Raw genomic sequence first — 57,671 nt, forward strand, 5'->3', positions numbered from 1 at the left:
CGCACCACCCCCCCACACCCACCCCCCCCCCCCCCACAACCCCCCCCCCCCCCCCCGGCGGGGGGGGGGGCCCCCGCCCGTGGAGGGGGTCGCGGTTCAGCTGGCCTGGCCGGTGGGCATCACGGTGACCTGCTGGAGGTTGACCCGGGGCGGGAGGGTGGCGATGAAACCCACCGTCTCCGCCACGTCCTCCGGCGTCAGCCACTCCATGGCGTCCTTCGAACCCTCCAGCCACTCCAGCGCGCCCTGATCGGTCACGTGGCTCTGCAGCTCCGTCGCGACGATGCCGGGCTCGACCGCCGACACCCGGACCTTCTTCGCGCCCAGCTCCGCTCGCAGGGTCCGCGACAGGTGGCTGACGTACGCCTTCGTGCCGGAGTACACCGCGAAGGTGGGGAAGATGTTCTGCGCCGCGATGGACGAGGTGTTGATCAGGTCGGCCACGCCGCGCTCGGCGGCCGCCTTCACCAGCTGCGGGGTGAACACGCCGATCGCGTTCATCAGGCCGGTGATGTTGAGGTCGATCTGCTGCTTCCACTGGGCCGTCGCCAGTTCCTCGATCGGGGCGGGCAGCATGACGCCGGCGTTGTTCAGCAGCAGGTCGGCACCGCCGAGTTCGGCCGCCACCCGGTCGGCGGCGGCCTGCATCGCCTCGACGTCCGTCACGTCGGCGGCGATGGCGACCGCGCTGCCGCCGTTCTTCTCGATCCGCTCGACCAGCTCCGCCAGCCGCTCCGCCCGCCGGGCCAGGACGACGACCCGGGCACCCAGCGACGCCAGCTTCTCGGCGGACGCCGCACCGATGCCGCTCGACGCACCGGTGACGACGGCGACGCGACCGGCGAGGGGCAGGGACGTGGTGTTCGTGGACATGTCTCTTACGCTCCAGGGGTGTTGGTTTCGGCCTCCGATCCCCGTCGGCCGCAGATCCAGTACAACCCCCGCGCCACCCCTTCGGGACGCCATAACTGGCCCTGCCCAGGCAGGTACTGCCAGGGCCACCCAGGACCGCCCACCACCCCGCCCCCGCAACGACAATGGAGCCATGGACCGCACCAAGGAGATCGCCGGCTTCCTCCGCTCCCGCCGCGCCCGGGTCACCCCCGAGGAGGCCGGGCTGCCCGCCGACGGGCGCGTCCGCCGCGTGCCCGGCCTGCGCAGGGACGAGGTGGCCCGGCTCGCCGGCGTCAGTACGGAGTACTACACGCGCCTGGAGCAGGGGCGGGCCCTCAACCCCTCCGCCGAGGTGGTGGAGGCGATCACCCGGGCCCTGCGCCTGGACGACACCGAGCGCGAGCACCTCACCGACCTCCTCCACTCCGACACCCGCCCCGCCGCCCGACGCGCCCCGGCGAGGGCCCAACGGGTGCGCCCCGGACTGCACTTGATGCTGGAGACGCTCGACCACGTGCCGGCCTTCATCCTGGGCCGGCGCACCGACGTGCTGGCGTCCAACCGGCTCGCCCGGGAGATCCTCACCGACTTCGACGCCCTGCCCGCCAACCGCCGCAACCTGGCCCGCTTCTACCTCCTGGACCCCAAGGCCCGGGAGACCGTGGGTGATTGGGAGAGGATCGCCGCCGAGACGGCGGCCATGCTCCGGTTCGAGGCGGGCCGCTACCCCCAGGACCGCCGACTCGCCGACCTGGTCGGCGAACTCACCCTCCAGTCACCGGAGTTCACCGGCTGGTGGAACGACCACAAGGTGCTGCGGCGCACCCACGGCGCCAAGCACTACCACCACCCCCTGGTCGGGGAGCTGTACTTCTCCTACGAGTCCTTCCAGGTGCCGGGCGACGCGGAACAGACCCTGTGCGTCTACAACGTCGAGCCGAACTCCCCGACCGCCGAGGCCCTCCGGGTCCTGGCCAGCTGGACGGCGCCCACGATCCCGGCGCCCTGGTCCACGACGCCCAACTAGCCTTCCCTCCATGACCCATACCGCGATCGAGATCACCGAGGACCTGGTCCGGCAGCTCCTGCGCGACCAGCACCCCGACCTGGCCGACCTCCCGCTCCGGCTCGGCGCGCGCGGCTGGGACAACCAGATGTGGCAGCTCGGCGACGACCTCGCCGTCCGGCTGCCCTGGGCCACGGAGGCCGCAAGCGCCCTGCTGCGCAAGGAACATGCCTGGCTGCCCGCCCTCCCGCACCCCCTCCCCCTGCCGATCCCGGCACCCCGGCGCCTCGGTGAGCCGTCCGAGCGCTTCCCCCACCCCTGGCTGGTCACCACCTGGGTGCCGGGCACGCCCGCCGACCGCGCCCCCGTCACCCGCGCCGCAGCGTCAGCCGAAGCCCTGGCCGCCTTCCTGACCGCCCTCCACCGGCCCGCCCCCGCCTCGGCGCCCACCGGCGCCAGGGGCGGGCCACTGTCCGACCAGGCCGAGCACGTCGTCAAGGGGCTCGCCTCGGCCGCCGCCATGGGGCTGGTCCCCGACCCGGACGCGGTCCGCGCCGTCTGGGACGACGCCGTCACGGCGCCCGCCTGGACCGGCCCGGCGCTGTGGATCCACGGCGACCTCCACCCGGCCAACGTCCTCACCGCCGACGGCACCCTCTGCGGAGTCATCGACTTCGGCACACTCTGCGCGGGCGACCCGGCCGGCGACCTCGCCGCCGCCTGGTCCCTGCTCCCGGACGGCGCCGCCGACCTCTTCCACCGGGCCTACCGGCCGACCCCGGACCCGGCGACCCTGCGCCGCGCCCGCGGCTGGGCCGTCATGCGCGCCCTCGGCGGCATCCACATCGGCGAGGCCGGCCGCCACGGCCGCCCGGGCGGCAAGGCCACCTGGGGCCCGCCCGCCCACGCCGCCCTCCGCCGCCTCGCCGCCTACGCCCGCGCCCGGCTGTAGCCGACGCCCACACCCGACGCCCGACGCCCGTCGTACGGCCGTCCACCCGAAGACGCGCGACGCCGAGGATGCCCGTCCTGCCCCACCCGCCGACTGACGGGGCGGCGGGTGGGACAGGAACGGCATCGGCCGAGCGCACACAGAAGGCCGAATGACGTGCACGCCGAGACGTCACTCGGCATACCCCCGTCGCCATTCGCGATGGCCCGGTGCACCGCGCCCACTCTGGGTTCGATCACCGGGAAGCACAAGTGAATGTTTCTTGACTGCATCTCGTAGCATCACTGAGATGTTGAACCTCGAACGCTTGCGGGTGCTGCACGCGGTGGCGACGACCGGATCCGTCGTGGGCGCGGCCCGGCTCCTGCACGTCACCACCTCGGCGGTCTCTCAGCAGATGGCGCGGCTGGAGCAGGAGACCGGCACTCACCTGGCGGAACGTCAGGGCCGGGGCATTCGCCTGACCGAGGCCGGCACCCTGCTCGCCGGAGAGGCCGCGGAACTGCTCGCGCACGTGGAACGCGTCATGGCGACCATGGCGCGGCACCGCGGACTGGTGACCGGCGACCTCACGATCGCGGCCTTCCCCACCGCCGCCCGCGCGCTGCTCCCCTCGGCCCTGCGGGCCCTGCGGGCCCGGTACCCGGACCTGACGGTGTCGGCGCGGGAGCAGGAACCGTACGAAGCCGTCCCGGCGGTGCGGCGCGGGCTGCTCGACCTGGCCGTCGTCGAGGACTGGAACGGTGATCCGCTCGCCCTGCCCCAGGGGCTGGACCACCGCGCCCTCCTCGACGACACCTACGACATCGCCCTGCCCCCGGACCATCGGCTCGCCGACTGCCCGACGCTGAGCCTGGCCGACCTCGGCGACGAGCACTGGATCACCTCGAGCGACGGGCAGCTGTGCCATGAGTGGCTGGTGCGCAACATCAAGCGTGCCCGCGTCGCCCACACCGCATCGGAGCACCCCACGCAGTTGGCGCTGGTCGCGGCGGGACTGGGAATCGCCATCATCCCGCGCCTGGGGCGTGAACCGGCCGCCGCTCCGGTCCGGTTCGTGCCCCTGGTGGACGCCCCGCGGCGCCGGGTCTTCGCCGTCTGGCGTTCCACCTCGACCGCGCGTCCCTCGATCGGCGTCGTGGTCGACGCGCTGATCGAGGCCTGTCCGGTCGGCTGAGAGCCGTCTCGTTCAGGCCTGCGCCCGGTGGCGGACGGGTGATGCTGCGAAGGCGGCCGCACCCGGGCTCCCAGCCGGCTCCCAGCCCCCGGTCGGCGAACGGTCAGCCTTTAATCCCCTTCTCATTCGCCGCCCCTAGCCTCCGCGCATGAACGTCTCGCTGCTCGACGGCTGGTTCCCCTGGACGGTCCAGGCCGCCGCCCTCGCCCTGTTCCTGACCGCGGTGGGCTGGCGGGACCGGACGTGGCAGCGCAAGTGGGGGCCGATCGCGCTCGGTACGGCGCTGGCGATCACCGCGGTGGTCGCCGTCGCCGTGCTCACCCTGGCCGGGATCACCGATCCGATCCCGTTCGGGGTGTGGCTGTGGAGCGGGGTGGCGATCGCGGCGTTCGCCGTGCTCGGCTTCGGCTGGCGCGGCGCGAGGTGGTGGCGGCGGGCGCTGGTGGCGCCGACCGTGCTGCTGGCGCTGTTCTGCGCCGCGAACAGCGTGAACATCGCCACCGGCTACTACCCGACGGTCGACGACGCGATCGGCGAGCTGAGCGGCCAGCCGCTGCCGGACCAGATCACCCTGGCCGAGGTCTCCTCGATCCACGGCAAGACCAGGACCGGCCGCATCGTCCAGGTCGACATCCCGGACACCGCGAGCGGCTTCACCCACCGCCAGGAGCTGGTCTACCTGCCGCCCGCCTGGTTCCGCAGCCAGAACCGGCCGAAGCTGCCGGTGCTGGAGATGATCGGCGGCGAGTTCGCGGCGCCCGACAACTGGATCCGCTCGGGCAACGCGGTGAAGACCGCCGACGAGTTCGCCGCGAAGCACAACGGCTTCGCGCCGATCCTGGTCTTCGTGGACGCCACCGGCGGCTTCCGGGTGGACACCGAGTGCGTGGACGGCCCGCACGGCAACTCCGAGAGCCACCTGCTCAAGGACGTCCCCCCGTACGTCGAGAAGACCTTCAACGCCGCCACCGACCCGCACAAGTGGGGCGTGGCCGGCTGGTCGATGGGCGGCACCTGCGCCTTCGACCTGGTCGTCGAGCACCCCAACGCCTTCACCCACTTCGGCGACTTCTCCGGCGACAAGGGCCCGTACATCGGCGACAAGGACCACACCATCCAGGAGCTGTACGGCGGCAACGCGGCCGCCTGGGCCGCCCACGACCCGCTGACCGTGCTCGCCCACCACCCCCGCTACCAGGGCGTCTCCGGCTACTTCGGCCAGGGCGACGAGGAGCACGGGCAGATCGAGTCCGCCAAGACCCTGGAGGCGGCCGCCAAGAAGGACGGCATCCGCACCACCGACGCCGTCGGCTCCGGCAAGCACACCTGGCAGACCGGCTCCGCGACCTTCGCCCAGGCCCTCCCCTGGCTCGCCGCCCAGCTCGGCGTCCCGGGCACCCACCCGCAGCCGTAACGGGCCGGTCCGGATTCCGTCCCGGTTCCGTCCCGGCTGCTGCCCGCACGCCGATCGGACCCCGCCCCAGCAGGCCGCCGAACTCCCTGCGCGAACTGCCCGACCCCGGACCGTGGGTGGGATCACACCCGCCCGCGGCCGGGAGGAAGCCTTGGCATCGGCGGCCCCGCCGGGACGGGCCGTCGCCGCCCCGGACGGGCACGACCCACCGCCGGACCACGGCTCCGCGATCGGGGATCCGGTGCGCCCCAAGGGGTCCGGGCACCGTCGGACCGGCCGGACGGCACCCCCCGTCGGCCATCGGTTCCGCCGCGACCGCACACATGTTCACCACCAGCCCGCTGCAACTGCCGCATCCGCCCCGGCGCCCGCCGGAATCCCGCTTTGCTCCGGGCGCCACCGTGTCGTAGGTTTCGACCGCCGTCGACGCAGCACCCGCTCTGACCGTTCCTCAGAGCTGCGGTGAGCTGCGGAGCCAGGGGGCCTGACGGCAGCACCAATGGGGGAGGAACAGCCATGCCGAGTGCCCGCAGCCACGGGTCGGCCGGGCGACGGGGGCGGACGGCCGACGCGCCGCCGGCCCCGACCCCGGCCCCGATCCACGACACCGGACACACGAGGAATCGTCAGTTGCGCAGCAGCATCCGACTGGTCACCGCCACCGCCGCCGCCCTGCTCTGCGCGGGCGCCCTGAGCGCCTGCGGCCCGGACAACAGCGGCCAGGACGGCGGCAGGAGCGCCGCCCCGGCGGCGCCGACCACCGCGGCACCCGCGGGCGGCGGGACCGCCAAGCCCACCGCCGGTGCCACCAAGCCCACCGGTGAAGGCGCCGACAAGGGCGTCCCGGCCAAGGCCTGGATGGACACCAAGAGCATCCCGATGGACGAGACCTACCACTTCGCCCCGCTGGCGGCCAACGCCAAGCCGGTCACCGGGCCGGTCGACTTCAAGGGCATGGAGCTGTGCCACGCCGCGCCCCCCAAGGGCGAGGAGTACATGTACACCGACGGCGCGGCGCGCGCCAAGGCCGCGGTCGGCTTCGGCGGGGACCGCTGGACGGCCCAGCAGACCGTGGACTTCTGGGGCGACCCGACCCACAGCAGCGGCAACGCCCAGACCGCCGCCGCGATCAAGCGCGCCATCACCGAGGCCGTGACGAACTGCGCCAAGACCGCGCCGGGCGCCACGGTGAAGGTGGCCAGCGCGACCGACGCACCCTACTTCGCCGCCACCGTGACGGCCCCGCAGGCCGACGGCTCCACCGCCACCCTGCACGAGTACGTCGCGCTGGGCGGCGGAGCGGTCACCGAACTGTCCGTCTGGGCGACCACCAAGGGTGGCGCCCAGCCCAAGGACGCCTGGAAGGCACCCGAGGACAAGTACGTCGCCACCGGAATGACGGCCCCGCTCTGCGAGGCCTTCCCCGGCTGCGGCTGACGTACCGACAGACCGCCGCCAGGCCCGTCCGGCACAGGGGACCGGACGGACCTGGCGGCATCATGCCTCAGCGGCTCACAGCCCCAGGCGGCTGAGCGCCGTGGTCCAGTCGGCGGCGATCGCGCTGCGGGCGGCGGACAGGGTCACCTTGTGGCCGCACACCGCGTTCTTGAGTCTGGTCTCGACCGCGTCCTTGCTCTGCGCCGGCTCGTTGCCGTAGCGCGGCTCGGGCCACAGGTTGTGCGGGTCGCGCGGCGCGCCGCCGAGCTCCAGCGGGACGAGGTGGTCCTCCTCGTAGTCCGCCGGGTTGGTGTCCGAGTAGCCGTACTGGGCGATCTGCTGGGTCTTCAGCGCGTTGGTGTAGCTGACCGGCGGGCGCACGGTGGCGGTCCAGCCGGAGACGCAGATGGTCTGCCCGATGGTGGCCTGGGTGACCGCCGGGTTGTACGCGCCCGGGGTGCACGACGGGTCGGGCAGCGGCAGGTACGCCCGCGAACAACTCGCGCCGGTGGCACCGGACTTGACCGGCTTGTGCGAGGCCGAGGCGGCCTGCGCGGTGCCGGTGGCGAGCCCGGCGGCGGCGAGGGCAGCCGCCGCGGCGATGACGGTGAGACGCTGACGGAGCATCATGGTTGCGCTCTCCTGGGCCGGCCCGGCCGTTCGCCGGGCGACTGTGCCCATGACAGCACCGCCCGCGCGACGACCGTCAGGTCCGGGACGTGAACGAGTGGTGTCCGGCCCTCCACATCCGCCCGCCCCCCAGGGGCCGGCCTTCAGCTAGGGCCTGTCCGGGACGGCCCCGGCCTCCCCCACCAGCACCGCCCCCACCGCCGTCCGCAGGTGCAGCGCACTGCGCCCGGTCCGGCGGGTGACCACCAGGCCCGCGCCGCGCAGCGCGCCGAGGTGCTGGGAGACGGCGCTCGGGGTGACGCCCAGCCGATCGGCGAGCTGCGGGGTGCTCAACGGCTCACCGAGCACCGCGAGCAGCTCCGCGCGGGTGCGCCCGAGGACGGCGGCCAGCCCGGCGGACGACGGCCGGGGCTGCTCCCAGAGCAGTCCGACCCCGGCCGCCGGGTAGCGGATCGAGGCGGCGGCGCGCGGCGAGTAGTCGACCATCACGTCCGGCCAGCCGAAGACCGAGGGCAGCAGCGCCAGTCCGTGCCCGCCCGCCTCGACCGTCCACACCGCCCCGGCGCGACGGCGGCCGTGCACCAGCAGCTCGCCCTCCCGCCACACGACGTCCTCGTGCAGCGCCGCGAACAGCCCCTCCACCCCACGGTCCACCAGGGTCACCGCCCGGCGGCCCAGGTCCACCTCCAGCAGGGCCAGCATCCGGCCCCAGTGCGGGGCGACCAAGGCATCGTGGAAGCGCTGCAGCGCGTCGGCAACGCGCGTCAACAGCTCTGTGGTGTCCGGGAGTTCACATGCCCGGGCGCCGCCCAGCGCGGCCGCGCACTCGGCCGCCGCGTACTCCGGGTCGGTCGCCCGCAGTCCGGCCAGCTCGGCCTCGAACGAGGGCAGCCGCACCCCCGGCACCGGAAAGAAGAAGGACGGCAGGCACCCCACCAACAGGGCACGCAGCAGCGGCAGTTCCGGCTCCCCGGCGAGCACCGGCCGGGCCTCGCGCACCCACGCCCGGTGCGCGTCGTGCCCACCGACCCCGAGCGCGAGCCGCAGCCCGAGCACCGTCTCGGCCAGCGGCGAGACCGCGAACCGGACCCTGGCGACCTCCGCCGCCGACAGCCGGATCTCCACCGCCACGCGGCCACCACCCCCGATCATTCAGTCCTGGCTGAACGATAGCCGTGGGCGCGCCGGCCCTCCAGGCTGTCCGCCATGGAGTTCTTCACCTCGCACGACGGCACCGAACTGGCCTTCCGCACCGTGGGCGACGGCCCGCCGCTGCTCTGCCTCCCCGGCGGCCCCGGCCGCGCCGCCGAGTACCTCGGCGACCTCGGCGGCCTGGGCGCCCACCGCACCCTGGTCCTGCCCGACACCCGGGGCACCGGCGCCTCCGCGACGCCCGCCGACCCGGCGAGCTTCCGGGTCGACCGCCTGGTCGCCGACGTCGAGGCGCTGCGCCGCCACCTCGGCCTGGACCGGATCGACCTGCTCGGCCACTCCGCGGGCGGCAGCCTGGCCATGCTGTACGCGGCCGCCCACCCCGACCGCCTGACCAGCCTCACCCTGCTCACCCCGTCCTTCGCCGCCGTCGGCCTGCCCTCCGGCACCGGCGCGCGGGAGGTGATCGCCGCCCGGGCCGGCGAGCCCTGGCACGCCGAGGCCGTCGTCGCGTACGACGGGATGCAGTCCGCCACGACCTTCGCCGAGGCCGCCCGGTACCGCTTCGCCTTCGAGCCCCTGATGTACGGCCGCTGGGACGACGCGGCCCGCGCCCACGCCGCCGCCGACCCGGCCCAGCGCTCCCTCCCGGTCAGCGAGCACTACTACGCCGGCTACACCCCCGACACCGACGGCCTGCGCCGCCGCCTGGCCGCCCTGACCTGCCCGGTCCTGCTGCTCGCCGGGGAGCTGGACCTGTGGCCCACCGCGGCCTCGGCCGCCGAGGCGGCGTCACTCTTCCCGGACGTCACCCTCACCGTCCAGCCGGGCGCGGGCCACTACCCGTGGCTGGACGACCCGACGGCGCTCACCACCACGGTGGCCGCCTTCCTCGCCCGGTCCGACGACCGCCGGACCGACAACCGCCGGACCGACAACCGCCGGACCGACAACCGCCGGACCGACGACCGCCGGACCTCGGCCTGACCGCCGCACCGGCCGAGCTGCCTACCGCCGCCCCCTCCCCCACCGGCCGAGCGCACCGACCGGCCCGCCCCCTCACCTCGCCAGCAGCCGCGCCAGCAGCGCCGCCGGACCCTCCGGGAGGCTGCCGTGGAGGAGTTCGGTGCGGTGCACCAGGCGGGGCGCGGCGATCGGCGCGGAGGCGATCCCGGGTGCCAGGGCGAGGACGGGTGCGGGCAGCAGGGTGAGCCCGTGTCCGGCGGCGACCAGGGCGAGCAGCCCGTGCAGGTCGGTGCCGCGGTAGCGGGTGGCGGGCCGGAAGCCGTCGGTGCCGGTGGCGGCGCGCAGCCGGGCCGCGGTGGGGGTGAGGTCGGGGGCGTCCAGCCAGCGGGCGGCGGACAGGTCGGCGAGGGCGAGGCCGCTGCGGCCGGCCAGCGGGTGTCCGACGGGCAGGGCGACGGCGAGCGGCTGCTCGTCGACGGCGACGGTGGTCAGCGGTCCGACCTCGGGCAGCGGCAGCGGGTCGCTGGGCGCGGCCAGGCCGTCGATCAGGGCGAGGTCGACCTCGCCGGTGGCGACCTGGGCGGGCAGCACGTCCTGGGCGAGCACCTGGACGACGGGTTCCACCTGCGGGTACGCCCGGCGCACTTCGCCGAGCGCGTGCCCCAGGGCCGCTCCGACCGCCAGCGGGGTGACCCCGAGCACCAGCCGGGCGCTCGGGGCGCCGGCCAGGCGCGCGACGTCGGCGCGCGCCGCCTCCAGCCGGACCAGCAGCGGGGCCGCGTGTTCGAGCAGCCGCTGTCCGGCCGGGGTCGGGCCGACCGGGCGGCGGACCAGCAGGGCGGTGCCGAGGTCGGCCTCCAGGGCGGCGATCTGCTGGGAGACCGCGGACTGGGTGTACCCGAGGTCCCGGGCCGCCTCGGAGAAGGAGGCGAGCCGGGCGACGGTGACGAAGGTGCGCAGCTGCTGCGGATCCACGGCGGTCATCAACCGATCTGATCGAGAGGTAAGAAATCATCGTTGGCGCTGATCTCGGATGCGGGGTCAGGATAGCCGCATGACCTACCAGACCCCGCGGGTCGCCCTCGTCGGCGACCGCTCCCCCGCCGTCCGCTCGCACGCCCGCGTCCCCGGCCTGCTCGACTCCCTCGCCGAACGCGAGCAACTCGTCCTGGACGCCTACTGGATCCCCACCGAGGCCGCCGGGGCGCCCGGCGCGCTGGACGGCTTCGACGCCGTCTGGCTGCTGCCCGGCAGCCCGTACCGCAGCGAGGCGGGCGCCCTCGCCGCGATCCGGACCGCCCGGGAGGACGGCATCCCCTTCCTCGGCACCTGCGCCGGGTTCCAGCACGCGGTGCTGGAGTACGCCCGCAACGTCTGCGGCATCACCGAGGCCGTCCACGGCGAGCAGGACCCGGACCTCGGCCAGCAGGTGATCGTCCCGCTCAGCTGCTCCCTGGTGGGGCACGAGGGCGCCGTCGCGATCACCCCCGGCACCCTCGCCGAGCGCACCCTGGGCGCCACCGGCACCCAGGAGCGCTACCACTGCAACTACGGCCTCAACGCCGACTACCTGGACCGGCTGCGCGCCCACGGGCTGCGGTTCAGCGGCGCGGACGCGTCCGGCGAGGTCCGCGTCCTGGAGCTGCCGGAGCACCCGTTCTTCCTGGCCTCGCTGTTCCAGCCCGAGCTGTCCGGCGACGGCACCCGGGCCCACCCGATGATCCGCGCGCTGGCCGAGGCGGCCGTCGCCCACGCGGCGCTCCGCGAAGCGGCCCCCGCCTGAGCCGGGAGGCCACGGCTGCCCTCACATCGGCAGCGAGCGCAGCCGCACCGGCCCCTCCGGCCATCCGGCGCCCTGCGCCAGCGGTCGCCACATGGTGCGCAGCGGCATGACGGCGAGCCGCCCCTCCGGCTGTTCGACCGTCACCTCCTCGGCCACCTCCCGGAAGCCGAGCCCCCGGTAGAACGCCGCTAGCGGCGGGCGGCAGAACAGCAGGGCGTACCGGAAGCCGAGTGCGCGCCCGTGGTCCAGCGCGGCCCCGACCACGGCCTGCGCCAGCCCCTCGCCGCGCCGTTCGGCGGCGACGCAGACCCCGCCGACGCCTATCGCCTCCAGGTCGGTGCCGCCGACGGTGAGCGGGAGCGGGAGCAGCCCGGTGTGGGCGACGAGCCGGCCGTCGGCGGCCCGGATGCCGAAGTGCACGTCCTTGGACTGGAAGGTCAGCCCGGTGTAGGCGACGCCGTAGGGGTCCTCGCCGGGGCCGAGGATCTGGTCCTGGTCGGCGCGGGAGTAGCTCTCCAGGCGCTCGGCGGTCAGCGGTTCAGCAGAAGAACGATCATCCATCACTCCATGCTCCGTTCCCCGCGGACCGGCCTCCAAGTCCTCTCCGGCCCACCGGATCTGTCACATGATCCGACCGTCGCCCCTGGATGCACCAGCCGACCACGACCCCTGTCGCCGACAGTCGGGCGAAATCGTCGGGTTCTTGAAGAATGACGATGAAATCGACGACAGTTGACCACTCTCGCGGCGACCCGAGCCTACCGAGCAGCCCGCTTCACCAGCTCCGCCCACACCTCGTCGACCCGTGCCGCCAGCGCCTCCAGCGGCCCGCTGTTGTCGATCACCAGGTCGGCGATCGCCAGCCGGTCCACCCGGGAGGCCTGCGCGGCCATCCGGGCCCGGGCCTCCTGCTCGGCCATCCCGCGCAGCCGGACCAGCCGGTCCAGCCGCGCCTCGTCATCCGCGTCGATCACCACGACCAGGTCGAACAGCGGCGCCAGCCCGTTCTCGGCGAGCAGCGGCACGTCGTGCACGACCACCGCGTCGGGCGCGGCGGCCGCCTCCAGCTCGGCGGAGCGGGCCCGCACCAGCGGGTGGACGATCGCGTTCAGCGCCCGGAGCTTCTCCGGGTCGGCGAACACGACCGCCCCGAGGGCGGGCCGGTCCAGCGTGCCGTCCGCCCGCAGCACCTGCGGGCCGAACTCGGCGACCACGGCCGCCAGGCCGTCCGTCCCGGGGGCGACCACCTCGCGGGCGATCAGGTCGGAGTCCACGATCACCGCGCCGCGCGCGGCGAACAGCCGGGACACCTCGCTCTTGCCCGCGCCGATCCCGCCGGTCAGTCCGATCTTCAGCATGGCGTCAGGCTACCGGCGCACCACCGCGGGCGTCAGCCCGGCTCGACCCGGCCCGGCTCGGCCCAGCCCAGCTCGACTCAGCCCAGCTCGACTCAGCCCAGCCCGGCTCGGCTCAGCCCAGCTCCAGGCTCTCGCCCTCACCCAGCACGGTCAGCTCCGATCCGGTCCCCGGCCCGTCCGGCCCGAGCAGCCGGGTGGCGATCATGTGCCCGATCGGGCTGAGCGTCGCCTCGTGCACCGGTACGGCCACCCGCGGGCCCGCCTCCCGGACGTAGTCGACCACTTCACCGGCCTTGCTCCACGGCGCCGCGAGCGGCAGCAGCAGGGTGTCCACGGCGTGCGGCGGCACGGTGAAGGCGTCGCCGGGGTGGAACAGCCGGCCGTCGAGGAGGAAGCCGATGTTCTTGACCAGCGGGATGTCCCGGTGGATCTCGGCGTGCCACTCGCCGTGGACGGAGATCCCGACCCCGCCGATCTCGAACGCGTCGCCCTCGCCGACCGCGGTGACCCGCTGCCCGACGCCCTCCAGCTGGGCGGCGACGTCGGCGTTGGTCCACACCCGCAGCGCCGGGTCGGCGTCCAGGGCGGCGCGCAGCCGGGACTGCTCGAAGTGGTCCATGTGCTCGTGGGTGATCAGCACGGCGTCGGCCCCGGCCAGGGCGGCGGGGTCGGTGAAGGCCCCGGGGTCGATGACGAGCGTGGTTCCGTCGGTCTCGATGCGTACGCAGGCGTGTCCGAACTTGGTGATGCGCAAGGGCAGAGTTTGCATGGTCAAAACCATACAGCATGACTGTACAGTTCTGCTGCACACATTCCCGATACACTTCTCCCATGCCCAGCAACGCCCCGCACCCGGACACCCTGGACCTCGCCGCCGACCTGCGCTCCGCCCTCGGCAGCCTGGTCCGCACCCTGCGCGAGAGCGACGACCTGCCGCCCAACCAGGCCGCCGTGCTCGGGCTGCTGGTCCGCGACGAGCGCTCCTACACCGTCGCCGAGCTCGCCGACCGCCGCCGGGTGCGCCACCAGTCGATGGCCCGCACCGTCGCCCTGATGTCCGAGGCCGGGCTGGTCGCCCAGCAGCCCCACCCCACCGACGGCCGCAAGCAGCTGATCACCGCCACCGAGGCCGGCCGGCTGGCCCTGCTCGACCAGCGCGCCCGCCGGGAGCACCACATCGCCACCGCCATCGAGTCCCGCCTCAGCACTACGGAACGGGAGCAACTGCGCACCGCCGTCGCCCTGCTGAACCGCCTGGCGTGAACCCGGAGGCGGTGGCCGGCTACGCCTCGACCAGCACCTCCGCCGCCGGCCGCGGCGCCGGGAGCACCGCCGGCTCGATCTCCGGCAGGTCCACGTGCTCGCTCAGCCCGAACCGCCGGTGCAGCCGCTTCAGCCAGCCGGGCGCCCACCAGTTGAACTCGCCGAACAGGCTCATCGCGGCGGGCACCAACAGGCAGCGCACCAGGGTGGCGTCCACCGCCACGGCCACGGCCAGCGCGATGCCCATCTGCTTGACCATGAGCATGTCCCCGAGCGCGAAGCCCGCGAAGACGATCACCATCAGCAGTGCCGCCGAGGTGATGATCCGACCGCTGCGCTGAACGCCCAGCTCCACCGCCCGGACACAGCCGTGCCCGCGCTCGGTCAGCTCCTTGATCCGGGAGAGCAGGAACACCTCGTAGTCCATCGACAGCCCGAAGGCGAAGGCGAAGACCAGCACCGGGATGAAGGTCTCCAGCCCGCCCGTCGGGCTGAACCCGAGCAGCCCGCTCAGCCAGCCGTCCTGGAACACCAGGGTCAGCGCGCCGAGCGAGGCGCCCAGCGAGAGCAGGTTCATCAGCAGCGCCTTGACCGGCATCACCACCGAGCCGGTCATCAGGAACAGCAGCACCAGCGTCCCGGCCGCGACCAGGCCCAGCGCCCACGGCCCGCGCGAGAGCAGCTCGTCCCGGAAGTCCACCACCGACGCCGCGCCACCGGTGACGTACGTCCTCAACCCGCCCCGGTCGGCCCGCAGCTCGTCCACCACCTGCTTGGCCGTGGCGCCCTGCGGGTCCCCGTGCACCAGCACGTCGACCGTCGACACCGCGTCGCCGACCGGCGTCACCGCCCGCACCCCGCTGACCCCGGGCAGCTTGGCGACCACCTCGTCCGCGTAGGCCTGCGCCACCGGAGCCCCGCCCTCGACCACCACGGTGATCGGCGCGGCCGCGACCTGCGGGAAGCGGTGGTCGACGGTCTCGGCGACCTGCCGCCCGGCCGAGGAGGCGGGCAGCACGGCGGCGCCGGAGCTGCGCATGTCGGCGTGCAGGAAGGGGGCCCCGGCCGCCATCAGCACGCCCACGCAGGCGAGGGTGACGAGCACCGCCTGCTTGCGGACCCGCCGTACCGTACGGCTGAAGAAGCCCTCGTCCGGCACGGGTGCGGTGGGTGTCCTGATCCGGCCCCCGGCGAATCCGAGCAGGGCGGGGATCAGGGTGAGCGCGGCGGCGACCGCGATCACCACCACGCTCACCCCGGCGGCGGCGACCGCGCCCAGCACCGGGCTGGTGAAGACGAAGAGGCCGGACAGCGCGACGGCCACGGTCAGCCCGGAGAAGGCGACAGTGCGCCCGGCGGTCGCGGCGGTGCGCTCGACGGCGGCGGCGATACCCGCGCCGTGGCCGCGTTCCTCGCGGAAACGATTCACCATCAACAGCGCGTAGTCGATCGAGAGCCCGAGCCCCAGCACGGTGGCGATCGGCAGCACGCTGGTGTCGATGTCCATGATCCGGCTGAATCCGAACATGGCCAGCAGTGCCCCGCCCACCGAGGCGACGGCGCCGATCACCGGCAGCGAGGCGGCGGCCAGGCCGCCGAAGACCAGCACCATGACGACCAGGGTGAGCGGCAGGGTCACCATCTCGCCGAAGCGGGTGTCCTGCTCGGTCTGCTTCTTGACCTCCTGCTGGAGGACGAGGTCCCCGCCGACGGTCACGTGCGCGCCGCCCGCGCCGTTCAGCACGGCGAGGCGATGGACGGCGGCGTCGGTCTGGGCGGAGGTCGCGGTGCCGGCCATCCGTACGGTGATCAGGCCGGCCTTGCCGTCGGCGGCCCGCAGCGCGGCCGCGCCCGGCCCGCCGCCGTACGCGTCCTGGGCGCCGGCGACCCCGGGCAGGGCGGCGATCTCGGCGGTGGCCTTCTGGACGGCGGCCCGTACGGCCGGGTCGTCCACCGGCTTGCCGTCCACCACCGCGGTCAGCGTGCCCTTGACCGGATCGGCCGCGGCGACCACGGCGCTGCCCCGGTCCGCCTCGGCGGTCGCGGAGGAGGCCCCGGCCACCGTGCCCTCGAACACCCGTCCGCCGATCAGCACGCCGACGACCAGGACGACGGCCCAGAAGCCGAGCACCCAGCGGCGGTGGCGGAAACAGAACCGCCCGAGAGCGGCGAGCCGGCCGCCGACCACAGCGGTGGGGGCGGCGGAGGAGGGGTTGCGCATGCGCATGAAGGAGCCTTTCGGGCAGCTCCACTCAATGTAGGTGCAACCCGAACTCCGGCCTATAGCAGGGCAATGAGCCTCATCTCACATTTCCCTTCACATAAACCACACATAAGTCAAACCGACAAACGAAGGCCGGCAGGGCGGCGTGAAACGGCCGGAAACGTGCCGAAGCGGGCCGGGGAAGGCGACCCGGAGCCGACCGGAAAACGCGAAACGGGCCCCACCCGGAGTGATCCGGATGGGGCCCGTTCCCTAGCTGTCAGCTAGCGGGGGGCGAGAGCCTCAGCTCTGGCCGCCGGCCAGCTTCTCGCGCAGGGCGGCCAGGGCCTCGTCGGAGGCCAGGGCGCCCGAGCCCTCGTCGCTGCTGGACGAGTAGGAGCCACCGGCAGCGGCGGCGACGGCGTCGCCACCCTCGGCAGCGGCCTCGGCGTCGGCCTCGCGGCTCTTGATGACCTGGGCCTGGTGCTGCTCGAAGCGGGACTGCGCCTCGGCGTACTGGCGCTCCCACTCCTCACGCTGCTTCTCGAAGCCGGGCAGCCAGTCGTTCGCCTCGGGGTCGAAGCCCTCCGGGTAGATGTAGTTGCCCTGGTCGTCGTACGAGGCGGCCATGCCGTACAGGGTCGGGTCGAACTCGACCTCGGCCGGGTTGGCACCCAGGGCCTCGTTGGCCTGCTTGAGCGACAGGCTGATGCGACGACGCTCGAGGTCGATGTCGATGACCTTGACGAAGATCTCGTCGCCGACCTGGACGACCTGCTCCGGGATCTCGACGTGGCGCTCGGCCAGCTCGGAGATGTGGACCAGGCCCTCGATGCCCTCGTCCACGCGGACGAACGCACCGAACGGAACCAGCTTGGTGACCTTACCCGGAACGACCTGGCCGATCTGGTGGGTACGGGCGAACTGCTGCCACGGGTCCTCCTGGGTCGCCTTCAGCGACAGGGAGACGCGCTCGCGGTCCATGTCAACGTCGAGAACCTCGACGGTGACCTCCTGGCCGACCTCGACAACCTCGGACGGGTGGTCGATGTGCTTCCAGGACAGCTCGGAGACGTGCACCAGGCCGTCGACGCCACCCAGGTCCACGAAGGCACCGAAGTTGACGATCGAGGAAACGACGCCGGAGCGCACCTGGCCCTTCTGCAGGGTGGTGAGGAAGGTCTGGCGGACCTCGCTCTGGGTCTGCTCCAGCCAGGCACGGCGGGACAGGACCACGTTGTTGCGGTTCTTGTCCAGCTCGATGATCTTGGCCTCGAGCTCCTTGCCCACGTAGGGCTGGAGGTCGCGGACGCGACGCATCTCGACCAGCGAGGCGGGGAGGAAGCCCCGGAGGCCGATGTCGAGGATGAGACCACCCTTGACGACCTCGATGACGGTACCGGTGACGATGCCGTCCTCTTCCTTGATCTTCTCGATCGTGCCCCAGGCACGCTCGTACTGAGCGCGCTTCTTGGACAGGATGAGACGACCCTCCTTGTCCTCCTTCTGGAGAACCAGGGCCTCGATGTTGTCACCGACGGCGACGACCTCGTGCGGGTCAACGTCGTGCTTGATCGAGAGCTCGCGGGACGGGATGACGCCCTCGGTCTTGTAACCGATGTCGAGGAGGACCTCGTCACGGTCGACCTTCACGATGACGCCCTCGACGATGTCGCCATCGTTGAAGTACTTGATGGTCTCGTCGATGGCGGCGAGGAAGGCCTCCGCGTCGCCGATGTCGTTGACCGCGACCTGCGGGGTGGTGCTGAGGGAGGAGTCGGTGGGGCTCGTCATTAGGAAAAGGGCTCCGGTACGGACATGAAAGTCGTAGGTAATGCCACGCGGAGGGCCCGTATCGCTCCCACCGAAAGCCGGACAGCCAAGAACACGGCACACCGGAAATCCCGTGAACAACGGGAAATCGGCGTCCGTCTTGCGACCGTGGGGTCTTCGACAGATGCGAGCGCGACCTGCTCCGTCCGAGGCGCGCAGGCCCGCAGCGCAACTTGTAGCATACGGGGACGGCCAGGCACGGTCAACGCCAAGAGCGGCAAGACGGTGGAGCCTGGTACGGATCAGGCCATATCCTCCGATTGCGCACCTCTCGGTGGCGCCCGAAGGGGCCCTTCCCCGGATGCCACCGCCAGGACCCGACCCTGCAACATAAGGGCCGGTTCGCGGCAGCGGCGCTTCCGCACTCCATACCCTACGCGATGGGCATTGTCACCGTGGCCACCACCCCCCAGTCCCCCCTTCACGATCTTGACACCTCCCCCGCGGGGGCCGACGAGACCGATGAGTTCGAGGAGGCCGGCGAGTTCGAGGAGGAGGACGGCGACGACGCGGTCCGGCGCGAGGCCGGCGCCGGGGAGAGCAGCCGGGCCAGTCGGCACTGGTGGGACCGCAACGCCGACGAGTACCAGGACGAGCACGGCGAGTTCCTCGGCGACGACCGCTTCACCTGGTGCCCCGAAGGCCTGGACGAGGCCGACGCGCGTCTGCTCGGCGAGGTCGCGGGGAAGGACGTGCTGGAGCTCGGCGCCGGCGCCGCCCAGTGCTCCCGCTGGCTGGCCGCCCGCGGCGCCCGCCCGGTCGCCCTGGACATCTCCTACCGCCAGCTCCAGCACTCCCTCCGGATCGACCTCGGCCGGGGCACCGTCCCCGTCCCCGTCGTCCAGGCCGACGCCGCCGTGCTGCCCTTCGCCGACGCCTCCTTCGACCTCGCCTGCTCCGCGTACGGCGCCGTCCCGTTCAGCGCCGACACCGAGCGCCTGATGCGCGAGGTGCACCGGGTGCTGCGGCCCGGCGGGCGCTGGGTGTTCTCGGTGACCCACCCGATCCGCTGGGCCTTCCCCGACGAGCCCGGCGTCGAGGGCCTCACCGCGATGTCCTCCTACTTCGACCGCACCCCGTACGTCGAGCAGGACGAGAACGGCCACGCCACCTACGTCGAGCACCACCGCACCCTGGGCGACCGGGTCCGCGAACTCGTCGCCGCCGGGTTCCGCCTGATCGACCTGGTCGAGCCCGAGTGGCCGGCCGGGCTGGAACAGGAGTGGGGCGGCTGGTCCCCGCTGCGCGGGCGGCTGATCCCCGGCACGGCGATCTTCGTCACCGAGCGGGGCTGAACCCTTTGAACCCCGCGTGGCGCGAACTGCCCGTCCGCACCGCCCTGCCCGCCCTGCACGAGGCGCTGGAGCAAACCGGGGCAGCCGTCCTCGCCGCCCCGCCCGGCACCGGCAAGACGACGCTGGTGCCGCTCGCCCTGGCCGGGCTGCTCTGCGACGGCCGTCCGGTACGGCGGGTGCTGGTCGCCGAGCCCCGGCGGCTCGCCGTCCGGGCCGCCGCACGGCGGATGGCCTGGCTGCTCGGCTCCTCCGTGGGCCGCGAGGTCGGGTACACGGTGCGCGGGGAACGTCGCGTCGGGCCGGAGACCGTCGTCGAGGTGGTCACCACCGGGGTGCTGCTGCAACGGCTGCAGCGCGACCAGGAGTTGCCGGGCGTGGACGTCGTCATCCTGGACGAGTGCCACGAACGGCACCTGGACGCCGACACCGCCCTCGCCTTCCTGCTGGACGTCCGGGCGGCGCTGCGGCCCGAACTGCGGCTGGTCTGCGCCTCGGCCACCTCCGACACCGAGGCCTGGGCCGAACTCCTCGGCGGGGCACCGGTGGTGGAGGCGCACGGGGTGTCCCACCCGGTCGACGTGGTGTGGGCACCGCCGCCGCGCGCCGTCCGGCCCGCGCACGGGACGCGGGTGGATCCGGCGCTGCTCGACCACGTCGCGGCCGTGGTGCGGCGGGCGCTGGGCGAGCAGGACGGGGACGTGCTCTGCTTCCTGCCCGGCGTCGGCGAAATCGCCCGGGTGGCCGGGCAGTTGAGCGGAGTTCCGGCCGAGGTGCTGCAACTCCACGGCCGCGCCCCGCAAGCGGTGCAGGACGCCGCGCTCACGCCCTCGCAGGGGCGGCGGGTCGTCCTCGCCACGGCGGTCGCCGAGTCCTCGCTGACCGTGCCCGGCGTGCGGGTGGTGGTCGACGCCGGGCTCGCCCGCGAGCCGCGTACCGACCACGCGCGGGGGCTCGCCGGGCTGGTCACCGTACGGGCCTCGCTCGCGGCCGCCCGCCAGCGGGCGGGGCGGGCCGGGCGCGAGGCCCCGGGGACGGTGTACCGCTGCTGGCACGAGGCCGAGGACGCCCGGGCCGTACGGTTCCCGACCCCGGAGATCGCCCTCGCCGACCTGACGTCCTTCGCCCTCCAGGCCGCCTGCTGGGGCGACCCGGACGCCACCGGCCTCGCCCTGCCCGACGCGCCGCCCGCCGGGGCGATGGCGGCTGCCCGGCAGACCCTGACCGCCCTCGGCGCGGTCTCCCCCGACGGCCGGGCCACTCCGCGCGGGGTGCGGCTCGGCCGCACGGGACTGCACCCCCGGCTCGCCCGCGCCCTGGTCGACGGCGCCGCCGCGGTCGGCGCCCGGCGGGCGGCCGAGGTGGTCGCCCTGCTCTCCGAGGAACCGCCGCGCGCGCTGGGGGACGACCTGGGGGCCGTGTGGCGGGCGGTCCGTTCCGCCAAGGACCCCTACGCCGGCCGCTGGCGGGACGAAGTCCGCCGGCTTCTCCGCGCCACCTCCGACGAGTCCGCCACCTCCTTGCCCGACGCCACGGCCGTCGGACTCGTCGTCGCCCTCGCCTTTCCCGAGCGCATCGCCCGCGCGAGGGTCGAGCGGCCCGCTCCCGGCGAGCGCAGCCCGTACCTGATGGCCTCCGGCACGGCCGCCGAACTCGCCCCCGGGACTGTTCTGGGCGCCCTCCCCTGGCTCGCCGTCGCGGTCGCCGACCGCCCGGCGGGCTCGCACTCCGCCCGGATCCTGCACGCCGCGGCGCTGGACGAGGACACCGCCCTCCTCGCCGGCGCGTCCCTGATCACCACCCGCGAGGAAGTCCACTGGGACACCCGCCGCGACGAGGTCACCGCCCGCCGGGTGGAGTCGCTCGGCGCCATCGAACTCGCCGAGAAGCCCCTCGACCGCCCCGACCGGGCGCTGGTCCGGGGTGCCTTGCTGGAAGGCCTCGCCCGCGAGGGCGTCAGCACCCTGCTGACGTTCACCTCGGGCCTCCGCGAACGCCTCGCCTTCCTCCGCGCCGCCCTCGGCGACCCCTGGCCCGACGTCTCCGACGAGGCGCTGCTGGAGCGCGCCGACGAGTGGCTGGAGCCCGAGCTGTCCCGCGCCCGCCGCCGCGCCGACCTCGCGAGGATCGACACCACGGCCGCCCTGCAACGCCTCCTCCCCTGGGCCACCGGCGAGGCGGGCCGCCTGGACGAGTTGGCCCCCGAACGGATCACCGTGCCGTCCGGCTCGAAGATACGCATCGACTACACGACGGAACGCCCCGTGCTGGCCGTCAAGTTGCAAGAACTCTTCGGCTGGACCAAGACCCCCGCCCTCGCCGCCGGCCGCGTACCCGTCACCATCCACATGCTGTCGCCCGCGGGCCGCCCCGCTGCCGTCACCGGCGACCTGGAGAGCTTCTGGCAGAACGGCTACCACGCCGTCCGCGCGGAGCTGCGGGGCCGCTACCCCCGCCACCCCTGGCCCGAGGACCCGACCACGGCCGAACCCACCCGCCGCACCAAGCCGAGGAATTGACGCCGTCAGGAGATCGAGAAGCCCATCTGGTTCACCACCGGCGTCATCGGCACGTACAGCAGCTGTGCGTAGCAGGTCGTCGAGTGCGCCGTCGATCCGGCCGGGCAGCCGACCTCCGACCCGCCGGCCACGATCACGCCACGGGCCGCCATGTCGCCGTTCGGGCCGGACGGGTCGGCGAGTACGGGGCCGCCGCTGTCACCCTTCGCACCGATCGCGCGTCGGTCACCGCCCTTCGACTCCGCGACGTCCACCGGCTTGATCTTCGTCCCCTCGTCGTTCGTCGTCTCGACGTCGACCCTCTTGACCTCCACATCGCACTTCCACCCCGACTGGGCGCCGCTGAGGCAGATCAGGTCACCCACGTTGTTGCGCCCGGCCCCGTACGTGTGGCGCGAGGAACCGCTGCTGTCCGACCAGGCGCCGTCGTAGAACCGGCCGGCGCCGTCGCCGTTGATCGCGATCATGCCGACGTCCAGGCCGTCGCCGATCGCGGACAGGTCCCCGATGTAGGAGCCGGTGCCGTTGTAGTACCGGCCGTTGCCGCAGTGCGCGGCGGTCAGCAGCACCTTGGTCCTGCCCTTCCAGCCGCTGAACGCGGTCGAACAGAACGAGGCCTTCCCGGTGTTGACCTCGGCGCCCGCGTAGTACGGCGCGCTGTCGGAGTGCCGCCTGCCGGACAGCGCGGCCGGGCGGCCCCCGGTGGTGGCCGTCACCGGCATGCCGGCGATCTCGGCGGCCCGCCGGGAGTACGCCTGCTCGGTCACGGCGCCGCCGGTCAGCCGCGTTGCGTTCGCCGGGGAGTAGCTGATCGCGATGGCGGCGCCGTCCTCCTGCGGGCCGATCGACGTCCAGGTTTCGGGTGCCGCGGCGGCGGTGAACCGGTCGATCGCGGCGCGCATCTCCGCACGGGAGTATGGGCTTTGGTGAACGTCGACGATATAGCCGGGGCTGGCGTTGGCGTCGAGCAGCGTCCGGACCTCGGCCGGAGCCCCGCCCTTCCAGAACAGGTCGGCGTGCTGGTTCGACGCGTCGATCACGGTCCCGGCGTAGCCGTCCGCCGCCGGGGCGCCGGACTCCACCCAGTCCTGCACCGGGTCCGTCATGCGGTGGAGCTTCTGCTGGGCCTGCGGGTCGCGCAGCACCGGCAGGCTGACCGACGGGACCGGCCCGTCCGGCGCGGCGTCGGCGGCGACGAGGGTGGCGGCGGTCACGGCGGACAGGGCCAGGAACAGCACGAGACGGGAACGGCGCATACGCGGTCCTTCGACGGGGCTGGCGGGCCGACAGCCCAGCGTAGGGCCCGACCGGCGTTCTCACGTGACCAGAAGGCGCGTGTCAGCCTGCCTCAGGCGCACGCGGCAGGGCATGCGCCCCCGACGCCGGAGAGTCACCGGCCTGGACGGCTGCGGTCAGTCGCGTCGGTCCGGCCGGATCGCGGAGAAGAGGACGAGCGTCAGGATCACCGTGGTGAAGACGATCAGGAACTCTCGGAAGCCCTCAGGGCCGGCGGGCAGCCATCCCCGGATCAGCCCGATCAGCAGCACGATGTCGAGCACCACCGCAACTGCGAACCCAGGTCGCTTCATTGCCGGCCTCCCTCCCCGGTCCCCGTTCGCACCGTACCCGTTCGACCCGCTTCCCGGGAGGCCCGGCGGCGGCCCCCTCGTCCGCGCCCAGGCGGCCGATGGCGCTCGCCGCGCGGGCGCGGACCCGGTGCGGGGCCGGCTCCGGCCGTCCAGGAGGATGTGACACCGCTGTGCGTCAGCGGAGCCTGATCGGCGGGCCCGGGCGCACGGCCGGCAGGAGCTGTCGCCGCGGCGCCCGATCCACCGACCAGGAGCACCGACATGCGATTCGACGACCACCGGGTGGTCATCCGGGAGACCACCCGGCGCGGGGCCGCGGACGCCCTCACCGCACAGTCCCTCGTGCGGTGCGTCCTCTTCGCGGTCGCCCGGCCCAGCGACTGCTTCATCACGTCGTTCCACTTCGAACAGGTCTGAGCCCCATGCCCTACTCCATCCGTCGGATCACCGGCACCGAGCACCGGGAACTCCGGGCGATCAGGCTGGAGGCGCTGCGCGATTCGCCCACCGCCTTCGGCTCCACCTACGAGGACACCGCCGCCCTCCCCGAGGACGTCTGGCGGCGGCAGGCCGCCGTCGGGGCCTCGTCCGAGGAGTCCGCCACCTTCATCGCCGCCGACGAGGCCGGCACCTGGGTCGGGATCGCCGGCGTCGAGCCCGTCCCGGACGTCCCGGACACCGTCTGCGTCCACTCGGTCTACGTGTCCCCGCAGCACCGCGGGCCCGCCGGTCCGGCCGCCGGGCTGATGACCGCGAGCATCCGCCACGCCCAGGTGCACACCGACGTGGGCTGGTTGACCCTGGGCGTGCACGAGAACAACGAACGGGCGCTGGCCTTCTACCGGCGGTTCGGCTTCGTGTCCACCGGCAAGGTGGTCCCGTACGTCCTCAACCCGTCCGAGCGGCTCCTCATCCTGGGCTACCCGGACTTCCGGAGCTGAACGAAGGCCGGGCGAACGGCCGGTGGGCCCGGACGCTCCGCGCGTCCGGGCCCACCGCCGGCCGCCTGCCGCCGGCCACGGAGCACCGCGTCAGTGCGCGGCGAACTCCCAGTTCGCCCCGACCCCGACGGAGACGTCCAGCGGAGCCCGCAGCGGGTAGGCGCCGGCCATCTGCTCGCGGACGATCGCCTCGACCGGCTCGCGCTCGCCCGGGGCCAGTTCCAGCACGATTTCGTCGTGCACCTGGAGCAGCATCCGGGAGGTGAGCCCGGCGGCGCGCAGGGCTTCGTCCACCCGCAGCATGGCGATCTTGACGATGTCGGCGGCCGAGCCCTGGATCGGGGCGTTGAGGGCCATCCGCTCGGCCATCTCGCGGCGCTGCCGGTTGTCGCTGTTGAGGTCCGGCAGGTAGCGGCGGCGGCCGAGCAGGGTCTCGGTGTAGCCCGTGGCCCGCGCCTCCTCGACGACCCGGTGCAGGTAGTCGCGGACGCCGCCGAAGCGCTCGAAGTAGGTGTCCATCAGGCCCTGGGCCTCGGCGGGCTTGATGTTGAGCTGCTGCGAGAGCCCGTACGCGGAGAGCCCGTACGCCAGGCCGTAGGACATCGCCTTGATCTTGCGCCGCATCTCGGCGTCGACGGCGGCGCCCGGGACTTCGAAGACCTGGGAGGCGACGGTGGTGTGGAGGTCCTCACCGGTGGCGAAGGCCTCGATCAGGGCGTCGTCCTCGGAGAGGTGCGCCATGATCCGCAGTTCGATCTGCGAGTAGTCGGCGGTGAGCAGCGACTCGTAGCCCTCGCCGACGATGAAGGCACGGCGGATGGCGCGGCCCTCCTCCGTCCGGACCGGGATGTTCTGCAGGTTCGGGTCCTGCGAGGAGAGCCGGCCGGTGGCGGCGACCATCTGGTTGAAGGTGGTGTGGATCCGGCCCTGCGGCGAGACCGTCTTGAGCAGGCCCTCGACGGTGGTGCGCAGCTTGGCCTGGTCGCGGTGGCGCAGCAGGATGACCGGCAGTTCGTTGTCGGTCTGGGTGGCCAGCCAGGTGAGCGCGTCGGCGTCGGTGGTGTAGCCGGTCTTGATCTTCTTGGTCTTGGGGAGGGCGAGTTCGCCGAAGAGGATCTCCTGCAGCTGCTTGGGCGAGCCGAGGTTGAACTCGCGCCCGGCGGCGGCGTGGGCCTCCTCGACGCAGCGCTGGATCTCGGCGGCGAACTGGGCTTCGAGCCGGGTGAGCCAGTCGCGGTCGGCGGCGATGCCGTAGCGCTCCATCCGGGCGAGCAGCGCGGCGATGGGCAGTTCCATGTCGTGCAGCAGCCCGGCGGCGCCGACCTCGGCGAGGCGGGTGTCGAAGAGCGCGGCGAGGTCGAGCACGGCGCGGGCCTGGAGCATGAGCGCCTGGGCGCGCGCGGCCTCGGCGTCGACGCCGTCCTCCTCCGGGGCGTCGAAGGTGAGTTGGCCGCTCTCGGCGGCCGGGGCGGCGGGGGTGAGCGAGCGGGCCAGGTACTCCTCGGCGAGCACCTCCAGGGTGAAGGTGCGGCGGCCGGGCTTCTCCAGGTAGGCGGCGAGCGCGGTGTCGGCGACGACCCCGGCGATGGTCCAGCCGCGCTCGGCGAAGGCCCGCATGACCTGCTTGGCGATGTGCAGGGCCTTGGGGGCGGCCGGGTCGGCGAGCCAGCCGGCGAAGGCCTGCTCGTCCTCCTCGGCGAGCAGCGCCGGGTCGAACCAGGCGGCCGACTCCCCGGCGGCCAGGGCGACTTCGGTGACCTCGCCGGTGCCGAGGGCCCACTGGTAGACGGCGGCCAGCGCGACCGGCGCCTTGCCGTCGGAGGCGTGCTCGCGCAGCCAGGCGGCCAGCGTGCCCGGGTCGGTGAGGAGTTCGCCGTCGACCTCGACGCCGGGGGCGAGTTCGGCCTCGGCGGCCTCGGCGGCGCCGGACGGGTCGATGCCGAAGACCCGGTCGCGGAAGTTGGCGTTGCGGAACTCCAGCGACTCCATCAGGGTGCCGACGGCGTCCTTGTCGAAGGACTGCCGGGCCAGGTCGGGGACGCCCAGCGGGAGTTCGACGTCGCGGACCAGCTCGGTGAGCACCCGGTTGCGCTTGACCGAGTCGAGGTTGTCGCGCAGCTTCTCGCCGATCTTTCCCTTCACCTCGTCGGCGCGGGCGACGAGTTCGTCGAAGGAGCCGAACTGGTTGACCCACTTGGCGGCGGTCTTCTCGCCGACGCCGGGGATGCCGGGCAGGTTGTCGGACGGGTCGCCGCGCAGGGCGGCGAGGTCGGGGTACTGGCGCGGGGTGACGCCGTACTTCTCGGTGACCTTCTCGGGGGTGAAGCGGGTGAGCTCGGAGACGCCCTTGGTCGGGTAGAGCACGGTGACGTGGTCGGTGACCAGTTGGAGGGAGTCGCGGTCGCCGGTGACGATGTCGACGTCGTAGCCGGCCGCCTCGGCGGCGGTGGCGAGGGTGGCGATGATGTCGTCGGCCTCGAAGCCCTCGACCGTCATCCGGGGGATGTTCATGGCGTCGAGCAGTTCGCCGATCAGGCCGATCTGGCTCTTGAACTCGTCCGGCGTCTTGGCCCGGTTGGCCTTGTAGTCGGGGAACTCGGCGGAGCGGAAGGTCTGCCGGGAGAGGTCGAAGGCGACGGCGAGGTGGGTGGGCTGTTCGTCCCGGACGGTGTTCGCGAGCATCGAGGCGAAGCCGTAGACCGCGTTGGTGGGCTGTCCGGTGGAGGTGTTGAAGTTCTCCACGGGCAGGGCGTAGAAGGCCCGGTAGGCCATCGAGTGCCCGTCGAGCAGCATCAGCCGGGGCCGCGGGCCGGCCCCGCCGCCACCCGTCGCGCCCTTGTCCGTACTCTGCGTAGCCACGTCAACGTCCGTTCCTGCCGATTCCACTACCGGCCACCGATCCTATGGCCCGGCACCGACAAAAGGGGCACCCGCGGGAGCCGCGCCGGGGCGGCGGCGCGGCCGCTACCAGCGAGTAGGACGGTCGTACCATCACTGGCAGCACGACGACGTGACCCCCGAGCGGCAGGAGCTCCCCCGATGACCGACGCGGCCCCCGGCACCACGCCCAGCACCGCCCCCGCCACCGCCCCCGACGCGGCCCCCGTCCTGAACGTCCCGCAGGAGGTGCTGGACCACTTCGCCAAGCTCGGGGTGAACCCGGAGACCTTCTCCGGCGGCCACCTCGGCGAGAAGCTCGGCATCCGCATCGTCGAGGCCTCCGGCGACCGGGTGGTCGGCACGATGCCGGTGGAGGGCAACCAGCAGCCGTACGGGCTGCTGCACGGCGGCGCGTCGGCGGCGCTGGCGGAGACGCTCGGCTCGATCGGCGCGATGCTGCACGCCGGCCCGGGCCGGTACGCGGTGGGCGTGGACCTCAACGCCACCCACCACCGCTCGGCCACCTCCGGCCTGGTGACCGGGGTGGCGACGGCGGTGTTCAAGGGCCGCACGGCCGCCACCTACGAGATCGCGATCACCGACGACACCGGCAAGCGGGTCACCAGCTGCCGGCTGACCTGCATGCTGCGCGACCTGTAACAGGCTTTCGGGTACGGCCAGTTCGCCATCGAGAACAGCAAGTCCCTTTCCCGCCCCCTTGTTTGACCTTCCGCCCCCGTGGGCAGGCGTTGGTCAGGCGAGGGGGCGTCGGCATGTCCGGGTGCGATCGACAGACCCCCTCCGCTTGTAACAGTGCGTAACAGGCGGGAAATCCAGGAAAGCGGCGGCTCCGAGGCCCCAGGCGGCCCGGAACCCCTTCGCCGCGCCCCCGTCGTCCGGAATACGGACGTGCACGGTCGGAAGCAGCACACCGGACAGCACTGTCCGATTATCGACGCTGCCAGCTGCAACCCCCATTTCTGGCCCTTACATCCCTCCACCAGCAAGTAAACGCCGGGCAGTTCAGGATCGGTCGAGCCAGAACGACCACATGCTGAGACAAATGCTCCGTGTGCTCATAACAAGAGAATCACAGCCTGCCCGCAGCACTGCCCGAGCCGCCCAACGGCATCTAGAGTCACGGCCAGTCACCGCGCCATCCGGAATGGGCCCGGCCCTCCGCGCATCCCGGCTCCCGCCACTCAGGCGCGGGCGCCTCCTGAACCGAATGGGGACCCTCGTGCGTCATCGTTCTGCAATTGTCGTGAGCATTGCCGTGATCGGCGCCCTCAGCCTCAGCGCCTGCGGCTCCCGGGGCGGGAAGTCCGGCGACACCGCCGGCGGCAAGGACAACGGAGCCACCACCACCGTCGTGATCGGCGTCGACGCCCCGCTCACCGGCGACCTCTCCGCCCTCGGCCTCGGCATCCGCAACTCCGTCGACCTCGCCGTCAAGAACGCCAACGCGGCCAACGAGGTCCCCGGCGTCAAGTTCGAGGTCAAGGCCCTCGACGACACCGCCAAGCCCGCCCCCGGCCAGCAGAACGCCACCCAGCTCGTCGGCGACCCCAAGGTCCTCGGCGTGGTCGGCCCGCTCAACTCCAGCGTGGCCCAGTCCATGCAGCAGATCTTCGACGACGCGAGCCTGGCCGAGATCTCCCCCGCCAACACCGGCGTCGCCCTCAGCCAGGGCGAGAAGTGGGCCAGCGGCGACAAGAAGCGCCCCTTCAAGTCCTACTTCCGCACCGCCACCACCGACGCCGTCCAGGGCCCCTTCGCCGCCCAGTTCCTCTACAACGACGCCAAGAAGACCAAGGTCTTCCTGATCGACGACCAGAAGACCTACGGCGCCGGCCTCGCCTCCACCTTCAAGGGCGAGTTCACCAAGCTCGGCGGCACCCTGGCGGGCGAGGAGCACGTCAACCCGGACGACCGCGACTTCTCCGCCATCGTCACCAAGGTCAAGACCTCCGGCGCCGACGCCGTCTACTACGGCGGCGAGTACCCCGCCGCCGGCCCGCTCTCCCTCCAGCTCAAGGACGCCGGCGTCAACATCCCCCTGATGGGCGGCGACGGCATCCAGAGCGGCGACTTCATCAAGCTCAACCCCAAGGGCCAGGGCGACTTCGCCACCGCCGTCGGCCTGCCCGTCGAGTCCCTCGACACCGCCAAGAAGTACATCGCCGACTACAAGGCCGCCGGCTACAAGGACGCCTACGAGACCTACGGCGGCTACTCCTACGACAGCGCCTGGGCCATCATCCAGGCCGTCAAGAGCGTCGTGAGCAGCAACAACGGCAAGCTCCCCAGCGGTGACAGCCTGCGCAAGACCGTCCGCGACGCCGTCCAGAAGGTCTCCTTCGACGGCGTCACCGGCAAGGTCTCCTTCGACGAGTTCGGCGACACCACCAACAAGCAGCTCACCGTCTACACCGTCAAGGACGGCAAGTGGGCCGTGGAGAAGTCCGGCACCTTCAACGGCTGACGCACCAGGCGGTTCGACGGCCGACGGCACCGGCCGCTTCAACGGCCGACCCGTCGGCCGGCCCCACCGAACCACCAGCGCGGGGGCACCACGAGTGCCCCCGCGTACCCCCACATCCACCACCCACGCGGACACCCCCGAACGCACTACGGAGGCCCAGCGGTGCACGACCTACCGCAGCAGCTGGCCAACGGCCTGATCCTCGGCGCCCTCTACGGACTCGTCGCGATCGGCTACACGATGGTCTACGGCATCGTCCAGCTCATCAACTTCGCCCACGGCGAGATCGTCATGGTCGGCGGCTTCGGCGCCCTGACCGCCTACCTCGCCCTCCCCGGCGGCACCACCCTGTGGCTGGCCCTACCCCTCATGCTGATCGCCGGCATCCTGGTCTCCACCCTCACCGCCGTCGCCGCCGAGCGCTTCGCCTACCGGCCGCTGCGCAACGCCCCCCGGCTCGCCCCGCTGATCACCGCGATCGGGCTGTCCATCTTCCTCCAGCAGCTGGTCTTCTCCTTCTACCCCGACGCCAAGAAGGCCCGGGTCTTCCCCAAGATCCCCGGTGACCCCTTCAGCCTCGGCTCCGTCACCATCCAGCGCAGCGACATCTTCCTGATCATCGCCGCCCCGCTGTGCATGCTCGCCCTCGGCTGGTTCGTCACCCGCACCCGCTCCGGCCGCGCCATGCAGGCCACCAGCCAGGACCCGGACACCGCCAAGCTGATGGGCATCGACACCGACCGCATCATCGTCATGGCCTTCGCCATCGGCGCCGCGTTCGCCGCCGTCGCCGCCGTCGCCTACGGACTGCGCAGCGGCCAGGTCGACTTCCGGATGGGCTTCATCCTCGGCCTCAAGGCCTTCACCGCCGCCGTCCTCGGCGGCATCGGCAACATCTACGGCGCCATGCTCGGCGGCCTCGCCCTCGGCCTCGCCGAAGCCCTCGCCACCGGCTACATCCAGCACCTGCCCGGCATGCACCTCTTCGGAGGCGGCGCCTGGAAGGACGTCTGGGCCTTCGTACTCCTCATCCTCGTACTCCTCGTCCGGCCCCAGGGCCTCCTCGGCGAGCGCGTCTCGGACAGGGCGTGACCACCATGACCACCACCAGCACCGAGACCACCCCGGTCATCCCCCTGCCCGCCCCCGCCGCCACGGCCCTCACCGGCCTCGGCGCCCTCCTCACCGCCGCCTCCGCCGCCATGTCCTGGACCTGGACCAGCGACTTCCCCGGCGACCTCACCTACTTCGGCTCCCCGGCCGGACTCCAATGGCTCGCCGTCGTCGCCGGCGTCCTCACCCTCGTCCTGCTGCTCGCCGTCCAAGGCGTCCCCGGCCTGCGCTGGGCCGCCCCCAGCCGCAGCAACAACGCCGTCCTGTACGCCGCCACCGGCGCCCTCGCCGTCGCCGCGTACTCCGTCACCGCCATCTCCGTGGAACTCGGCGGCCTCGCCAACCTCGAACCCGGCGGCTGGGTGCTCGCCGCCGGCGGCCTGCTCAGCGTCCTCGGCGCCCTCGGCCTCCCGCTCGACCGGCGCACCGGCGTCCCGCTGCGGATCATCGACAAGCGGCTCTTCCTGCTCGTCCCCGCCGCCCCCGTCGGCTGGTTCGCCGCCCACGCCATCCCCGACGACCAGCCCGTCGCCCCGGTGATGACCGCCCTGGCCAGTGCCCTCGCCATCGCCGCCGGCGCCGTCCTGCTGCTCCAGCTCGGCCACCTCGCCAACAGCCGGCTGCGCCTCGGCACGATCGAGCGCCCGCTGCCCGCGCCGCGCCAACTCCCGTCCTGGGCCGAGGTCCTGCTCATCGTGCTGGCCTTCGGACTCGGCCTGTACGCGATCACCTTCGGCATCGACACCGAGTACGGCGAGCTCTTCGTCGGCTACCTGCTGCTCGCCGCACCCGCCATCGCCGCCCTCGCCAAGTCCGGGCTGCTGGGCCGGCTGCGCGCACTGACCGTCAAGTACCGCCCGGTCACCACCGGCGCCGCCTTCGCCGCCGCCGCAAGCTTCCCGTTCACCCAGAGCAGCGACCAGTACACCTCGGTCGCCACCAACATCCTGATCTTCGCCACCGTCGCCCTCGGCCTCAACATCGTCGTCGGCCTGGCCGGCCTGCTCGACCTCGGATACGTCGCCTTCCTCGGCGTCGGCGCCTACGCCGCCGCCCTGGTCTCCGGCTCCCCCGCCTCGCCCATCCACGTCCAGTTCCCGTTCTGGGCCGCGATGCTCACCGGCGCCGCCGTCTCGATGGTCTTCGGCGTCCTGATCGGCGCCCCCACCCTGCGGCTGCGCGGCGACTACCTCGCCATCGTCACCCTCGGCTTCGGCGAGATCTTCCGCATCACCATGCTCAACCTCAACGGCACCACCGGCCCCAAGATCACCAACGGCTCCAACGGCATCCCGCGCATCCCCGACCTGGAGATCTTCGGCTTCGACCTCGGCAAGCCGCACACCATCGGCGGCATCGAACTCGGCCGGTTCTCCAACTACTACCTGCTGATGCTGCTGGTCACCGCCGTCGTCGTGCTGATCTTCGCCCGGGTCGGCAACTCCCGCATCGGGCGCGCCTGGGTCGCCATCCGCGAGGACGAGACCGCCGCCGAAGCCATGGGCATCAACGGCTTCCGGCTCAAGCTGCTCGCCTTCGCCCTCGGCGCCTGCCTGGCCGGCCTGGCCGGCACCGTCCAGGCCCACGTCAGCTACACCGTCACGCCCGACCAGTACACCTTCGCCGAGGCCCTCCCGCCCAACTCCGCCTTCCTGCTCGCCGCCGTCATCCTCGGCGGCATGGGCACCATCAGCGGACCGCTGGCCGGCGCCACCCTGCTCTTCCTCATCCCCAAGAAGCTGGAATTCCTCTCCGACTACCAGCTCCTCGCCTTCGGCGCCGCCCTCATCGTCCTGATGCGCGTCCGCCCCGAGGGCCTCATCCCCAACCGGCGCCGCCAACTGGAGTTCCACGAGGCCGCCATCCCGGCCCAGCCCACCGGCGAACCGGGCGCACTCACCAAGGCAGGGGCGTGACCGACCAGATGACCACCGCAACGCCACTGCTCGACGTCACCGGCGTCACCATGCGCTTCGGCGGCCTCACCGCCGTCAACGACGTCTCCCTCACCGTCGGCGAGGGCGAGATCATCGGCCTCATCGGCCCCAACGGCGCCGGCAAGACCACCTTCTTCAACTGCCTCACCGGCCTCTACGTCCCCACCGAGGGCACCGTCCGCTACCGCGGCACCCAACTGCCCCCCAAGCCCCACCTGGTGACCCAGGCCGGCATCGCCCGCACCTTCCAGAACATCCGGCTCTTCGCCAACATGACCGTCCTGGAGAACGTCCTCGTCGGCCGGCACAGCCGCACCAAGGAAGGCATCTTCGCCGCCATCCTGCGCGGCCCCCGCTACCACCGCGCCGAGGCCGAGAGCCGCGAGAAGGCCATGGAACTCCTCGCCTTCACCGGCCTCGCCGAGAAGGCCGACCACCTCGCCCGCAACCTCCCCTACGGCGAACAGCGCAAGCTGGAGATCGCCCGCGCGCTCGCCTCCGACCCCGGCCTGCTGCTCCTCGACGAACCCACCGCGGGCATGAACCCCCAGGAGACCCGCGCCGCCGAGGAGCTCGTCTTCGCCATCCGCGACCGCGGCATCTCCATCCTCGTCATCGAGCACGACATGCGGTTCATCTTCAACCTCTGCGACCGCACCGCCGTACTCGTCCAGGGCCAGAAGATCGTCGAAGGCGACCGCGAGACCGTCCAGAACGACGAACGCGTCATCACCGCCTACCTCGGCGCCCCGCTCGAAACCCCCGCAACACCGGAGGACCCCAAGTGACCGCACTCCTCGAGGTCGAGGACCTCCGCGTCGCCTACGGCAAGATCGAGGCCGTCAAGGGCATCAGCTTCACCGTCGAACAGGGCGAGGTCACCACCCTCATCGGCACCAACGGCGCCGGCAAGACCACCACCCTGCGCACCCTCTCCGGCCTCCTCAAGCCCACCGGCGGCCGGATCACCTTCGACGGCCAGGACCTGAGCACCGTCCCCGCGCACAAGATCGTCGCCCTCGGACTCGCCCACTCCCCCGAAGGCCGGCACATCTTCCCCCGCATGACCATCGAGGAGAACCTCCTCCTCGGCGCCTTCCTGCGCACCGACACGGCGGGCATCCAGTCCGACGTGGAGCGCGCCTACACCCTCTTCCCGATCCTCGGCGAACGCCGCAAGCAGGCCGCCGGAACGCTGTCCGGCGGTGAGCAGCAGATGCTCGCCATGGGCCGGGCCCTGATGTCCCAGCCCAAGCTGCTGATGCTGGACGAGCCCTCGATGGGCCTCTCCCCGCTGATGATGCAGAAGATCATGTCCACCATCGTCGAGCTCAAGGCCTCCGGTACGACCATCCTGCTGGTCGAGCAGAACGCCCAGGCCGCCCTGTCGCTGTCCGACCGCGGCTACGTCATGGAGACCGGCCGCATCGTCCTCTCCGGGACGGGCGCCGACCTCCTCCACGACGAGTCCGTCCGCAAGGCCTACCTCGGCGAGGACTGACCCCTGCACGCAGGAAGGGCCCGGCAGATCCCTGCCGGGCCCTTCCTGCGTGCGGCTGCTACTCCGCTTTCTCGCCCTCTTCCGCCTTCTTGCGGTCCTGGGCCTCGCCCTCCTCGATGACCGCCTCGGCCACCGCGGCCATCGTCATCCGCCGATCCATCGAGGTCTTCTGGATCCACCGGAACGCGGCCGGCTCGTTCAGCCCGAACTTCGTCTGCAGCACGCCCTTGGCGCGGTCCACCAGCTTGCGGGTCTCCAGCCGCTGGGTGAGATCCCCGATCTCCTTCTCCAGCTCCCGCATCTCGGTGTACCGCGACACCGCCATCTCGATCGCCGGCACCAGGTCCGACTTCGAGAACGGCTTCACGATGTACGCCATCGCGCCCGCGTCCCGCGCCCGGTCCACCAGCTCCCGCTGCGAGAACGCGGTCAGCATCAGCACCGGCGCCAGGTGCTTCTCGTGGATCTGCTCGGCGGCCGACAGCCCGTCCAGGATCGGCATCTTGACGTCGAAGATCGCCAGATCCGGCTTCAGCTCCTCCACGAGCCGCAGCGCCGTCTCCCCATCGCCGGCCTCGCCGACGACGGTGTACCCCTCCTCCTCCAGCATCTCCTTCAGGTCGAGACGGATCAGCGCCTCGTCCTCGGCGATCACAATCCGGGTGATCTGGGGCATATCGGTCTCAAGCGGCTGTGCCTGCTCGTCGGCGGTGCTCACGGGGCTCCTAGTTCCGGCGGGGTACTGCATGCACGAGGGTACCTAGACACGGTATGTTTGAGTTCATGCGGGGGTGAGGGCAACCTTCGAAACCGCGCATGCCCCGGTAGCCCAGCGGAAGAGGCCATGGTCTCAAACACCATACAGCGTGGGTTCGAATCCCACCCGGGGTACTTTTCCTTCGATTCGAAAGCCACTTAGGGCAACCTAATCGTTGGCGATCTTCATCCGTTCGGGTGGAAACCATCCTCTTTACCGGTGCATTCGGCGCATTGCGCTCAAGATCACCCGTATGGCAGTTCGATCCACTCGCGAAGAAGCCGTCCTCCTGCTACGCCGGGGCGCCCGCAACTGCGACGTCTCCCGTCGACTTGGCGTCCCATCCGGCACGGTCTCCTGGTGGAAGCACCAGGACCTCGCTAAGCGCAACGAGCTTCCCGGCCGCAAACGTTCCAGCTGCCCGCACTGTTACGGTGACCAGCTGAACCGCCCCGCGTATGCCTGTCTCCTGGGCCTCTACCTCGGCGACGGCCACATCCTGCTGCCCACCGAGTACTGCAGGACACAGAGTCTCCAGATCACCTGCGACAACAACTGGCCAGGAGTCATGAACTCTGTCGAACAGGCCATGCGCGACGTCTTCCCACGAAACAAGCCCTGCCGGGTCCGACGGACCGGCTGCCATGACGTCAAGCTCTACTCAAACCATCTGACCTGCCACTTCCCGCAGCACGCGCCTGGCAAGAAGCACGAGCGCACCATATCCCTGGAGCCGTGGCAGCAGGAGATCGTGGACGCCCACCCCTGGGAGTTCCTGCGCGGGTTGATCCACTCCGACGGCTGCCGCATCACCAACTGGGCGACTCGAACGGTCGGTGGCGTCACGAAGCGCTACGAGTACCCGCGCTACTTCTTCACCAACACCTCAACCGACATCATCAGCCTCTTCACCGCCACCCTCGACGCCGTCGGCGTCCACTGGAAGGCCTCAATCCCCCGCCCCACCGGGCAAGTCAACATCTCGATCGCCCGCAAGGACTCCGTCGCCCTCATGGACGCCCACATCGGCCCCAAGTACTGACACCACCATGTACGACACGGCCACGCGACGGCGAGCGCTCGATCTCCACGCATCCGGCCTGACTTTCAGCCAAGTCAGCCGCGCGACCGGTATATCCCGGTTCGCGATCCGCGAGTGGGCCTCCGGTGCCATCCCCAGCCCACGCATGACGGCCGAGTGCCCCCTCCTCAACGGTCGGCTCGATCCGTCCCGTCCACGCGCCGACTACGCCTACCTGCTCGGGCTCTACCTCGGGGACGGCTGCATCAGCGAAGGGCGCCGCCAGGTCCACGCCCTGCGCATCGCCTGCTGCGACGGCTGGCCCGGTCTCATCGACGAGTGCGAGCGCGCCGTCTCCGCCGTCATGCCGCACAACAAGGTCAACCGCGTCCGCGCACCGGGCTGCACCAGCGTCGTCAGCACCAGCAAGCACTGGCCCTGCCTCTTTCCCCAGCACGGCTCCGGCCCTAAGCACCTGCGGCCGATCGTCCTCGCGTCCTGGCAGCAGGAGATCGTGGACGCCTGCCCCTGGGAGTTCCTGCGCGGGTTGATCCACTCCGACGGCTGCCGCATCACCAACTGGGCAACCCGCACCGTCGGCGGTGTCACGAAGCGCTACGAGTACCCGCGGTACTTCTTCACCAACACCTCGACCGACATCATCGGCCTCTTCACCGCCGCCCTCGACGCCGTCGGCGTCCAGTGGAAGGCCGCCCCGCGCGCTACCGGCGCCACCAACATCTCCATCGCCCGCAAGGACTCCGTCGCCCTGATGGACGCCCACATCGGCCCCAAGTACTGACGGCGGCGCGACCCCGGCAGGGCCGCGCCGCCCATGGGGCGTCAGACGTCCAGCGTCCCCACGTGGTGCACCCGCACCAGGTTGGTGGAGCCGGCCAGGCCGGGCGGGGAGCCTGCGGTGATGACGACGATGTCGCCCTTCTGGCAGCGGCCGAGGGAGAGCAGGGCCGCGTCGACCTGTTCGACCATCTGGTCCGTCGTCGGGGCGAAGGGGCCGAGGAAGGTCTCCACGCCCCAGGTGAGGGCGAGTTGGCTGCGCACGGCCGGTTCGTAGGTGAAGGCGAGCACCGGGATGGGTGAGCGGTAGCGGGTCAACCGCCGGGCGGTGTCGCCGGACTGGGTGAAGGCGATCAGGTACTTCGCGTGCAGGAAGTCGCCGATCTCGGCCGCCGCGCGGGCGACGGCGCCGCCCTGGGTCCGCGGCTTGCTGCCGGTGGTCAGCGGGGGCAGGCCCGCGGCGAGGATGTCGTTCTCGGCCGCCTCGATGATCCGGCCCATGGTCTTGACCGTCTCGACCGGGAACTTGCCGACCGAGGTCTCGCCGCTGAGCATCACCGCGTCCGTGCCGTCGAGGACGGCGTTGGCGACGTCGGAGGCCTCGGCGCGGGTGGGCCGGGAGGCGTTGATCATCGAGTCGAGCATCTGGGTCGCCACGATGACCGGCTTGGCGTTGCGCCGGGCCAGCTTGATGGCGCGCTTCTGGACCAGCGGGACCTGTTCGAGGGGCATCTCCACGCCCAGGTCCCCGCGGGCCACCATGATGCCGTCGAAGGCGTCCACGATGGAGTCGAGGTTCTCGACCGCCTGCGGCTTCTCGATCTTGGCGATGACCGGGACGTACCGTCCCTCCTCCGCCATCACCCGGTGCACGTCCTCGATGTCGCGTCCGCTGCGGACGAAGGAGAGCGCGATCAGGTCGGCGCCGGTGCGCAGCGCCCACCGCAGGTCGGCGACGTCCTTGTCGCTGAGTGCGGGGACGGAGACGGCGACGCCGGGGAGGTTGAGGCCCTTGTGGTCGGAGACGAGTCCGCCCTCGATGACGAGGCACCGCACCCGCGGCCCGTCGACGGCGACGACCTCCAGGGTGACGCGGCCGTCGTCGACGAGGATGCGTTCGCCGTGGCTGACGTCGCCGGCCAGGCCGGCGTAGGTGGTGCCGCAGATGTCCTTGTCCCCCACGACGCCGTTGTCGGTGGAGATGGTGAACTCGTCGCCGCGTTCGAGGAGTACGGGCCCGTGGGCGAAGGTGTCGAGGCGGATCTTCGGGCCTTGGAGGTCGGCGAGTACGCCGACGCTCCGGCCGGTTTCGTCGGCGGCCTTGCGGACCCGACGGTAGCGTTCCTCGTGCTCGGCGCGGGTGCCGTGGCTGAGGTTGAATCGGGCGATGTCCATCCCGGCGTCGACCAGCGTCTTGATCTGGTCGTACGAGTCGGTGGCCGGCCCGAGGGTGCAGACGATTTTTGCTCGGCGCATACTGCTGAGAGTAGGCATTACCGGCGCGTAACATCGACGTGGGCCCGGACTGCGGGATGACCGTTGCCGTAAGGCGAGTTGAACAATCTGACACATCCTCGGACCGGTGTGCGAGGGCCGTTCGGGCGCCCCTCCCGGCCCCACTCCGAGCCTCTCCCGATTGCCCGACGGATTACCCGACGGATTGCCCGACCGATTCCCCAACGGATTGCCCGACCGATGCGATTCCGTGAAGCGGTGTTCACCCCCGGTTCACCGCACCTTCTGTCCGCGCTCCCCGCCCGGCGGGACGCTCGTCACCCCCGGGTGACCGCACCCGGGTAGCGGAGCGACGAGGGGGAGGCGCTCGCAATGAGACGCGCTCTGGGGGTGCTCGCGGCCTTGGCCCTGTTGGGCGGGGTGACGTACGCGCTGGTCCCGGACGACAGGAAGGCCGACCCGACGAAGACGGTCACCGTCACGGTCACCGGGCTGATCGGTTCGGAGAAGCGGGCGTTCTTCGAAAGCCCGGAGGTGAAGGCCGAGTTGGCGAAGCAGGGCCTGGAGGTGCACGCCGACTCGACCGGTTCCTGGACGATGAGCGAGCAGGCGAAGAGCACTTCCGGGCTGGACTTCGCCTTCCCGGCGAGCACCGCACCGGCCCGCGAGATCCAACGCGAGTGGGGATTGCAGGACTCGCCGCTGGTGCCGTTCTACTCGCCGCTGGTGGTGGTGGCGCACGCACCGGTCGCGCAGATCCTCAAGGACAACAAGCTGGCCGCGCAGGACGCTTCGACCGGCGTCTGGACCTTCAGGATGGACGAGTACGTCGCCGCCCTCAAGGCGGTCCGCAAGTGGCAGGACCTGACGGACGCCCAGAACCACGCGGAGCTGTCGGGCCCGCTCTTCGTCACCACCACCGACCCGGAGAGCTCCTCCTCGGGTGCGCTGTACATCGCGCTGCTGTCGTACGTCCTGAACAACAACCTGGTGGTCTCCGACGACCAGGGCGTCGATCGCGTCCGGCCGGTCCTGTACCAGGCGACCGCACTGCAGGGCGGCCAGAAGAGCAGCAGCGACGAGCCGTTCCGGGACTTCCTCGCCGGTGTCGGCAACCCGCTGATCTTCGGCTACGAGTCCCAGGTCGCCGCGATGGCCGTCCAGGGCCAGCCGACCGGGGACATGGTGGTGATGTACCCGGACACCACGGCCTACTCCGACCACACCATCATCGCCCGTACCGAGAACGGCCGGAAGCTCGCCGGCCTGCTCCAGAACGACGAGACGCTGCGCGCCCTGGAGGTCCGGTTCGGCTTCCGCCCGCAGGCGAGCAGCGGCGCGTTCGCCGACCGGGTGAAGGACATCAGGCAGCCGGTCTTCGCCCTGGACCTGAACGCGGCGAAGCTGAAGCAGGCGACCGTCCCCTCACTGGACAACCTGACCAAGCTGACCAAGGCGGCGAAGGGGAGCCCGAAGTGAACCTCCGACCCAAGCGGCCCGCCCGCGGCCGCCCGGCCCGACTGGCCGCCGTACTGGCGGCGGTGCTCGCCGCGGCGACCGCCTGCACCTCCTCCCCCGCCCCGGCCCCGACCGCTTCGCTGGCCGAGACCGCGCGCCCCGGGGTGCTGCGCGTCCTGGCCGGCAGCGAACTGCAGGACCTGCAGCCGGTCCTGGACGACGCGAGGAAGGCGACCGGGGTGACGGTGCAGCTGGCCTTCGGCGGCACCCTGGACGGCGCGGACACGATCTCCTCGGGCCGGGCGGACGGCCGGTACGACGCGGTCTGGTTCCCGTCGAACCAGTACCTGCGGCTGGACCCGACCGGCAAGTCCAAGGTGCTGTCGGAGACCCCGGTGATGGTCTCCCCGGTGGCCGTGGGGGTGCGCTCGTCGACCCTCGCCGACCTCGGCTGGGGGGACGGCTCGAAGGTCACCTGGGCGCAGATCGGCGACGCGGCCGCGGCCGGGAAGCTGTCGTACGGGATGTCCGACCCGTCGCGCTCCAACTCCGGCTTCTCCGCGCTGATCGCGGTGGCCTCGGCCTTCTCCGGCGCGGGGGCGGCGCTGACCGCGGCGGACGTGCAGAAGGCGACGCCGCAGTTGAAGCAGTTCTTCACCGGCCAGAAGCTGACCTCGGGTTCCTCCGGCTGGCTGGCGCAGGCGTACGCCAAGGCCGAGCCGGGCCGGGTCGGCGCCCTGGTGAACTACGAGTCGGTGCTGCTGTCGCTGAACAAGACCCTGCCGGCGGGCCGACAACTGACGGTGGTGCGCCCGGTGGACGGCGTGGTCTCGGCGGACTACCCGCTGTCGCTGCTGTCCTCGGCGGGGCAGGGCGAGCGCGACTCCTTCCAGCGGCTGGCCGGCTACCTGCTGAAGGAGGACGTGCAGAAGCGCATCTCGGAGCTGACGCTGCGCCGCCCGGTGACGGCGGGCGTGGCCCCGGCGGCGGGGCTGCCCACCGACCGCCGCCGCGAACTGCCCTTCCCGGGCACGCGGGAGGTGGCGGACGGCCTGCTGGCCTCGTACCAGAACGAGCTGCGCCGCCCGTCCAGGACGGTGTACGTGCTGGACACCTCGGGGTCGATGGACGGCCCGCGGCTGACGTCGCTCAAGGCGGCGCTGGGCCGGCTGACCGGCACGGACGACACCCGCGGGCTGCGCCGCTTCCGGGACCGCGAGGAGGTCACGCTGATCTCCTTCGCCTCCTCGGTGAAGTGGACGAAGACCCACGTCGTCCCGGCCTCGGGGAGCCGGCCGGGCCCGGAGACCGAGCTGGCGTCGATCAACGCGGACGTCCAGTCGCTGCGGGCGGAGGGCGGCACCGCGCTGTACGACTCGCTGGAGCAGGCGTACCGGGTGATCGAGGCGCAGCAGAAGGCGGCGGGGGACGACCGCTTCACCTCGATCGTGCTGATGACGGACGGGGAGAGCAACGAGGGCGCGACCGACGCCGACTTCAAGCGCTTCCACGACGGGCTGCCGTCGGGTGAGAAGTCGATCCCGGTGTTCCCGATCAAGTTCGGCGAGGCGGCGGTGGGTCAGCTGCAGGGGATCGCGGACGTGAGCGGGGGCAGGCTGTTCGACGGCGGGGGTTCGCTGGACGGGGTGTTCGAGGAGATCCGTGGCTACCAGTGACGGGTACGGCCGGTGGCTGCTGCGCTACCTGGAGTCGACCAGGAACCTGGTCGGCTGCGGGGGCGGCGCCATCGGGCTGGCGCTGCACTTCGCGGGCCTGGGCGGGTCCTGGTGGCCGGGGGTGGTGGCGGGCCTGTACGGCGTCGGCGCCCTGCTGACGCCGGGCCCACCGCCACCGCCACCGCCCCCTCCCCCGCCGCCACCGCCACCGGCGCACCCCGAACTCGACGGGCTGGCCGCCTACCTGGAGACCGTCCCGCTGCCCGCCTCCGCCGGGGTGGACACCCTGCTGGTGGCGCTGCGCGAGGCCGGTCCCGGCCCGGGGGCCGATCCGATCGTCCGGCACCGCCTGCCGGTCGCGGTGGACGGCTACCTGCGGGCCCGCGCCTGGCTGCCGTGGGCGGAGCCGGACGCGCCGGACCCGGCGGCGGAGCTGGGCCGCGAGGTGAAGCAGCTGTCGGCCGAACTCGACTGACAGTGATGATGTTCGTGGTGGCGCTACTGGTGGGTCTGACCCATCGACTGACTGACGTCTCGACTGTCCTGTTCCGGATTTGTCGGCTCATCAATAACGTCACCACGCACGCGGCCGGACGGGCGTTTGTGACTTCATAGGAGCCTGGCCAGAGGCCCCGTCACTGTCTTGTCCACCCGCCCGACCGGCGCGTGCCGCCCTCGGCTCGGACAAAGCAGCAAGGACGGACATGACCAGCATGACGCACGACGGCCCAAAGATCACCGGCGGAGTCGACACCCATGGCCTCACCCACCACGCGGCGGTGATCGACCAACTGGGCCGGCACCTGGCCGACCGGGAGTTCCCGGCCACTGTCCAGGGCTACCGGAACCTGCTGGACTGGATGCGCTCCCACGGCACCCTGACCGCGGTCGGAGTGGAGGGGACCGGCGCCTACGGCGCCGAACTCGCCCGGGTGTTGACCGCTGCCGCAGTCACGGTCGTCGATGTGGACCGGCCGGACCGCAAGACCCGACGTATGCGCGGCAAGTCCGACCCGATCGACGCCTACGCGGCCGCCATGGCGGTCGCCTCCGGCAGGGCCACCGGAGTCCCCAAGAGCCGCGACGGAGTGGTCGAGGCCGTCCGGGTCCTGCGATGCGCGCGTCGCAGCGCGGTCAAGGCCCGCACCCAGGCGATGAACCAGATCCGCGGGCTGCTCGTGTCCGCACCGGCCACGCTGCGCGAGCAGACGGCAAACCTGGAACGGGCCGCGCTGATCCGCACGCTCGCCCGGCTACGCTCCGGCGCGGACCTGTCGACGCCGCTGACCGCGACCAAGGCCGCCCTGAGGCGCCTGGCCCGCCGTCACCAAGCACTCGACGAGGAGATCACCGAGCTCGACAGCGAGATCGGCCCGCTGGTCAAGCAGGCCGCCCCCGGTCTCCTCGCGCTGTTCGGGGTCGGCCCTGAGACCGCAGGCCAGCTCCTGGCCTCGGCCGGAGACAACCCCGAACGCATGCGCTCCGAAAGCGCGTTCGCGCACCTCGCCGGAGTCGCACCCATACCCGCATCCTCCGGCCGCACCCACCGCCACCGCCTCAACCGCGGCGGCGACCGGGCCGCCAACAACGCCCTGCACACCATCGTCCTGGTCCGCATGCGCTACGACGAGCGCACCCGCGCCTACGTCGCCCGCCGCACCAAGGAAGGCCTGTCCAAGAAGGACATCACCCGGTGCCTCAAGCGCTTCGTCGCCCGCGAGGTCTACCGCGCACTGACCGGCACACCAGCCGAACGCGTCACGCAAACCGATCTGGCTCCCGCAGCTTGACGTCTATAGGAGCATCCGAGGTCAGCCGACCGGCCGGGAAGCAGGGGCGGGGTGGCCGGAAATCGACCCTCCCGCCCCATACCGCCCCTTTCTCCGCCCACCCCGGTCACGAACGAGTCGCCAAGATCTCACCTGTTGGAAACGTCCGAGGGCTATTCAGCGGCCCGGCCCGCACGGCACACTTCTACGCGCGTCCTTCTACGCGCGTCACCGCACCAGCGGACGCGCCACGCACCTCATCTGCACACAAGTTGACGGCTCATTCGCCGTCGTTCCCCACTCGGGAGAGTCGTCCATGCCGCTGAACCGCCGTGACTTTGTCACCCGGTCCGCCGCCACCGCCGCCGGCGCCGCCCTGGCCGGCGGAGCCGTCGTCGCCGCCGCCCCCGCCGCCGCGGCCGCCGAGCCGGACACGACGGCCGCCAAGGCCAAGAAGAAGCAGCCCCGCCGCCAGGCCTTCACCGTCATGGGCACCACCGACCTGCACGGCCGGGTGCTCAACTGGGACTACTTCACCGACGCCGAGTACGTCGACAAGGCCCACAACGCGGTCGGCCTCGCCAAGATCTCCACCCTGGCCAACCAGGTGCGCGAGGAGAAGGGCTGGGACCGCTGCCTGCTCATCGACTCGGGCGACATCATCCAGGGCACCCAGCTGTCCTACTACTACGCCCGGGTCGAGCCGATCGCCACCGACGGCGACAACGTGCCGGACCACCCGATGGCCGTCGCCATGAACCTCATGGGCTACGACGCCGCCGCGCTCGGCAACCACGAGTTCAACTACGGCATCCCCACCGTGAAGGCCTTCGAGGACCAGCTGGAGTTCCCGCTGCTGGGCGCCAACGCCCTGCACGCGAAGAACGAGAAGCCGGCCTTCAAGCCGTACGTGATCAAGGAGGTGTGGCTGGACGAGGACACCCCGATCAAGGTCGGCATCCTCGGCCTCACCAACCCCGGCATCGCGATCTGGGACAAGGCCAACGTGGCCGGGCAGATGATCTTCCCGGGCATCGTCGAGACCGCCGCCAAGTACGTGCCCCGCATGAAGGCCGCGGGCGCGGACGTCATCGTGGTCTCCGCCCACTCCGGCATCGACGAGCCGACCACCTACGGCGACCAGCTGCCCTGGCCCGAGGACGCCTCCGGCGAGATGGCCGAGACCGTCGCGGACATCGACGCGGTGCTGGTGGGCCACACCCACAAGGAGGTCGCGCAGCGCCTCATCGTCAACAAGAAGACCGGCAAGACGGTCGTGCTCTCCGAGCCGCTGTGCTGGGGCCAGCGCCTGAGCTGCTTCGACTTCGAGGTCGAGTTCGTCGACGGCCACTGGAAGGTCGCCTCGGTCTCCTCCCGGGTGCTGAACTCCAACACCGTGCCGGAGAACCCGGAGATCAGCAACGCCATCGTCGGCCAGCACAAGAAGGTCGTCGCGTACGTCAACCAGAACATCGGCACCAGCAAGATCGAGCTGTCGATCGCCGACGCCCGGTTCAAGGCCACCCCGATCATCGACCTGATCGGCAAGGTCCAGGCCGACGCCGTGAAGACCGCGCTGGCGGGCGGGCAGTACGCCAACCTCCCGGTCCTGGCCCAGGCCGCCCCGTTCAACCGCACCGCGCTGATCCCGTCCGGCCAGGTCAAGCTGCGCGACGCGGCCGGCCTGTACATCTACGAGAACACCCTGGAAGCCCGCATCCTGACGGGCGCCCAGCTCAAGGACTACCTCGAGTTCTCGGCGAAGTACTACTACCAGCTCGCCCCGGGCGCCCCGGTCGACAAGGACGCCATGACCGGCGCCGAGACCACCCCGGACTACAACTACGACTCGGTCTACGGCCTGAGCTACGACATCGACATCGCCCAGCCCAAGGGCCGGCGGATCGTCAACCTCAGCTTCCAGGGCAAGCCGATCGACCCGAACGCCCAGTTCGTGTTCGCGGTCAACAACTACCGCGCCAACGGCGGCGGCAACTTCCCGCACGTCGCCACCGCCAAGGTGGTCTGGACGAACTCCGACGAGATCCGCAACACCATGATCGCCTGGGTCAAGGCCAAGGGCGTCATCGACCCCGCCGACTTCTTCACCAACTCCTGGCGCCTCGTCCGCGCCGGCCAGCCGGTGTTCTAGTCACACCTTTCCACGAAGGCCGTCTGCCCCGCGCAGGCGGCCTTCGCGCCGTTCCCACCGGAAGAATGGAGCCATGAGCGAGTTCCGGATTCCCGACCGTCACGCCCGGCTGCTCGAATACGCACGGAGCCTGACGCCCCCGAGCGGGTGGAAGATCGAGATCTCCGGCGACGGGATCATCATCCTGGCCGGCCCGTCCGCGATCCACCAGCGCAACCTCCTGCTGATCCGCGAGCAGTTCGATGCACACCGCCCGTCCGACATGATGCCGAGCGAGAACTCCGACCTCGCCTCGCCCAACGTGGGCAAGCTGCGCAACCCCGACCTCACCTACATCCCCCTGGAGTCGGCCGGCAACCCGACGCCCGCCGAACAGGCCGCCATCGCCGTCGAGATCGTCTCCCCGTCCAACCCGGAGAACGACATCGTCGGCAAGGTCCGCGACTACCCGCTGATGGGCATTCCGCTGTACCTCCTGATCGACCCGCGCGAGGGCGACATCACGCTCTACTCCGAGCCCTCCGACACCGGCTACCACCAACACTGGAACGGCAAGTTCGGGGACCGTGTGCCGATCCCGGCCCCCTTCGGCTTCGAGCTCGCCACGGACGCCCTCGTCCGCTACTCCTCCTGACCGATCCAGCCCCGTCGCGAGACGATCGGACATCCAGCCGAGACTTGAGGATATTCATCCGCTCGCCCTGCCTCCCTATCGTTGAACACATCGAGAACGGCCCCACGGGGGGCCGGTGTTGAACCGGATGAGGGAGAGTCGCGATGCGTGCGATCGTGCAGAAGGAGTTCGGCGGCCCCGAGGTCCTGCGGGTGGCCGAGGTAGAGCGCCCGGTGCCGCTGAGCGGCGAGGTGCTGGTGCGGGTGAAGGCGGCCGGGGTGAACCCGGTGGACGTGGCCGTGCGGGCCGGGGCGCTCCCGCTGCTGGGCGAGCCGGAGTTCACGGTGGGCTGGGACGTCTCCGGGGTGGTCGAGGCCGCCGGTCCGGGCGCCCGCTACCGGGTGGGCGAGGAGGTGTACGGGATGCCGTTCTTCCCCCGGGCCGCCGGCGCCTACGCCGAGTACGTGGCCGCGCCGTCCCGCCAACTGGCCCGCAAGCCCGCCACCCTGGACCACACCGAGGCCGCCGCCCTGCCGCTGGCCGCGCTGACCGCCTGGCAGGGCCTGGTGGACCGGGCGGGGATCGGCAGTGGCGACCGGGTGCTGGTCCACCGCGCGGCCGGCGGTGTCGGCCACCTCGCCGTGCAGATCGCCAAGGCCCGCGGCGCCCACGTGATCGCGCTGGCGAGCGAGCCCAAGCACGCCTTCCTCCGGGAGCTCGGCGCCGACGAGGTGATCGACTACCGGACCACCGACTACACCGGGGCCGTCTCCGACGTCGACGTCGTCTTCGACTCCTCCTCCGAGGGCACCCGCGCCCTGGAGGTGCTCAAGCCGGGCGGCACCCTCGTCAGCATCATGGAGCACTGGAACCAGGAGCTGGCCGCCGCCGTCGAGGCCGCCGGACGGCGCTTCGCGGGCGTCTCCGTCGAACCCGACTACGCCGCGCTGGAGGCGATCGCCGCCCTGGTGGACGAGGGTCGGATCCGCCCGCACGTCACCGCGTCCTTCCCGCTGGCCGAGGCCGCCCGGGCCCACGAGCTGGTCGGCTCCGGTAGCGTCCAGGGCAAGGTCGTACTGACCGTTGGCTGAAGACCGTTGGCTGAAGACCGTTGACCGAAGACCGTTGACCGAAGCGTGAGCGACGAGCACCCCCGGGGGCGGGCCATGGACATCCTGAGCGAGGCGCTGGCCTCGATGCGCACGGCGCACCCCGCGTCGGTGCGCACCGAGGGCCGGGCGCCGTGGGCCCTGCGGCTGCCCCCGGTGGCCGGGGCGGGCTTCCACGTGGTGCTGTACGGCACCTGCTGGCTGGTCCCGGTGGATCCGGCGATCGGGGGCGGCCCGGTGCCGCTCAGCCCGGGGGACGTCGTCTTCCTGCGGGACGCCCGGGGCCACGTCCTCGCGGACAGCCCGGACACCCCGCCGGTGGACGCCCGGGCCTGCCCGGTCGAGGCCGGCTCGCCGATCGGCACCGTGTCGCTCGGCGGGGACGGCGCCCGCACCAGCCTGCTGTGCGGCAACTACCACCTGGACCAGGCCCGCCCGCACCCGATGGTCCGCCAGCTGCCGGCCCTGATCCAGTTGCCGACCCGGCACGGCCGGCACCCTGAACTGGCGTCCGCCGTCCAGCTGTTGGGCGCCGAGCTGGAGAACCCGCGGATCGGTTCGGCCGGGATCGTCCCGGCGCTGATCGACTCGCTGCTGCTGTACGTCCTGCGGGCCTGGTTCGAGGACCGGCCCGCCGCCGAGGCCGCCGGCTGGGCGGCGGCCCTGCGGGACACCGCCGTCGCGCCCGCTCTGGCGGCCATCCACGAGGCCCCGGCGACCGCGTGGACGGTGGAGTCCCTGGCGGACCGGGCGGGCCTGTCCCGGGCCGCCTTCGCCCGCCGCTTCACCTCGATGGTGGGCGAGCCGCCGATGGCGTACCTGACCCGCTGGCGGATGACCACCGCCGCCCGGCTGCTGCGCGAGTCGGAGGCGCCGCTGACGACGGTGGCCGCGCAGACCGGCTACGGCTCGGAGTACGCCTTCGCGAAGGCGTTCAAGCGGGAGTTCGGCCTGGCCCCCGGCGGCTACCGCCGGGAGGCCAGGGCCGCGTGAGCCCGCACGGGCTCCGGGAACCCCCTAGAACGGGAACGGCGCCCGCCCGTGCTGCACCGAGATCCACTTCACCGTGGTGAAGGCGTCCACCGTGGACTCCCCGTTGAGCCGCCCGACGCCGGAGTTCTTCTCCCCGCCGAACGGCACCCCGGGCTCGTCCGCGATGGTCCCGCCGTTGACGTGGATCATGCCGGTCTCGATCCGCTGGGCGACCCGCACGCCGCGCTCGACGTCCGCGGTGTGCACCGCGCCGCTGAGCCCGAAGGGCGTGTGGTTGGCCAGCCGGACGGCCTCGTCCTCGCCGTCGAAGGGCACCAGCAGGGCGACCGGGCCGAAGAGTTCGCGCTGCAGGATGGGCGCGTCCTCGGCCAGGCCGGTGAGCACGGTGGGCGCCATCAGGCTGCCGGCCGTGACCCCGCGGAGCAGGGCGGTGGCGCCGGCCGCGATCGCCTGGTCGACCTGGGCGTTGATGGCGTCGGCCTGGACGGCGTTGATCAGCGGGCCGATGTGGGTGGCCGGGTCCTTGGGGTCGCCGACGGTCAGCGAGGCGACCTTGGCGACGAACTTCTCGGTGAACTCGGCGAGCACGCTGCGGTCGACCAGCACCCGGTTGGCGGCCATGCAGACCTGGCCCTGGTGGACGAAGCGGCTGAACACGGCCGCGTCCACGGCGTAGTCGACGTCGGCGTCGTCCAGGACGATCAGCGCGCTGTTGCCGCCGAGTTCCAGCACGGACCGCTTGAAGTGGGCGGCGGCGACGGTGGCGACGTGCCGGCCGATCTGGTCGGAGCCGGTGAAGGAGATCACCTTGGGCACCGGGTGCTCCAGGAAGCTGTCGCCGATCTCCGCGATGTCGGTGATGACCACGTTGAGCAGGCCGGGCGGCAGGCCCGCGTCCTCGAAGAGCTTGGCGATCAGGCTGCCGCCGACGACCGGGGTCTCCTGGTGCGGCTTGAGCACCACGCCGTTGCCGAGCGCGAGCGCCGGGGCGACCGCCTTCAGGCCCAGGAACAGCGGGAAGTTGAACGGGCTGATCACGCCGACCACGCCGACCGGCAGCCGGAGGAGGCGGTTCTCCTTGCCGGGCGCGGTGGAGGGCAGCAGCCGGCCCTCGGAGGCCACCGAGAGGTGCAGGCACTCCCGCAGCATGTCCTTGACCAGCGAGAGTTCGAACCCGGCCTTGAGCGCGGTGCCGCCGAGTTCGGCCATCACGGCCGCGACGATCTCGCCCTCGCGCTCCTCGACCAGCCGCAGCGCGCGCTCGAAGACCAGCCGGCGCTGGTACGGGTTGGTGGCGGCCCAGGAGCGCTGGGCGCGCTCGGCCGCGCGGTAGGCCCGGTCGACCTCGGCGACGGTGGCCACGGTGATGGTGGCCAGCTTGTCACCGGTGTAGGGGTCGACGTCGACGATGTCCCAGGAGCCGCTACCGCTGCACCATTCGCCGTCGATGTACTGCAGCGCCAACTCGGAGAAGTACGACATCTGATCCCTCTCGGTGCCCGACCTGATGGGACCTCATCGTACTGATGTGTCAAAGCTCTTGGCGTACGGAGTGCAGAAGATCGCGGGTCCGTTCGGGGCCGAGGCTCTCGGCGGCCAGCCCGTCCATCGCCTGCCGGTACGAGGCGACTTCGGCGGGTTTGTCCACGTAGAGGGCGGTGGTGAACTGCTCCAGGTAGACGACGTCGGCGAGTTCGGCCTCGGAGAAGCCCAGCACGCTGAACGCGCCGCTCTCGGCGCTCAGCGCGGCGCCGCCGAGCGGCCTCACCTGCAGCCGCACGTTGGGCAGTTCGGAGAGTTCGAGGAGCCGGTCGAGCTGGCCGCGCATCTGCTCGGGGCCGCCCCAGGGGCGGCGCAGCGCGGCCTCGTCGAGGACGGCGAGCAGCTGGGGCGGGTGGTCGGCGGTGAGCAGGTCCTGGCGCTTGCGCCGCACCTCGACCCGGCGTTCGATCTCGTCGTGCTGGCCGGCGTGGCTGCCGGCGGCGATGACGGCGCGGGCGTAGTCGGCGGTCTGCAGCAGCCCGTGGACGAACTGGACCTCGTAGCTGCGGATCTCGGCGGCGGCCTCCTCCAGCCCGAGGTAGTTCTGGAACCAGGCGGGCAGCACGTCGCCGTAGTCGTGCCACCAGGAGGTGGCGTTGGCCTCCCGGACGAGTCCGAGGACGTTGGCCCGCTCCTGTTCGGCGTCGACGCCGTAGAGGGTGAGCAGGTCGGCGACGTCGCGTTCCTTGAAGCCGACCCGGCCGAGTTCCATCCGGCTGATCTTGGATTCGGAGGCGCGGATCGAGTACCCGGCCTCCTCACGGCTGACGCCCCTGGTCTCGCGGAGCTTGCGCAGCTGGCTGCCGAGCAGCAGGCGCCGTACGGTGGCGCCTCCGCCTGCCTGAGTCGTGCCCATCGAAGTCACCCTCCGCACTCGTGCAGCCCCCCGGCCGTCGGCCGCAGTCTGCCACCTGGCACCGACGAACAACAGCCCGTGCCGGGACGCATTCCGGCCGCTGTGCGAAGCCTGGGAGGACGCTGTGAACCGACTCCCGGTGCACGGACGGAAGCGCAGGTCGGGGCGCGGGTAAGGAGCGGGTGAGAGCGGAGGTGAGAAGCGGCTGGGAACGTCGCGCGGAACCCGCCGGAAAGTCCGGGGAACGCGCCCGGTAACACCCCGCGCACGCGACGGCGCCCGCCCTCCAACTGGTCGGGGAAGAGGGCAGGCGCCAGGAGACCGCGTTGGCCCGGCGACGCTGGCGGGGGCAGCGGGTTGAGCTCCCGGCGATGCGGCGCCGGGGGTTCGGGGTGTGGGCCGGTCGGACCGTCGGACCCGTCAGACCACCAGGGGGCGGTCCGTGGGCCGGATCGGGGCGGGAAGCGGGGTCTTGCCGCCCAGGTACTTGTCCACCGCGGCGGCGGCCGAACGGCCTTCCGCGATGGCCCAGACGATCAGTGACTGGCCACGGCCGGCGTCTCCGCAGACGTACACGCCATCGACATTGGTGGCGAACCGGCCGTCGCGGGCAATGTTACCGCGCGCGTCGAGGTCCACTCCCAGCTGCTCGACCAGCCCGTTCCTCACGTCCGTCCCGGTGAAGCCCATGGCCAGGGTGACCAGCTGGGCCGGGATGGTCCGCTCGGTGCCGGGGACGGGCTCGAACCGGCCGTCCTTGAACTCGACCTCGACCAGGTGCAGTTCCTGGACGTTGCCGTCCTCGTCGCCGGTGAGGCGGGTGGTGTTGACGGAGTAGATCCGCTCGCCGCCCTCCTCGTGCGCGGAGGTGACCTTGTAGGTCATCGGCATGGTGGGCCAGGGCTGGTGGCCGGGCCGGTCCTCGCCGGGCCGCGGCATGATCTCCAGCTGGGTGACCGAGAGGGCGCCCTGGCGGTGGGCGGTGCCGACGCAGTCGGCGCCGGTGTCGCCGCCGCCGATGACGACCACGTGCTTGCCCTTGGCGCTGATCGGGGAGTCGACGAGGTCGCCCTCCTGCACCTTGTTGGCCAGCGGCAGGTACTCCATGGCCTGGTGGACGCCCTTGAGCTCGCGGCCGGGCACCGGCAGGTCGCGGGCGGTGGTGGCGCCGGCGGCGACCACGACGGCGTCGAAGCGCTCGCGCAGCTGCTGGCCGGTGATGTCCTCGCCGACGTGCACGCCGGTGCGGAACCGGGTGCCCTCCGCCCGCATCTGCTCGATGCGGCGGTTGATGTGGCGCTTCTCCATCTTGAACTCGGGGATGCCGTAGCGCAGCAGTCCGCCGATCCGGTCGGCGCGCTCGTACACCACCACGGTGTGGCCGGCCCGGGTGAGCTGCTGGGCGACGGCCAGGCCGGCCGGGCCGGAACCGACGACGGCGACGGTCTTGCCGGAGAGCCGCTCCGGGACCTGCGGGGTGACCCCGCCGCGGTCCCAGGCCTTGTCGATGATGGTGACCTCGACGTTCTTGATGGTCACCGCGTCCTGGTTGATGCCGAGGACGCAGGCCGACTCACAGGGCGCCGGGCAGAGCCGCCCGGTGAACTCCGGGAAGTTGTTGGTGGCGTGCAGCCGCTCGATGGCGCCGGTGAAGTCCTCGCGGTAGGCGAGGTCGTTCCACTCGGGGATGAGGTTCCCGAGCGGGCAGCCGTTGTGGCAGAACGGGATGCCGCAGTCCATGCAGCGGCCGGCCTGCTCGGTGATGATCGGCAGGAGGCTGCGCTCGACGTAGACCTCGTTCCAGTCCTTGATCCGCACGTCGACCGGGCGGCGCTCCGCCAGCTGCTTGGGCGTGGTCAGGAAGCCCTTGGGGTCAGCCATGTGCCGCCTCCATCATCTTGCGAGTGGTCTCGGTCTCGGAGAGACCGTCGCGCTCGGCAGCGTCCTTGGCGGCGAGCACGGCCTTGTAGTCGGTCGGCATGATCTTGGAGAAACGGGAGACCCCGCTGCCCCAGTCGGCCAGGAGCTCGGCGGCGACGGTGGAGCCGGTCTCCTCGTAGTGCTGCTGCACGGTCTCGCGCAGCCATTCGCGGTCGGCGGCGGTGGGGGCCTCGATGCCCACCATGCCGTCGTTGACGTTGGCGGGGCGCAGGTCGAGGACATACGCGATGCCGCCGGACATGCCGGCCGCGAGGTTGCGTCCGGTGCCGCCGAGGATGACGACCCGGCCGCCGGTCATGTACTCCAGGCCGTGGTCGCCGACGCCCTCGACGACGAGGGTGGCGCCGGAGTTGCGGACGGCGAAGCGCTCGCCGGCCTTGCCGCGCAGGTGGATCCGGCCGGCGGTGGCGCCGTAGCCGATGGTGTTGCCGGCGATCACGTGGTTCTGGGCGTCGTTGCCGATGGCCGCGGCGTCGCGCGCCGGGCGGACCACCACGACGCCGCCGGAGAGGCCCTTGCCGACGTAGTCGTTGGCGTCGCCCTCCAGCCGCAGGGTGATCCCCTTGGGCAGGAAGGCGCCGAAGGACTGTCCGGCGGAGCCGGTGAAGGTGACGTCGATGGTCCCCTCGGGCAGGCCCTCGCCGCGGTACCGCTTGGTCACCTGGTGGCCGAGCATGGTGCCGACGGTGCGGTTGACGTTGCGGATCGGCAGCTGGATGCGGACGCTCTCGCCGCGCTCCAGGGCGTCCTCGGCCAGCGTGATCAGCTGGTTGTCGAGGGCCTTGTCGAGCGCGTGGTCCTGCTCGGTGGTGCGGTGCCGGGCGGCGCCCTCGGGCAGCGCGGGCACGTGGAACAGCGGGGCCAGGTCGAGCCCGGCGGCCTTCCAGTGGTCGACCGCGGCCTGGGAGTCGATGTGCTCGGCGTGGCCGACGGCCTCCTCGATCGAGCGGAAGCCCAGCGAGGCCAGGATCTCCCGGACCTCCTCGGCGATGAACTCGAAGAAGTTGACCACGAATTCGGGCTTGCCGGAGAAGCGCTCGCGCAGCACCGGGTTCTGGGTGGCGACGCCGACCGGGCAGGTGTCCAGGTGGCAGACGCGCATCATGATGCAGCCGGAGACGACCAGCGGAGCGGTGGCGAAGCCGAACTCCTCGGCGCCGAGCAGCGCGGCGATGACCACGTCGCGCCCGGTCTTCAGCTGCCCGTCGGTCTGGACGACGATCCGGTCGCGCAGCCCGTTGAGCAGCAGGGTCTGCTGGGTCTCGGCGAGCCCGAGCTCCCAGGGCCCGCCGGCGTGCTTCAGGCTCGTCAGCGGCGAGGCACCGGTACCGCCGTCGTGGCCCGACACCAGCACGACGTCCGCGTGCGCCTTGGACACACCCGCCGCGACCGTACCCACGCCCACCTCGGAGACCAGCTTCACGTGGATGCGGGCCGCCGGGTTGGCGTTCTTGAGGTCGTGGATGAGCTGGGCGAGGTCCTCGATCGAGTAGATGTCGTGGTGCGGCGGCGGCGAGATCAGGCCGACGCCCGGGGTGGAGTGCCGGGTCTTGGCGACCCACGGGTAGACCTTGTGGCCGGGCAGTTGGCCGCCCTCGCCGGGCTTGGCGCCCTGGGCCATCTTGATCTGGATGTCGTCGGCGTTGACCAGGTACTCGGAGGTGACACCGAAGCGGCCGGAGGCGACCTGCTTGATCGCCGAGCGCCGCTCGGGGTCGTACAGGCGCTCCGGGTCCTCGCCGCCCTCACCGGTGTTGGACTTGCCGCCGAGGCGGTTCATCGCGATGGCCAGGGTCTCGTGCGCCTCCATCGAGATGGAGCCGTACGACATGGCACCCGTCGAGAAGCGCTTGACGATCTCGGAGACCGGCTCGACCTCCTCGACCGGGATCGGCTCGCGGCCCAGCGCGTCCAGCCGGAACAGGCCGCGCAGCGTCATCAGCCGCTCGGACTGCTCGTTCACCCGGTCCGTGTACTGCTTGAAGATGTCGTACCGGCGGTTGCGGGTGGAGTGCTGGAGCCGGAACACGGTGTCCGGGTCGAACAGGTGGGGCTCGCCCTCGCGGCGCCACTGGTACTCGCCGCCGATGTCCAGCGCGCGGTGCGCGGCCGGGATGCCGGAGGCCGGGTACGCCTTGGCGTGCCGGGCGGCGGTCTCCTTGGCGATCTCGTCCAGGCCGATGCCGCCGAGCTTGCTGGTGGTGCCGGCGAAGTAGGCGTCGACCAGGCCCTGGGAGAGGCCGATGGCCTCGAAGACCTGGGCGCCGCGGTAGGAGGCGACGGTGGAGATGCCCATCTTGGACATCACCTTGAGCACGCCCTTGCCGAGCGCCTTGATCAGGTTCTTGATGGCCTTCTCGGCCTCGACGCCCTGGATGAACACGCCCTGGGCGACCAGGTCCTCGACCGACTCCATGGCCAGGTACGGGTTGACCGCGCCGGCGCCGTAGCCGACCAGCAGCGCGACGTGGTGCACCTCGCGGACGTCGCCGGCCTCGACCAGCAGCGACACCTGGGTGCGCTGCTTGGTGCGGATCAGGTGGTGGTGGATCGCGGAGGTGAGCAGCAGCGAGGGGATCGGCGCGTGCTCGGCGTCCGAGTGCCGGTCCGACAGCACGATGATCCGGGCGCCGTCGGCGATCGCCGCGTCCGCCTCGGCGGCGATCTCCGCCAGCCGGGAGGCCAGCCCCTCTCCGCCGCTCGCGACCTTGTACAGGCCGGACAGCGTGACGGCCTTGAGCCCGGGCTGGTCGCCGTCGTGGTTGACGTGGACCAGCTTGGCCAGCTCGTCGTTGTCGATCACCGGGAAGGTGATGCCGACGGAGCGGCAGGAGGCGGACTCGGCGGCCAGCAGGTTGCCCTCGGGGCCGAGGTTGGACAGCAGCGAGGTGACGAGCTCCTCGCGGATGGCGTCCAGCGGCGGGTTGGTGACCTGCGCGAAGAGCTGCACGAAGTAGTCGAACAGCAGCCGCGGCTTCTCGCTCAGCGCGGCGATCGGCGAGTCGGTGCCCATCGAGCCGAGCGCCTCGGCGCCGGTCTTGGCCATCGGCGCCAGGATGACGCGCAGCTCCTCCTCGGTGTAGCCGAAGGTCTGCTGGCGGCGGGTGACCGAGGCGTGGGTGTGGGCGATGTGCTCGCGCTCGGGCAGCTTGGCGAGCTGGATCTGCCCGGCGGCGACCCACTCCTGGTACGGGTGCTCGGCGGCGAGGGCGGACTTGATCTCCTCGTCCGTGACGATCCGGCCCTCGACGGTGTCCACCAGGAACATCCGGCCGGGCTGGAGGCGGCCCTTCCTGGTCACCTTCTCCTGGTCGATGTCGAGCACGCCGACCTCGGAGGAGAGGACGACCAGGCCGTCCTCGGTGATCCAGTAGCGGGCCGGGCGCAGGCCGTTGCGGTCGAGCACGGCGCCGATCTGGGTGCCGTCGGTGAAGGTGACGCAGGCCGGGCCGTCCCAGGGCTCCATCAGGTTGGAGTGGTACTGGTAGAAGGCGCGGCGGGCCGGGTCCATGGTGGCGTGGTTCTCCCACGCCTCCGGGATCATCATCAGCACCGAGTGCGGCAGCGAGCGGCCGCCGAGGTGGAGCAGTTCCAGCACCTCGTCGAAGGACGCCGAGTCCGAGTGCTCCGGCGTGCAGATCGGGAAGATCCGCTCCAGCCCCTGCCCGTTCCGGTTGGCCGGGATCAGGTCCGTCGCGAGCTGCGACTCCCGGGCCCGCATCCAGTTCCGGTTGCCCTTCACCGTGTTGATCTCGCCGTTGTGGGCGACGAAGCGGTACGGGTGGGCGAGCGGCCAGCTCGGGAAGGTGTTGGTGGAGAACCGCGAGTGCACCAGGCCGATGGCGGACGCGTAGCCGCGGTCCGACAGGTCGGGGAAGAAGGGCTCCAGCTGGCCGGTGGTCAGCATGCCCTTGTAGACGATGGTGCGCGCGGACAGCGACGGGAAGTACACCCCGACCTCGCGCTCGGCCCGCTTGCGGACCACGAAGGCGACCCGGTCCAGCTCGATCCCCGACCGCCCCTCCCGGGCGAGGAAGACCTGCCGGAAGCGCGGCATCACGCTGCGCGCGGTGGCGCCGAGCAGCTCCGGGGTGACCGGCACGTCGCGCCAGCCGAGGACCGTCAGGTCCTCCTCGGCCGCGATCGCCTCGATCCGGGCGACGGCGGCAGCGGCGGCCTCGTCCTCGTCCGGCAGGAAGGCGATGCCGACGGCGTAGGCGCCGGCCGCGGGGAGTTCGAAGTCGACCTTGCCGCGCAGGAACGCGTCCGGGACCTGGGTCAGGATGCCCGCGCCGTCACCGGAGTCCGGCTCGGCACCGGTGGCACCGCGGTGCTCCAGGTTGCGCAGGACGTTCAGCGCCTGCTCGACGATGGTGTGGTCGGCGATGCCGGTCAGCGTGGCGACGAAACCGACGCCACAGGCGTCGTGCTCGTTTCGCGGGTCGTACAGGCCCTGAGCGGTAGGTCGCGCATCCGGCACGAGCGCGTACGGCTGGCGGGCGGCGCCGGCCTGGGGCTCGTTGGCGGAGTGCATGGATGCAGACAGCATCGGCTCTCCCGTCGTCGTCTTTCGGCAAGTTGGTGCAAGTAGGGACGACGTTGGCCCTGATGCGGTGAATCGATGTCGTGCAAGTTACATGATGCCCAGGATCCCGAGAAGCGGAATATCCCGTCCACATGGCGGACGGACACGCAGGTCAGGGGGCTGAAAGGGAGGACGCGCCACAGTGCGCGTCCCGACGATTGTGCCCGGCCGCCCCAGGCCTGAAACAGGGGCGAAACCGGATCGCCACACAAGCCGATCATGAGCGCCTGGGAATCCATCCCGAGACCCCGGCCCCCGGATGCGAATCCGCGGCTCCGAGGGCCGGATGATGAGACGATGCCGGGCAGTCCGTGACGTCCATGTGTGAAACGTCACGCATTGCCCGGCATAATCATGCAGCGCTATCGCGGAACAGGCCTTAGCCGACGTGCCCGCCGATCAGCCATCCCAGCAGGTACGTCACCCCGGCCGCGGCCCCGCCCAGCACCAGCTGCCGCAGCCCGCTGAACCACCAGCTGCGCGCCGTCACCCGGGCCACCACCGCGCCGCACAGGAACAGCCCCAGCCCCGCCAGGATCATCGCCGGCAGCAGCGTGCTCGCCCCCAGCAGGTACGGCAGCAGCGGCAGCAGCGCCCCGAGCGCGAAGCACAGGAAGGACG

The 57,671-nt window shown here is 71.9% G+C and carries 47 protein-coding genes and 1 tRNA gene (1 of these 48 cut by a window edge); 29 read left to right on the plus strand and 19 right to left on the minus strand.

Annotated features, from left to right (window positions below):
- Positions 1-96: 96 nt before the first annotated feature.
- Positions 97-873 (minus strand): SDR family oxidoreductase, encoded by a 777-nt coding sequence (locus ABTY61_RS14050; RefSeq protein ID WP_350505221.1) that lies wholly within the window; start codon positions 871-873, stop codon positions 97-99.
- Positions 874-1,045: 172 nt separating this feature from the next.
- Between ABTY61_RS14050 and ABTY61_RS14055 the strand changes: the two genes are divergently transcribed.
- The 5 genes from ABTY61_RS14055 (at position 1,046) to ABTY61_RS14075 (ending at position 6,880) form a co-directional block, all read left to right on the plus strand.
- A complete protein-coding gene (locus tag ABTY61_RS14055) occupies positions 1,046-1,921 on the plus strand; it encodes a helix-turn-helix transcriptional regulator (RefSeq protein ID WP_350505222.1) in 876 nt (291 codons plus the stop codon).
- Positions 1,922-1,931: 10 nt separating this feature from the next.
- Positions 1,932-2,852 (plus strand): aminoglycoside phosphotransferase family protein, encoded by a 921-nt coding sequence (locus tag ABTY61_RS14060; RefSeq protein WP_350505223.1) that lies wholly within the window; start codon positions 1,932-1,934, stop codon positions 2,850-2,852.
- Positions 2,853-3,141: 289 nt separating this feature from the next.
- Complete coding sequence (locus tag ABTY61_RS14065; protein ID WP_350505224.1) at positions 3,142-4,029, plus strand: LysR family transcriptional regulator; 888 nt, start codon at positions 3,142-3,144, stop codon at positions 4,027-4,029.
- A 148-nt stretch (positions 4,030-4,177) separates the two neighbouring features.
- On the plus strand, positions 4,178-5,443 hold the full coding sequence (locus tag ABTY61_RS14070; protein WP_350505225.1) for an alpha/beta hydrolase: 1,266 nt from the start codon (positions 4,178-4,180) through the stop codon (positions 5,441-5,443).
- 630 nt (positions 5,444-6,073) lie between these two features.
- Entirely contained in the window at positions 6,074-6,880 is an 807-nt protein-coding gene (locus ABTY61_RS14075) for a hypothetical protein (RefSeq protein WP_350505226.1), read from the plus strand.
- A 75-nt stretch (positions 6,881-6,955) separates the two neighbouring features.
- On the opposite strand, the gene ABTY61_RS14080 is transcribed toward ABTY61_RS14075, so the two are convergent.
- Both ABTY61_RS14080 and ABTY61_RS14085 read right to left on the minus strand, forming a co-directional pair.
- A complete protein-coding gene (locus tag ABTY61_RS14080; RefSeq protein WP_350505227.1) occupies positions 6,956-7,510 on the minus strand; it encodes a hypothetical protein in 555 nt (184 codons plus the stop codon).
- 147 nt (positions 7,511-7,657) lie between these two features.
- Entirely contained in the window at positions 7,658-8,641 is a 984-nt protein-coding gene (locus tag ABTY61_RS14085; protein ID WP_350505228.1) for a DUF5937 family protein, read from the minus strand.
- Positions 8,642-8,716: 75 nt separating this feature from the next.
- Between ABTY61_RS14085 and ABTY61_RS14090 the strand changes: the two genes are divergently transcribed.
- Positions 8,717-9,649, plus strand: coding sequence for an alpha/beta fold hydrolase (locus ABTY61_RS14090; RefSeq protein WP_350505229.1), 933 nt, complete (start codon positions 8,717-8,719; stop codon positions 9,647-9,649).
- 72 nt (positions 9,650-9,721) lie between these two features.
- Here the strand turns inward: ABTY61_RS14090 and ABTY61_RS14095 are convergent, their stop codons facing one another.
- Positions 9,722-10,612, minus strand: a complete 891-nt coding sequence (locus ABTY61_RS14095) for a LysR family transcriptional regulator (protein WP_502895305.1) — start codon at positions 10,610-10,612, stop codon at positions 9,722-9,724.
- Between the two features lie 70 nt (positions 10,613-10,682).
- On the opposite strand from ABTY61_RS14095, the gene ABTY61_RS14100 reads away from it, so the two are divergent.
- Positions 10,683-11,411, plus strand: a complete 729-nt coding sequence (locus ABTY61_RS14100; protein ID WP_350505230.1) for a CTP synthase C-terminal region-related (seleno)protein — start codon at positions 10,683-10,685, stop codon at positions 11,409-11,411.
- Positions 11,412-11,432: 21 nt separating this feature from the next.
- On the opposite strand, the gene ABTY61_RS14105 is transcribed toward ABTY61_RS14100, so the two are convergent.
- The 3 genes from ABTY61_RS14105 to ABTY61_RS14115 form a co-directional block, all read right to left on the minus strand.
- Complete coding sequence (locus tag ABTY61_RS14105) at positions 11,433-11,972, minus strand: GNAT family N-acetyltransferase (RefSeq protein WP_350505231.1); 540 nt, start codon at positions 11,970-11,972, stop codon at positions 11,433-11,435.
- A gap of 197 nt (positions 11,973-12,169) precedes the next feature.
- The gene (coaE, locus tag ABTY61_RS14110; RefSeq protein WP_350505232.1) at positions 12,170-12,769 is read right to left on the minus strand and encodes a dephospho-CoA kinase; all 600 of its coding nucleotides are present in this window, start codon (positions 12,767-12,769) and stop codon (positions 12,170-12,172) included.
- A gap of 112 nt (positions 12,770-12,881) precedes the next feature.
- Positions 12,882-13,538, minus strand: a complete 657-nt coding sequence (locus ABTY61_RS14115; RefSeq protein ID WP_350505233.1) for an MBL fold metallo-hydrolase — start codon at positions 13,536-13,538, stop codon at positions 12,882-12,884.
- A 62-nt stretch (positions 13,539-13,600) separates the two neighbouring features.
- Here ABTY61_RS14115 and ABTY61_RS14120 point away from each other — a divergent pair, with 62 nt between their 5' ends.
- The gene (locus tag ABTY61_RS14120; protein ID WP_350505234.1) at positions 13,601-14,032 is read left to right on the plus strand and encodes a MarR family winged helix-turn-helix transcriptional regulator; all 432 of its coding nucleotides are present in this window, start codon (positions 13,601-13,603) and stop codon (positions 14,030-14,032) included.
- A gap of 19 nt (positions 14,033-14,051) precedes the next feature.
- Here the strand turns inward: ABTY61_RS14120 and ABTY61_RS14125 are convergent, their stop codons facing one another.
- Both ABTY61_RS14125 and rpsA read right to left on the minus strand, forming a co-directional pair.
- Positions 14,052-16,259, minus strand: coding sequence for an MMPL family transporter (locus ABTY61_RS14125; protein ID WP_350505235.1), 2,208 nt, complete (start codon positions 16,257-16,259; stop codon positions 14,052-14,054).
- A 279-nt stretch (positions 16,260-16,538) separates the two neighbouring features.
- The gene (gene rpsA / locus ABTY61_RS14130; RefSeq protein WP_153460312.1) at positions 16,539-18,029 is read right to left on the minus strand and encodes a 30S ribosomal protein S1; all 1,491 of its coding nucleotides are present in this window, start codon (positions 18,027-18,029) and stop codon (positions 16,539-16,541) included.
- A 419-nt stretch (positions 18,030-18,448) separates the two neighbouring features.
- Here rpsA and ABTY61_RS14135 point away from each other — a divergent pair, with 419 nt between their 5' ends.
- The gene (locus ABTY61_RS14135) at positions 18,449-19,363 is read left to right on the plus strand and encodes a class I SAM-dependent methyltransferase (protein ID WP_350505236.1); all 915 of its coding nucleotides are present in this window, start codon (positions 18,449-18,451) and stop codon (positions 19,361-19,363) included.
- Between the two features lie 5 nt (positions 19,364-19,368).
- A complete protein-coding gene (gene hrpB / locus ABTY61_RS14140) occupies positions 19,369-21,879 on the plus strand; it encodes an ATP-dependent helicase HrpB (RefSeq protein WP_350505237.1) in 2,511 nt (836 codons plus the stop codon).
- Positions 21,880-21,884: 5 nt separating this feature from the next.
- Here hrpB and ABTY61_RS14145 read toward each other — a convergent pair whose 3' ends face one another.
- The gene (locus ABTY61_RS14145) at positions 21,885-23,135 is read right to left on the minus strand and encodes a chymotrypsin family serine protease (RefSeq protein ID WP_350505238.1); all 1,251 of its coding nucleotides are present in this window, start codon (positions 23,133-23,135) and stop codon (positions 21,885-21,887) included.
- A 156-nt stretch (positions 23,136-23,291) separates the two neighbouring features.
- On the minus strand, positions 23,292-23,468 hold the full coding sequence (locus ABTY61_RS14150) for a hypothetical protein (protein WP_350505239.1): 177 nt from the start codon (positions 23,466-23,468) through the stop codon (positions 23,292-23,294).
- 261 nt (positions 23,469-23,729) lie between these two features.
- Here ABTY61_RS14150 and ABTY61_RS14155 point away from each other — a divergent pair, with 261 nt between their 5' ends.
- On the plus strand, positions 23,730-23,885 hold the full coding sequence (locus ABTY61_RS14155; protein WP_502895307.1) for a hypothetical protein: 156 nt from the start codon (positions 23,730-23,732) through the stop codon (positions 23,883-23,885).
- Between the two features lie 5 nt (positions 23,886-23,890).
- Positions 23,891-24,409, plus strand: coding sequence for a GNAT family N-acetyltransferase (locus ABTY61_RS14160; protein ID WP_350505240.1), 519 nt, complete (start codon positions 23,891-23,893; stop codon positions 24,407-24,409).
- 90 nt (positions 24,410-24,499) lie between these two features.
- Here the strand turns inward: ABTY61_RS14160 and polA are convergent, their stop codons facing one another.
- Positions 24,500-27,202 (minus strand): DNA polymerase I, encoded by a 2,703-nt coding sequence (gene polA / locus ABTY61_RS14165; RefSeq protein ID WP_350505326.1) that lies wholly within the window; start codon positions 27,200-27,202, stop codon positions 24,500-24,502.
- Between the two features lie 246 nt (positions 27,203-27,448).
- Here polA and ABTY61_RS14170 point away from each other — a divergent pair, with 246 nt between their 5' ends.
- The 6 genes from ABTY61_RS14170 (at position 27,449) to ABTY61_RS14195 (ending at position 34,325) form a co-directional block, all read left to right on the plus strand.
- Complete coding sequence (locus ABTY61_RS14170) at positions 27,449-27,949, plus strand: PaaI family thioesterase (protein WP_350505241.1); 501 nt, start codon at positions 27,449-27,451, stop codon at positions 27,947-27,949.
- A gap of 580 nt (positions 27,950-28,529) precedes the next feature.
- Positions 28,530-29,774, plus strand: coding sequence for a branched-chain amino acid ABC transporter substrate-binding protein (locus ABTY61_RS14175; protein WP_350505242.1), 1,245 nt, complete (start codon positions 28,530-28,532; stop codon positions 29,772-29,774).
- Positions 29,775-29,936: 162 nt separating this feature from the next.
- A complete protein-coding gene (locus ABTY61_RS14180; RefSeq protein WP_350505243.1) occupies positions 29,937-30,866 on the plus strand; it encodes a branched-chain amino acid ABC transporter permease in 930 nt (309 codons plus the stop codon).
- Between the two features lie 5 nt (positions 30,867-30,871).
- Positions 30,872-32,803 carry a branched-chain amino acid ABC transporter permease gene (locus ABTY61_RS14185; protein ID WP_350505244.1) on the plus strand — a complete coding sequence of 644 codons (1,932 nt, stop codon included), beginning with the start codon at positions 30,872-30,874 and terminating at the stop codon, positions 32,801-32,803.
- A gap of 8 nt (positions 32,804-32,811) precedes the next feature.
- Positions 32,812-33,612 (plus strand): ABC transporter ATP-binding protein, encoded by an 801-nt coding sequence (locus ABTY61_RS14190; protein ID WP_350505327.1) that lies wholly within the window; start codon positions 32,812-32,814, stop codon positions 33,610-33,612.
- Positions 33,609-34,325, plus strand: a complete 717-nt coding sequence (locus tag ABTY61_RS14195) for an ABC transporter ATP-binding protein (protein ID WP_350505245.1) — start codon at positions 33,609-33,611, stop codon at positions 34,323-34,325. Before ABTY61_RS14190 ends, ABTY61_RS14195 begins: the two co-directional genes overlap by 4 nt.
- Before the next feature lie 58 nt (positions 34,326-34,383).
- Here ABTY61_RS14195 and ABTY61_RS14200 read toward each other — a convergent pair whose 3' ends face one another.
- Positions 34,384-35,001, minus strand: coding sequence for an ANTAR domain-containing response regulator (locus ABTY61_RS14200; protein ID WP_350505328.1), 618 nt, complete (start codon positions 34,999-35,001; stop codon positions 34,384-34,386).
- Between the two features lie 142 nt (positions 35,002-35,143).
- Between ABTY61_RS14200 and ABTY61_RS14205 the strand changes: the two genes are divergently transcribed.
- The 3 genes from ABTY61_RS14205 (at position 35,144) to ABTY61_RS14215 (ending at position 36,905) form a co-directional block, all read left to right on the plus strand.
- A tRNA-Leu gene (locus ABTY61_RS14205) sits at positions 35,144-35,216 on the plus strand.
- A gap of 119 nt (positions 35,217-35,335) precedes the next feature.
- Positions 35,336-36,124, plus strand: a complete 789-nt coding sequence (locus ABTY61_RS14210) for a helix-turn-helix domain-containing protein (protein ID WP_350505246.1) — start codon at positions 35,336-35,338, stop codon at positions 36,122-36,124.
- A gap of 7 nt (positions 36,125-36,131) precedes the next feature.
- Complete coding sequence (locus ABTY61_RS14215; RefSeq protein WP_502895308.1) at positions 36,132-36,905, plus strand: transcriptional regulator; 774 nt, start codon at positions 36,132-36,134, stop codon at positions 36,903-36,905.
- 41 nt (positions 36,906-36,946) lie between these two features.
- On the opposite strand, the gene pyk is transcribed toward ABTY61_RS14215, so the two are convergent.
- Positions 36,947-38,377: a pyruvate kinase gene (gene pyk, locus ABTY61_RS14220; protein WP_350505248.1), complete on the minus strand. Its 1,431-nt coding sequence runs from the start codon at positions 38,375-38,377 to the stop codon at positions 36,947-36,949.
- A gap of 351 nt (positions 38,378-38,728) precedes the next feature.
- On the opposite strand from pyk, the gene ABTY61_RS14225 reads away from it, so the two are divergent.
- The 8 genes from ABTY61_RS14225 to ABTY61_RS14260 all read left to right on the plus strand — a co-directional run bounded on the left by ABTY61_RS14225 (position 38,729) and on the right by ABTY61_RS14260 (position 48,126).
- The gene (locus ABTY61_RS14225) at positions 38,729-39,835 is read left to right on the plus strand and encodes a substrate-binding domain-containing protein (RefSeq protein WP_350505249.1); all 1,107 of its coding nucleotides are present in this window, start codon (positions 38,729-38,731) and stop codon (positions 39,833-39,835) included.
- Complete coding sequence (locus tag ABTY61_RS14230; RefSeq protein WP_350505250.1) at positions 39,832-41,490, plus strand: VWA domain-containing protein; 1,659 nt, start codon at positions 39,832-39,834, stop codon at positions 41,488-41,490. Before ABTY61_RS14225 ends, ABTY61_RS14230 begins: the two co-directional genes overlap by 4 nt.
- Positions 41,477-41,965 carry a hypothetical protein gene (locus ABTY61_RS14235; protein WP_350505251.1) on the plus strand — a complete coding sequence of 163 codons (489 nt, stop codon included), beginning with the start codon at positions 41,477-41,479 and terminating at the stop codon, positions 41,963-41,965. Before ABTY61_RS14230 ends, ABTY61_RS14235 begins: the two co-directional genes overlap by 14 nt.
- Before the next feature lie 238 nt (positions 41,966-42,203).
- On the plus strand, positions 42,204-43,280 hold the full coding sequence (locus tag ABTY61_RS14240) for an IS110 family RNA-guided transposase (protein ID WP_350505329.1): 1,077 nt from the start codon (positions 42,204-42,206) through the stop codon (positions 43,278-43,280).
- 295 nt (positions 43,281-43,575) lie between these two features.
- Positions 43,576-45,411, plus strand: a complete 1,836-nt coding sequence (locus ABTY61_RS14245; protein WP_350505252.1) for a bifunctional metallophosphatase/5'-nucleotidase — start codon at positions 43,576-43,578, stop codon at positions 45,409-45,411.
- Between the two features lie 73 nt (positions 45,412-45,484).
- Positions 45,485-46,045, plus strand: coding sequence for a Uma2 family endonuclease (locus ABTY61_RS14250; RefSeq protein WP_350505253.1), 561 nt, complete (start codon positions 45,485-45,487; stop codon positions 46,043-46,045).
- Between the two features lie 143 nt (positions 46,046-46,188).
- Positions 46,189-47,115 (plus strand): NADP-dependent oxidoreductase, encoded by a 927-nt coding sequence (locus tag ABTY61_RS14255; protein ID WP_350505254.1) that lies wholly within the window; start codon positions 46,189-46,191, stop codon positions 47,113-47,115.
- A 75-nt stretch (positions 47,116-47,190) separates the two neighbouring features.
- Complete coding sequence (locus tag ABTY61_RS14260) at positions 47,191-48,126, plus strand: AraC family transcriptional regulator (RefSeq protein ID WP_502895310.1); 936 nt, start codon at positions 47,191-47,193, stop codon at positions 48,124-48,126.
- 24 nt (positions 48,127-48,150) lie between these two features.
- Here ABTY61_RS14260 and ABTY61_RS14265 read toward each other — a convergent pair whose 3' ends face one another.
- The 5 genes from ABTY61_RS14265 to ABTY61_RS14285 form a co-directional block, all read right to left on the minus strand.
- On the minus strand, positions 48,151-49,608 hold the full coding sequence (locus ABTY61_RS14265; RefSeq protein WP_350505256.1) for an aldehyde dehydrogenase family protein: 1,458 nt from the start codon (positions 49,606-49,608) through the stop codon (positions 48,151-48,153).
- A gap of 49 nt (positions 49,609-49,657) precedes the next feature.
- Positions 49,658-50,524 carry a Sco1979 family transcriptional regulator gene (locus ABTY61_RS14270; protein ID WP_350505257.1) on the minus strand — a complete coding sequence of 289 codons (867 nt, stop codon included), beginning with the start codon at positions 50,522-50,524 and terminating at the stop codon, positions 49,658-49,660.
- A 420-nt stretch (positions 50,525-50,944) separates the two neighbouring features.
- Positions 50,945-52,405 carry a glutamate synthase subunit beta gene (locus ABTY61_RS14275; protein WP_350505258.1) on the minus strand — a complete coding sequence of 487 codons (1,461 nt, stop codon included), beginning with the start codon at positions 52,403-52,405 and terminating at the stop codon, positions 50,945-50,947.
- Entirely contained in the window at positions 52,398-56,999 is a 4,602-nt protein-coding gene (gene gltB / locus ABTY61_RS14280; RefSeq protein ID WP_350505330.1) for a glutamate synthase large subunit, read from the minus strand. The genes ABTY61_RS14275 and gltB overlap by 8 nt, the downstream gene beginning before the upstream one ends.
- A gap of 430 nt (positions 57,000-57,429) precedes the next feature.
- Positions 57,430-57,671 carry the end of a VIT1/CCC1 transporter family protein gene (locus tag ABTY61_RS14285; RefSeq protein ID WP_350505331.1) on the minus strand. The gene runs 481 nt beyond the window's last position, so the window shows 242 of its 723 coding nt (coding positions 482-723); its start codon lies off the right edge, out of view; the stop codon is at positions 57,430-57,432.

Origin of the sequence: Kitasatospora sp. NPDC096128 (assembly GCF_040303105.1) — a bacterium.
Classification (GTDB): Bacteria; Actinomycetota; Actinomycetes; order Streptomycetales; family Streptomycetaceae; genus Kitasatospora.

Bases quoted from the DNA above. Each gene is read 5' to 3' on its own strand.
- coaE (WP_350505232.1), bottom strand. From the start codon at position 12,769: ATGCTGAAGATCGGACTGACCGGCGGGATCGGCGCGGGCAAGAGCGAG.
- ABTY61_RS14150 (WP_350505239.1), bottom strand. From the start codon at position 23,468: ATGAAGCGACCTGGGTTCGCAGTTGCGGTGGTGCTCGACATCGTGCTG.
- ABTY61_RS14225 (WP_350505249.1), top strand. From the start codon at position 38,729: ATGAGACGCGCTCTGGGGGTGCTCGCGGCCTTGGCCCTGTTGGGCGGG.
- ABTY61_RS14065 (WP_350505224.1), top strand. From the start codon at position 3,142: ATGTTGAACCTCGAACGCTTGCGGGTGCTGCACGCGGTGGCGACGACC.
- ABTY61_RS14275 (WP_350505258.1), bottom strand. From the start codon at position 52,405: ATGGCTGACCCCAAGGGCTTCCTGACCACGCCCAAGCAGCTGGCGGAG.
- ABTY61_RS14260 (WP_502895310.1), top strand. From the start codon at position 47,191: ATGGACATCCTGAGCGAGGCGCTGGCCTCGATGCGCACGGCGCACCCC.
- ABTY61_RS14160 (WP_350505240.1), top strand. From the start codon at position 23,891: ATGCCCTACTCCATCCGTCGGATCACCGGCACCGAGCACCGGGAACTC.
- ABTY61_RS14060 (WP_350505223.1), top strand. From the start codon at position 1,932: ATGACCCATACCGCGATCGAGATCACCGAGGACCTGGTCCGGCAGCTC.
- gltB (WP_350505330.1), bottom strand. From the start codon at position 56,999: ATGCACTCCGCCAACGAGCCCCAGGCCGGCGCCGCCCGCCAGCCGTAC.
- ABTY61_RS14090 (WP_350505229.1), top strand. From the start codon at position 8,717: ATGGAGTTCTTCACCTCGCACGACGGCACCGAACTGGCCTTCCGCACC.
- ABTY61_RS14135 (WP_350505236.1), top strand. From the start codon at position 18,449: ATGGGCATTGTCACCGTGGCCACCACCCCCCAGTCCCCCCTTCACGAT.
- ABTY61_RS14270 (WP_350505257.1), bottom strand. From the start codon at position 50,524: ATGGGCACGACTCAGGCAGGCGGAGGCGCCACCGTACGGCGCCTGCTG.
- pyk (WP_350505248.1), bottom strand. From the start codon at position 38,377: ATGCGCCGAGCAAAAATCGTCTGCACCCTCGGGCCGGCCACCGACTCG.
- ABTY61_RS14100 (WP_350505230.1), top strand. From the start codon at position 10,683: ATGACCTACCAGACCCCGCGGGTCGCCCTCGTCGGCGACCGCTCCCCC.
- ABTY61_RS14200 (WP_350505328.1), bottom strand. From the start codon at position 35,001: ATGCCCCAGATCACCCGGATTGTGATCGCCGAGGACGAGGCGCTGATC.
- ABTY61_RS14050 (WP_350505221.1), bottom strand. From the start codon at position 873: ATGTCCACGAACACCACGTCCCTGCCCCTCGCCGGTCGCGTCGCCGTC.
- ABTY61_RS14145 (WP_350505238.1), bottom strand. From the start codon at position 23,135: ATGCGCCGTTCCCGTCTCGTGCTGTTCCTGGCCCTGTCCGCCGTGACC.
- ABTY61_RS14245 (WP_350505252.1), top strand. From the start codon at position 43,576: ATGCCGCTGAACCGCCGTGACTTTGTCACCCGGTCCGCCGCCACCGCC.
- ABTY61_RS14185 (WP_350505244.1), top strand. From the start codon at position 30,872: ATGACCACCACCAGCACCGAGACCACCCCGGTCATCCCCCTGCCCGCC.
- ABTY61_RS14095 (WP_502895305.1), bottom strand. From the start codon at position 10,612: ATGACCGCCGTGGATCCGCAGCAGCTGCGCACCTTCGTCACCGTCGCC.
- ABTY61_RS14080 (WP_350505227.1), bottom strand. From the start codon at position 7,510: ATGATGCTCCGTCAGCGTCTCACCGTCATCGCCGCGGCGGCTGCCCTC.
- ABTY61_RS14120 (WP_350505234.1), top strand. From the start codon at position 13,601: ATGCCCAGCAACGCCCCGCACCCGGACACCCTGGACCTCGCCGCCGAC.
- ABTY61_RS14170 (WP_350505241.1), top strand. From the start codon at position 27,449: ATGACCGACGCGGCCCCCGGCACCACGCCCAGCACCGCCCCCGCCACC.
- ABTY61_RS14265 (WP_350505256.1), bottom strand. From the start codon at position 49,608: ATGTCGTACTTCTCCGAGTTGGCGCTGCAGTACATCGACGGCGAATGG.
- ABTY61_RS14105 (WP_350505231.1), bottom strand. From the start codon at position 11,972: ATGGATGATCGTTCTTCTGCTGAACCGCTGACCGCCGAGCGCCTGGAG.
- ABTY61_RS14255 (WP_350505254.1), top strand. From the start codon at position 46,189: ATGCGTGCGATCGTGCAGAAGGAGTTCGGCGGCCCCGAGGTCCTGCGG.
- ABTY61_RS14070 (WP_350505225.1), top strand. From the start codon at position 4,178: ATGAACGTCTCGCTGCTCGACGGCTGGTTCCCCTGGACGGTCCAGGCC.
- ABTY61_RS14250 (WP_350505253.1), top strand. From the start codon at position 45,485: ATGAGCGAGTTCCGGATTCCCGACCGTCACGCCCGGCTGCTCGAATAC.
- ABTY61_RS14115 (WP_350505233.1), bottom strand. From the start codon at position 13,538: ATGCAAACTCTGCCCTTGCGCATCACCAAGTTCGGACACGCCTGCGTA.
- ABTY61_RS14125 (WP_350505235.1), bottom strand. From the start codon at position 16,259: ATGCGCATGCGCAACCCCTCCTCCGCCGCCCCCACCGCTGTGGTCGGC.
- ABTY61_RS14190 (WP_350505327.1), top strand. From the start codon at position 32,812: ATGACCACCGCAACGCCACTGCTCGACGTCACCGGCGTCACCATGCGC.
- ABTY61_RS14055 (WP_350505222.1), top strand. From the start codon at position 1,046: ATGGACCGCACCAAGGAGATCGCCGGCTTCCTCCGCTCCCGCCGCGCC.
- polA (WP_350505326.1), bottom strand. From the start codon at position 27,202: ATGCTGCTCGACGGGCACTCGATGGCCTACCGGGCCTTCTACGCCCTG.
- ABTY61_RS14155 (WP_502895307.1), top strand. From the start codon at position 23,730: ATGCGATTCGACGACCACCGGGTGGTCATCCGGGAGACCACCCGGCGC.
- rpsA (WP_153460312.1), bottom strand. From the start codon at position 18,029: ATGACGAGCCCCACCGACTCCTCCCTCAGCACCACCCCGCAGGTCGCG.
- ABTY61_RS14240 (WP_350505329.1), top strand. From the start codon at position 42,204: ATGACGCACGACGGCCCAAAGATCACCGGCGGAGTCGACACCCATGGC.
- ABTY61_RS14210 (WP_350505246.1), top strand. From the start codon at position 35,336: ATGGCAGTTCGATCCACTCGCGAAGAAGCCGTCCTCCTGCTACGCCGG.
- ABTY61_RS14215 (WP_502895308.1), top strand. From the start codon at position 36,132: ATGTACGACACGGCCACGCGACGGCGAGCGCTCGATCTCCACGCATCC.